General features: G+C 51.7%; 48 protein-coding genes (1 of these 48 running past the window's edge). 5 read left to right on the top strand and 43 right to left on the bottom strand.

Features of this window, described 5'->3' with window-relative positions; genetic code table 11:
• The 6 genes from ACTVJH_RS09445 to ACTVJH_RS09420 all read right to left on the bottom strand — a co-directional run.
• Nucleotides 1-193, bottom strand: partial view of a MarR family EPS-associated transcriptional regulator gene (locus tag ACTVJH_RS09445; protein WP_455989742.1) — the 5' portion only. It extends 134 nt beyond the left edge of the window; only the first 193 of its 327 coding nucleotides appear in the window; it begins with the start codon at nt 191-193; its stop codon lies beyond the left edge, outside the window.
• A gap of 182 nt (nt 194-375) precedes the next feature.
• Complete coding sequence (locus ACTVJH_RS09440) at nt 376-630, bottom strand: ORF6N domain-containing protein (RefSeq protein ID WP_455989740.1); 255 nt, start codon at nt 628-630, stop codon at nt 376-378.
• 58 nt (nt 631-688) lie between these two features.
• Complete coding sequence (locus tag ACTVJH_RS09435; protein ID WP_455989738.1) at nt 689-973, bottom strand: Txe/YoeB family addiction module toxin; 285 nt, start codon at nt 971-973, stop codon at nt 689-691.
• Nucleotides 960-1,220, bottom strand: coding sequence for a type II toxin-antitoxin system Phd/YefM family antitoxin (locus ACTVJH_RS09430; RefSeq protein WP_455989736.1), 261 nt, complete (start codon nt 1,218-1,220; stop codon nt 960-962). The genes ACTVJH_RS09435 and ACTVJH_RS09430 overlap by 14 nt, the downstream gene beginning before the upstream one ends.
• Before the next feature lie 196 nt (nt 1,221-1,416).
• Nucleotides 1,417-1,926 carry a GNAT family N-acetyltransferase gene (locus tag ACTVJH_RS09425; RefSeq protein WP_455989734.1) on the bottom strand — a complete coding sequence of 170 codons (510 nt, stop codon included), beginning with the start codon at nt 1,924-1,926 and terminating at the stop codon, nt 1,417-1,419.
• Nucleotides 1,917-2,201 carry a type II toxin-antitoxin system TacA family antitoxin gene (locus ACTVJH_RS09420; protein WP_455989732.1) on the bottom strand — a complete coding sequence of 95 codons (285 nt, stop codon included), beginning with the start codon at nt 2,199-2,201 and terminating at the stop codon, nt 1,917-1,919. Before ACTVJH_RS09420 ends, ACTVJH_RS09425 begins: the two co-directional genes overlap by 10 nt.
• 177 nt (nt 2,202-2,378) lie before the next feature.
• Here ACTVJH_RS09420 and ACTVJH_RS09415 point away from each other — a divergent pair, with 177 nt between their 5' ends.
• The gene (locus tag ACTVJH_RS09415) at nt 2,379-3,479 is read left to right on the top strand and encodes an Rpn family recombination-promoting nuclease/putative transposase (protein ID WP_455989730.1); all 1,101 of its coding nucleotides are present in this window, start codon (nt 2,379-2,381) and stop codon (nt 3,477-3,479) included.
• A 212-nt stretch (nt 3,480-3,691) separates the two neighbouring features.
• Here the strand turns inward: ACTVJH_RS09415 and ACTVJH_RS09410 are convergent, their stop codons facing one another.
• Genes ACTVJH_RS09410 through ACTVJH_RS09395 form a run of 4 tightly spaced genes read right to left on the bottom strand, consistent with a single transcriptional unit; the run spans nt 3,692 to nt 5,373 of the window.
• Entirely contained in the window at nt 3,692-4,018 is a 327-nt protein-coding gene (locus tag ACTVJH_RS09410; protein WP_455989728.1) for a hypothetical protein, read from the bottom strand.
• A gap of 33 nt (nt 4,019-4,051) precedes the next feature.
• A complete protein-coding gene (locus tag ACTVJH_RS09405) occupies nt 4,052-4,432 on the bottom strand; it encodes a hypothetical protein (protein ID WP_455989726.1) in 381 nt (126 codons plus the stop codon).
• 26 nt (nt 4,433-4,458) lie between these two features.
• Entirely contained in the window at nt 4,459-5,148 is a 690-nt protein-coding gene (locus tag ACTVJH_RS09400) for an ERF family protein (RefSeq protein WP_455989724.1), read from the bottom strand.
• Nucleotides 5,149-5,163: 15 nt separating this feature from the next.
• Nucleotides 5,164-5,373: a hypothetical protein gene (locus tag ACTVJH_RS09395; protein ID WP_455989722.1), complete on the bottom strand. Its 210-nt coding sequence runs from the start codon at nt 5,371-5,373 to the stop codon at nt 5,164-5,166.
• A gap of 122 nt (nt 5,374-5,495) precedes the next feature.
• On the opposite strand from ACTVJH_RS09395, the gene ACTVJH_RS09390 reads away from it, so the two are divergent.
• On the top strand, nt 5,496-5,801 hold the full coding sequence (locus ACTVJH_RS09390) for a helix-turn-helix domain-containing protein (RefSeq protein WP_455989720.1): 306 nt from the start codon (nt 5,496-5,498) through the stop codon (nt 5,799-5,801).
• 475 nt (nt 5,802-6,276) lie between these two features.
• On the opposite strand, the gene ACTVJH_RS09385 is transcribed toward ACTVJH_RS09390, so the two are convergent.
• The 21 genes from ACTVJH_RS09385 to ACTVJH_RS09285 form a co-directional block, all read right to left on the bottom strand.
• Nucleotides 6,277-6,594 carry a type II toxin-antitoxin system RelE family toxin gene (locus ACTVJH_RS09385; RefSeq protein WP_455989718.1) on the bottom strand — a complete coding sequence of 106 codons (318 nt, stop codon included), beginning with the start codon at nt 6,592-6,594 and terminating at the stop codon, nt 6,277-6,279.
• Nucleotides 6,591-6,845 carry a type II toxin-antitoxin system Phd/YefM family antitoxin gene (locus ACTVJH_RS09380; protein WP_455989716.1) on the bottom strand — a complete coding sequence of 85 codons (255 nt, stop codon included), beginning with the start codon at nt 6,843-6,845 and terminating at the stop codon, nt 6,591-6,593. The genes ACTVJH_RS09385 and ACTVJH_RS09380 overlap by 4 nt, the downstream gene beginning before the upstream one ends.
• 357 nt (nt 6,846-7,202) lie before the next feature.
• Nucleotides 7,203-8,207 (bottom strand): Fic family protein, encoded by a 1,005-nt coding sequence (locus tag ACTVJH_RS09375; protein WP_455989714.1) that lies wholly within the window; start codon nt 8,205-8,207, stop codon nt 7,203-7,205.
• Nucleotides 8,208-8,446: 239 nt separating this feature from the next.
• Nucleotides 8,447-8,827: a type VII toxin-antitoxin system MntA family adenylyltransferase antitoxin gene (gene mntA, locus ACTVJH_RS09370; RefSeq protein ID WP_455989712.1), complete on the bottom strand. Its 381-nt coding sequence runs from the start codon at nt 8,825-8,827 to the stop codon at nt 8,447-8,449.
• Between the two features lie 339 nt (nt 8,828-9,166).
• A complete protein-coding gene (locus ACTVJH_RS09365; protein ID WP_455989710.1) occupies nt 9,167-9,397 on the bottom strand; it encodes a type II toxin-antitoxin system MqsA family antitoxin in 231 nt (76 codons plus the stop codon).
• 1 nt (nt 9,398) lies between these two features.
• The gene (locus tag ACTVJH_RS09360; RefSeq protein ID WP_455989708.1) at nt 9,399-9,839 is read right to left on the bottom strand and encodes a DUF4258 domain-containing protein; all 441 of its coding nucleotides are present in this window, start codon (nt 9,837-9,839) and stop codon (nt 9,399-9,401) included.
• A gap of 61 nt (nt 9,840-9,900) precedes the next feature.
• A complete protein-coding gene (locus ACTVJH_RS09355) occupies nt 9,901-10,404 on the bottom strand; it encodes a GNAT family N-acetyltransferase (protein WP_455989706.1) in 504 nt (167 codons plus the stop codon).
• Entirely contained in the window at nt 10,401-10,691 is a 291-nt protein-coding gene (locus ACTVJH_RS09350; RefSeq protein WP_455989704.1) for a type II toxin-antitoxin system TacA family antitoxin, read from the bottom strand. Before ACTVJH_RS09350 ends, ACTVJH_RS09355 begins: the two co-directional genes overlap by 4 nt.
• Before the next feature lie 315 nt (nt 10,692-11,006).
• Nucleotides 11,007-13,472, bottom strand: coding sequence for a hypothetical protein (locus tag ACTVJH_RS09345; protein WP_455989702.1), 2,466 nt, complete (start codon nt 13,470-13,472; stop codon nt 11,007-11,009).
• 89 nt (nt 13,473-13,561) lie between these two features.
• Nucleotides 13,562-15,103, bottom strand: coding sequence for an AAA family ATPase (locus ACTVJH_RS09340; protein WP_455989700.1), 1,542 nt, complete (start codon nt 15,101-15,103; stop codon nt 13,562-13,564).
• Nucleotides 15,104-15,241: 138 nt separating this feature from the next.
• Nucleotides 15,242-17,554 (bottom strand): cysteine synthase, encoded by a 2,313-nt coding sequence (locus tag ACTVJH_RS09335; protein WP_455989698.1) that lies wholly within the window; start codon nt 17,552-17,554, stop codon nt 15,242-15,244.
• A 417-nt stretch (nt 17,555-17,971) separates the two neighbouring features.
• Nucleotides 17,972-19,714, bottom strand: a complete 1,743-nt coding sequence (locus ACTVJH_RS09330) for a hypothetical protein (RefSeq protein ID WP_455989696.1) — start codon at nt 19,712-19,714, stop codon at nt 17,972-17,974.
• Nucleotides 19,715-19,755: 41 nt separating this feature from the next.
• Nucleotides 19,756-21,201, bottom strand: a complete 1,446-nt coding sequence (locus ACTVJH_RS09325) for an O-antigen ligase family protein (RefSeq protein ID WP_455989694.1) — start codon at nt 21,199-21,201, stop codon at nt 19,756-19,758.
• A gap of 100 nt (nt 21,202-21,301) precedes the next feature.
• On the bottom strand, nt 21,302-23,230 hold the full coding sequence (locus ACTVJH_RS09320; RefSeq protein ID WP_455989692.1) for a polysaccharide biosynthesis protein: 1,929 nt from the start codon (nt 23,228-23,230) through the stop codon (nt 21,302-21,304).
• Nucleotides 23,231-23,956: 726 nt separating this feature from the next.
• Nucleotides 23,957-25,831, bottom strand: coding sequence for a FecR domain-containing protein (locus tag ACTVJH_RS09315; RefSeq protein ID WP_455989690.1), 1,875 nt, complete (start codon nt 25,829-25,831; stop codon nt 23,957-23,959).
• Nucleotides 25,832-25,845: 14 nt separating this feature from the next.
• A complete protein-coding gene (locus tag ACTVJH_RS09310; protein ID WP_455989688.1) occupies nt 25,846-28,140 on the bottom strand; it encodes a CHASE2 domain-containing protein in 2,295 nt (764 codons plus the stop codon).
• A 116-nt stretch (nt 28,141-28,256) separates the two neighbouring features.
• Nucleotides 28,257-29,570 carry a nucleotide sugar dehydrogenase gene (locus ACTVJH_RS09305; RefSeq protein WP_455989686.1) on the bottom strand — a complete coding sequence of 438 codons (1,314 nt, stop codon included), beginning with the start codon at nt 29,568-29,570 and terminating at the stop codon, nt 28,257-28,259.
• 105 nt (nt 29,571-29,675) lie between these two features.
• Nucleotides 29,676-30,464, bottom strand: coding sequence for a tyrosine-protein phosphatase (locus tag ACTVJH_RS09300; RefSeq protein ID WP_455989684.1), 789 nt, complete (start codon nt 30,462-30,464; stop codon nt 29,676-29,678).
• Nucleotides 30,464-32,731, bottom strand: a complete 2,268-nt coding sequence (locus ACTVJH_RS09295; protein ID WP_455989682.1) for a GumC family protein — start codon at nt 32,729-32,731, stop codon at nt 30,464-30,466. Before ACTVJH_RS09295 ends, ACTVJH_RS09300 begins: the two co-directional genes overlap by 1 nt.
• A gap of 189 nt (nt 32,732-32,920) precedes the next feature.
• Nucleotides 32,921-33,970 (bottom strand): polysaccharide biosynthesis/export family protein, encoded by a 1,050-nt coding sequence (locus tag ACTVJH_RS09290; protein ID WP_455989680.1) that lies wholly within the window; start codon nt 33,968-33,970, stop codon nt 32,921-32,923.
• 932 nt (nt 33,971-34,902) lie between these two features.
• Nucleotides 34,903-36,108, bottom strand: coding sequence for an outer membrane beta-barrel protein (locus ACTVJH_RS09285; protein ID WP_455989678.1), 1,206 nt, complete (start codon nt 36,106-36,108; stop codon nt 34,903-34,905).
• A gap of 224 nt (nt 36,109-36,332) precedes the next feature.
• Between ACTVJH_RS09285 and ACTVJH_RS09280 the strand changes: the two genes are divergently transcribed.
• Entirely contained in the window at nt 36,333-37,085 is a 753-nt protein-coding gene (locus ACTVJH_RS09280; protein WP_455989676.1) for a hypothetical protein, read from the top strand.
• A 51-nt stretch (nt 37,086-37,136) separates the two neighbouring features.
• Here the strand turns inward: ACTVJH_RS09280 and ACTVJH_RS09275 are convergent, their stop codons facing one another.
• From ACTVJH_RS09275 to ACTVJH_RS09225, 11 genes are all read right to left on the bottom strand, one after another.
• Nucleotides 37,137-38,150, bottom strand: a complete 1,014-nt coding sequence (locus tag ACTVJH_RS09275) for a hypothetical protein (RefSeq protein WP_455989674.1) — start codon at nt 38,148-38,150, stop codon at nt 37,137-37,139.
• Between the two features lie 436 nt (nt 38,151-38,586).
• The gene (gene recD / locus ACTVJH_RS09270; RefSeq protein ID WP_455989672.1) at nt 38,587-40,452 is read right to left on the bottom strand and encodes an exodeoxyribonuclease V subunit alpha; all 1,866 of its coding nucleotides are present in this window, start codon (nt 40,450-40,452) and stop codon (nt 38,587-38,589) included.
• A 322-nt stretch (nt 40,453-40,774) separates the two neighbouring features.
• On the bottom strand, nt 40,775-44,440 hold the full coding sequence (gene recB, locus ACTVJH_RS09265; RefSeq protein ID WP_455989670.1) for an exodeoxyribonuclease V subunit beta: 3,666 nt from the start codon (nt 44,438-44,440) through the stop codon (nt 40,775-40,777).
• Entirely contained in the window at nt 44,437-47,718 is a 3,282-nt protein-coding gene (recC, locus tag ACTVJH_RS09260; RefSeq protein ID WP_455989668.1) for an exodeoxyribonuclease V subunit gamma, read from the bottom strand. The genes recB and recC overlap by 4 nt, the downstream gene beginning before the upstream one ends.
• 4 nt (nt 47,719-47,722) lie before the next feature.
• Entirely contained in the window at nt 47,723-48,283 is a 561-nt protein-coding gene (locus ACTVJH_RS09255; RefSeq protein WP_455989776.1) for an HD domain-containing protein, read from the bottom strand.
• 226 nt (nt 48,284-48,509) lie between these two features.
• Complete coding sequence (locus ACTVJH_RS09250) at nt 48,510-50,531, bottom strand: methyl-accepting chemotaxis protein (RefSeq protein ID WP_455989666.1); 2,022 nt, start codon at nt 50,529-50,531, stop codon at nt 48,510-48,512.
• An 8-nt stretch (nt 50,532-50,539) separates the two neighbouring features.
• Nucleotides 50,540-50,998 carry a multiheme c-type cytochrome gene (locus ACTVJH_RS09245; RefSeq protein ID WP_455989664.1) on the bottom strand — a complete coding sequence of 153 codons (459 nt, stop codon included), beginning with the start codon at nt 50,996-50,998 and terminating at the stop codon, nt 50,540-50,542.
• 414 nt (nt 50,999-51,412) lie between these two features.
• A complete protein-coding gene (locus ACTVJH_RS09240) occupies nt 51,413-52,531 on the bottom strand; it encodes an HD domain-containing protein (RefSeq protein WP_455989662.1) in 1,119 nt (372 codons plus the stop codon).
• On the bottom strand, nt 52,532-54,613 hold the full coding sequence (locus ACTVJH_RS09235; RefSeq protein ID WP_455989660.1) for an EAL domain-containing protein: 2,082 nt from the start codon (nt 54,611-54,613) through the stop codon (nt 52,532-52,534).
• A gap of 28 nt (nt 54,614-54,641) precedes the next feature.
• Complete coding sequence (locus ACTVJH_RS09230) at nt 54,642-55,562, bottom strand: GGDEF domain-containing response regulator (protein WP_455989658.1); 921 nt, start codon at nt 55,560-55,562, stop codon at nt 54,642-54,644.
• On the bottom strand, nt 55,534-55,659 hold the full coding sequence (locus tag ACTVJH_RS09225; RefSeq protein ID WP_455989656.1) for a hypothetical protein: 126 nt from the start codon (nt 55,657-55,659) through the stop codon (nt 55,534-55,536). Before ACTVJH_RS09225 ends, ACTVJH_RS09230 begins: the two co-directional genes overlap by 29 nt.
• A gap of 244 nt (nt 55,660-55,903) precedes the next feature.
• Here ACTVJH_RS09225 and ACTVJH_RS09220 point away from each other — a divergent pair, with 244 nt between their 5' ends.
• Nucleotides 55,904-56,218, top strand: coding sequence for an IscA/HesB family protein (locus ACTVJH_RS09220; protein WP_455989654.1), 315 nt, complete (start codon nt 55,904-55,906; stop codon nt 56,216-56,218).
• Between the two features lie 182 nt (nt 56,219-56,400).
• Here ACTVJH_RS09220 and ACTVJH_RS09215 read toward each other — a convergent pair whose 3' ends face one another.
• Nucleotides 56,401-57,060: a CBS and ACT domain-containing protein gene (locus tag ACTVJH_RS09215; protein ID WP_455989652.1), complete on the bottom strand. Its 660-nt coding sequence runs from the start codon at nt 57,058-57,060 to the stop codon at nt 56,401-56,403.
• 278 nt (nt 57,061-57,338) lie between these two features.
• On the opposite strand from ACTVJH_RS09215, the gene ACTVJH_RS09210 reads away from it, so the two are divergent.
• On the top strand, nt 57,339-57,671 hold a 333-nt coding region (locus tag ACTVJH_RS09210), incomplete at its 3' end, for a LysM peptidoglycan-binding domain-containing protein (protein WP_455989650.1).

The raw sequence follows: 57,671 nt of genomic DNA, 5'->3' as shown, positions 1-57,671 counted from the left end.
AATATATGTAGGCCTGTTTGTTTTTGTTGGTACAAAACCGGCTCGCCTTGATCATCCCTTTGCCGATGAGTCCCTGGAGGCAATAGTTGGCCTTGCCCAGGGAAACGCCCAGCCTGCGGGCGAGTTCCCGCTGGGAGATCTCGGGGTTGTCGTTGATGAGTCTGTAGATTTTATAGGAGGTGGAATCGTCCATTTTGTGTCTGACTTTTCGTGGGTTCAGGAATTGAACGCGTACACGCGGGGGAAGAGGACGTCAACGGGTTTTTTGATTTTGAATCAATGCTGGACATGCATTGGCCAGCTAAAAGATTTTTTTTGCCAGCGAAACAGTGTCTGCCCCCCGGGTACGCGGAACATGCGAAAAAAAGGCAGTTTTTATTTAAAACCTTTCGTATACCCGGGGGGCAGACACTGTTTAGCGTACCCGGGGGGCAGACACTGTTTCGTTGGCCCCCATGTCTTTGTCGTTTCGTTGGTGCCTGTATTGACCCCATGCTCGGTAAAGGCCATGGGCATGTACCGTGTGCCTCCCCGGTTTGAGGTCGCAAATTGCGGCCTCAACCTGTCGAACTCTTCCCGGGTCAGTTCAAACATAAAATCATCAGGGAATCGTTCAATATTCCTGCGCACCTGCCCCCTGTGTCAGGAAAGTTGTCGCCTCTTCCGAGATTCACCTAAGGTAACAACCTTATCTTCTCGAATCATAATGATAACGGCAAGAAATGATGGCTAGTTCTTCATCATGCACACAGTACACCAGACGGTTGGTTTCATCGATACGACGAGACCAGAAGCCGCCCAGATTTTCTCTTAGCGGTTCTGACTTGCCGATTCCTTCAAAAGGATGGCGAAGACAGTCTTTGATCAGTCTGTTAACGCGCTTGAGCGTTTTTTTGTCCTGGGTTTGCCAATATTGATAGTCATCCCAGGCCTCCAGGGTCCAGATTAAACTCGACACATTATCCTTCGCCATCGACCAAATCCTTATGGACTGTTTTGCCCTGGCGGTACTGCTCTATGGATCTGGCCAGATGAGCTGCGTTAGCTGGAGATCGAAGCAGATGCACAGTCTCCATCAAGCTACTGAAGGTATCGAAAGACATAACCACCGCATCCGCTGCATTGCGTCTGGCAATAACCGTATAGTCAGCATCATCGATGACCTGATCGATAACGTTTTTAAGGCGATTGCGTGCCTCTGAAAAATTGACCACGCGCATGGTGTTTCTCCTGAAAGTGAGGTTGAGATGTCCTATTACTTGTACAATATAGGGTTTCTTCAGGCTCTTGGCAAGACCATGTCGATATCGTGTCCAGTCCACTGCCTCCAAGCATGAAAAAAAAGCGCCGGGCGCGGTTTGGTCGCACTATTTGAAACCCTGCAGCCATGTTTGCGAAATCTCAGCCCCCAAGCCCCTACCCGTTGCCCAGTAATCTTTTGAGATCTTTGATCAGCAAAAAAAGGTGATATGGATCTGTCGGGCTGGGGTCAAAATCCCAAGAAACATACCAGTTCCGTGCGGATTCATCCTTGGCATGTACCAGCAAAACTCGAATTCCCGCAATATCTGCAGCTTGAGCTGTTCGAAGCAAGGCATCTTTCAGCAAAGCTCGTCCAAGTCCCAGTCTCTGATGATCAGTATCCACGGCCAAACGCGCCAGAATCATTACCGGAACAGGATGACGAGCGAGTCCTTTCACAACTCGCTGGGGCGTGGCTTCATGAACAACACTTCCAACGGCCAGGCTATAATACCCAACCACAATATCTTTACAGCAGCATACATAGGTTTGAGCACTGTTTGCCCTCTGGTTTACCAGGGCATGCCGTTGCAAAAACAGATTAAGTGCTGTCTGTCCGCAATCAAAGACACTCACAGTATCGGTGGCCGAGAGTTTTCGTACAGGCTCGTATGCTATTTGCATTCGAGCAGACCTGGTGTTGAAAGCAGTTCTTTAAGACGAGGCTTATCTTGAACAGGCCGATCCAATGCTTTTTCGAACGCTGCCCACTGCGTGTCGTCCAGAGAAAAAAGCCTTTGATCAGCAAGGGCCTGATTAGCGGCGGCGATCCCGACATCCAGCAAAAATTCGCTGACATTTTTATGAGTTACGCGGGCAGCTTCTTGTAAAAGCATTTTAACGGAACTGCTGGTTCGAACATCAATCCGTTCATTTTTCGGTAGTCGTACGGCAGACATAGCTGGCTCCTGTTTGTTGTTTACTCTTACCATTAATGTCCTGACGTTGTCCTGACAAGTCTTTTTCTGCCAGTTTAAAAAAGCCCACCGAAGAAAATTCCACGGTGGGCGACCATTTCCCTGGCACAGGGGGGATTTCCCTTGCCGGCTTTGGGCATATGCCTTATGTTTTATTACATGAGCAAGAAAATCCCGTCAGCGCATGATCAAGGCACCATGAGCATCCAGAAAAGCAATACAAACACAAAAGCCTCGGAGTTAGGCAGGAACAACGAGCATGATGGCTCGTACAAGCAGATTTTTTCACACCCTGAGATGGTTGAAAGCCTGATCCGAGATTTTGTACCCGAAAAGTGGGTTCGGGGACTGGATTTTTCCACCTTGGAGAATACCAACAAGAGCTTCTCCACTGACGATATCCGATCACGTCATGATGACTGCATCTGGCGTGTGAAGTGGAATGACTCTTGGGTGTATGTCTATTTGCTCATCGAATTCCAGAGCACCGTGGATCCATGGATGGCTGTTCGGGTCATGGTTTATACTGGTTTGCTTTATCAGGATCTCATCAAGAGTAAGGTTATTGGCAACAAAGATAAGCTGCCGCCGGTGTTCCCCATTGTACTCTACAACGGCTGTAATCGTTGGACCGCCAAGCAGGAAATTTCAGATTTGATTGCTCCAATGCCGCCCAGCCTCGCTCGTTACAAACCGAGCCAACGGTATTTTTTCCTGGACGAAGGCAATGTCTCCAAGAAAAAACTCAGTAAGAACAAAGGGCTATCAAGTTTGCTCATACGCCTGGAGCAAGCGGAAGGCCCTGAAGAGTTGCAATGTGCGGTCAAAGGACTTATTGAAAGACTTAAAGGGCGTGAATATCTTTCCTTGCGCCGGGCATTCACGGTCTGGATCCGCCGGGTACTTCTCGCTCGGGTGGTGCCTGACGAACCCATACCCGAAGTAGATGATTTGCAGGAGGTCGATACCATGCTGGCAGAACGTGTGACCCAGTGGACTGAAAAATGGATGATGGCTGGAGAGGAAAAAGGCATCGAGAAAGGTAAAATCGAAGGCAAAATCGAAGGCAAAATCGAGAATGCCCAGCAGATGCTCTTGAAAACATTGATGATGAAGTTTGGCACTGTAAACCCCTTGATGGCTAACAGGATAACGTCCATTCACTCCCAAGCATCACTGGACAAGCTTTTCGAGCGTGCCTTTAATTGTGCAAGCATGGAAGAGTTTGAAGGATACCTTATTTCTGCCACGGACAACTAACCCGCCCCCTGTGTCACCCCCTGTGTCAGGGACTCCCTGTGTCAGGGAAGTTGTCGCCTTATCATCCATCAAGGCAGAGACGGTTCGAGGTGTTAGCACCTTACTCGTGACAACCTGCCATAAAAAAAGAAGAAAATTTCCCAAAAAAATCCGTGAGACATCCTATCGTGTCCCACGGATTTTCGCGTCATTTCCCTTTCATCCGATCCGGATCAACTCGTCGAAATTTTTATGCGAATAACCAACTCGTTCGCTTCCACTGCTGACATGGATTCGACCTGCTTCGCGGCGGTCCCTTCATGGCCCGCCTTTGCTTCTTGGCTTGCCATGGACTGGGCAGCCTGCTGTGGCGGCTTTGAATTGTCCATGCCGACCACTTTTTTTATTGCTGCGTCAACGTCTGCATAGTAATTCCAAAGACTTGACGTAGACATGTTGTTACGTCTCGCGACTTGTCTCAACGTGTCTTTATTGCGAATAAGGTCCATGACAGCGTCATACCGAACCTCGGGGGCAATTCTAGGTCTTCTTTTTTTCATATAACATCCTCTTTAGTTAAAGTTGGTTAAATATCAACAGGCTACAGTTTTCATAGTTTTGCTGGATCTTTCCAGAAAAGCTTTGGCAAACAAGGCGAGCTCGGGCCATTTTTTACCACCAATTTCCAGGAGCTGAAAAAATCTGCAGGCCGCATACTTTTCATCAACTGTTTCAAGCTGATGTATGACCTCCATGCATCCGTAAGCGTACGTCCTATCATAGTCCGGCATCATCACCACCCTGGTCATGACGCCGTTTTTGTCGAGATTTTTGTACAACGCATCAATCTCCATCTCATTGATCAAATTTTGAGATTCTGCAGAGATGTCTTTTGTTTCTTCGTGCATCTTCTGCTTAAACTTGTTCAAATCTTCCATCCCCTGACCTTTAAAAGCACGATTTTCATTGCTCATAATTTTCTCCTTTAAAGCTGAGTTCGTTAGACTGCCTTTTCCAAATTCTCACGCGCCTGATGCTGACTCATCCAGGTGATCACCCGGGATGCTTCGACCCTTGACAGACGCTCGATGGCGTCCACTTTTTTCTCGAAAAATTTGCCCACCGCCTCGAGCGCATCAAGCCCCCGCTCTCTGGCCATCTCCTCGATCGTCTCGATCTGTTTGTGTGTTGCCACAGCATCCCCGGCCTTGCCGGGTTTGGAATCTGTTTTACATCCGCTATTACCTCCTTTATCATTATAATGGATTGCATGCTCTCCGTCGTCGTCCTCAGACGCGATCCCGATGATCGCACACAAGGAATACCGCCTGGCATAGGTAAGGGCCGACCCGACCGCCTGAGGATTGTCGATTTGACAAAAAATAGGATAATCACTTTCGATCCACTCACCGCTTCGAGCGTGAATCAATCGCGTCAAAAGGTGCATCACTCCATCGTTGCCAGTTCTTATGATCTGGATTACAGCCAAATCATTGTCGGCCAATTGTATGCGACATGAATCTAGACAGGCAGCCAAACTAGAGTAGTGTGATGAATAACTGGCATTGACTGAATCTTTTTTTGCAAATTCCATCGCCCCCTGCACCCGTGACAGGGCCATTGCCAGATTGGAGATAACGGGACTTTGACATTCATGGCTTATAGCCGTATTCTGATTATATTCAGTCATGCTTCACCTCTTCCATTATTGACCAAATTCATTCGCAAAAATAACTCGCCTGGCATCAAGCAATGTAATTGCATCGGCAATAGCCATGACCGACCATTCAATCTTTGTCATAACGACTATATCGGGGTCTCCTTCCTGGAGGCTATCCAAGCGCTCGGCTATGGTGATCAACTTTTCTTTTACTTCTTCGAGGCCAGCATCAAATTGTGATAATGCCTTTCGCATTTTTTCCTCCTTAAAAAAATTATTTGTTCCTTTCCTCCGCAGCAACAAATACAACATACAAAACTAAGACTAATTTGTCAAGCTTTAATTAGACATTTTGCCAAAAAAGATTTGGGGTTCGTATGAAAAGCAACTTAGAAAGAATCATGAAGGATAAAAATATGACCATCAGGGCTTTGGAACAGCTCTCTGAAGTCAATAATGTTACTATTTTAAAAGCCAGAAAAGATGTAGAGATTTCACGTTGCACTCTTGCCACTCTTGAAAAACTAGCCATGGCTCTTGATGTGTCCGTTCACGACCTCTTTGATGATGGACATCATCACCGGCTCGCCCCCCAAATGGAAACCCAACCATCAACCAGGATAGACGAACTCGCGAAACGCATCGACAAAATTGAATCCAAGCTTCAGCACCTGCCTTCCTGACACAGGGGGGGGGTTATAGATGACAAAAAGAACCGGCAGCCCTACATCCCATGGTCTACCATTTCATCTGACAACGCCGACCGTCTGGTCGGCAAATTGGGCAAAGTGCTCGAGTCCGGGCTTCTTGCATAATAAATCAAAAAGGCCTGGCAGTTATATAACATAACTGCCAGGCCTTTTGAATTTCAGATCTTAGCCCTGGATCACACAAAAAAAAATAAAATTTACACTTGACAAATCAGGGTAGCAAAAACGGTGTTACTTCTAACCAAAAAAATCAGCAAAAAATTTTCCTCCCCACGTTACATCGAACAAAACGAGGAAGAAGTAACGCTTTTATGTAACACACGTTACATCGAGCTGGAAATTGAATTTTTTGGGACCATTTTGGGACTAATTTGGGTCCCATTTTAAAAGTGTCTGGGTCTCTGAGACCGGTAACGCACAGGCATCAAAGGCATCGTGAGACGAAAAATCACTCCACAAGCCCAAGTCGGACAAGTTTTTGGGCAAGCTTGTAGATATCTTTTTTATGCCCATCATTACGCAAGCCAATGGCAACGACAAGAACACATACGGTTTCGTCGTGTACCTGGAAAATAATTCTGTACCGTTGCCCGACAGCACGAAGGGAGCGGTATTCGGCCAGGTCGCCGGCCAGTGTCTTACCCTGTTTTTGGGGCGAGACCGCTAATTTTCTGATTCTTTCAAGAAGAAGTTTCTGGACACGCTTGTCTTTAACAGCCCGGACCTGGTCGGCCGCAGGTTCGGACACGATGACCTTCCAACTCATATCTTAAGTTCCCTGGCCAGATCCTCAACGCTGATCGTTCTCCCCTGACGGAGAGCGCGGATTCCTTCCCTGAGAGCATTTCTCGATGCTTCGTCCCCCAGGATTTCAAGCGTTTCCATAAGGGTTTCATAAAACTCCCAGGACAGGACCGCCAAGACCGGTTCCTGCTTTCGCGTGATCCTGATGGCGCTGGTGGCCCCCAATTCTTCAGGAAGTCTGGTCAGCCGGGTTCTTGCCTCTGAAATATTCATGCTTTGTTCCATATAATCCTCCATGTACATCACTTTGTACACCATCATGCACAGAAGTCAATTCCAGGAAAAAACATCCCCCAACAGGGAGGCTTTAGGTGGACCCCAGGAGCTGGACAGCCAACCGACACGCCCTCAAAAGGCCATTCTATCTCCACGCGAGTTCCTTGGAGAAACCTTAGCAGACCTTGTGCAAAGCCCCGTCGAGTGAGCTTGCGAACGGGCGTCTAATGCCTTTGATTGCGAATCAAATTTTCTTGTTTTTTATGGCAGACTTTCACGAGTAAGGTACTAAAACCGGTTTGCCCTGCCTTTCCCTTTTCCGTTGGTGTACCTGACGTGTGATGGTCTGTCGCCTCATCCACCGCCATGGCGGGCTATCATCTGGCGGCCCTTGTGGGTCAGCCGGTATTGCTGTTTGCTGCTGCGCGGCTTGTCAGGGATGGTCATTTCAATGAGTCCTGCGTTCAAAGCCGGAAGCAGATAGGCCTTGCGGAAATGCTCGTCGTCCTTGAGCCCGAGCGCCTCTTTGAGCTGTTGCCGGGTCATCTCAACGGTCAGGGCCGCGAGAAGTCGGACTTCCGGGGTAACTTCCGGGGCAACTTCCGGGGTCGACCCGGTCACGCTCTCCAGGATCATCCGGAGGATAAAGGAAATAAAGGGAGCAGAGTCGGTCTGCCCGGTACTCTGCTGCAAGGCGTGGTAATATTCGGATTGGTGTTCGAAGATCAGGCTTTCTACCGGAATGTCTGCAAACAAAGGATTCCAACGGGTCAGAATCAGACTTTGCCACAACCGCCCCATGCGGCCGTTGCCATCGGCAAAGGGGTGAATGAATTCGAATTCGTAATGAAAGACCGAACTCGCGATAAGCGGGTGCACATCGCCACGAGCCAACCAGCTCAACAGGTCCTTCATCAAAAACACCACTCGGTTGGCGGGTGGAGCCATGTGAATCACCTGCCGGCCGTCCATCACCCCCACACCGCCATGGCGATACATGCCCGCTTCATGGATCAGGCCCGCCATCAAAATCCCATGCGCCTCCAGCAGATCCTTTTCGACCTCAGGCTTCCAAGTATCGAACCGGTCGTAGGCGACCAGGGCGTTTTTTACCTCCTGCACCTCCCGAGGAGGAGCAATGACTCGCTTACCTTCCACAATCGCGGTGATTTGCTCCTGACTCATCGTATTGCCTTCGATGGCCAACGAACCGTGGATGGTACGGACACGATTGATGCGCCGCAACCGCAAGGCTCTCGCCTGATTGGCGAGCGCGGTCATCCGTCCGATAGCCTCGCTGATAGCTGCGACCCGGTTTAAAATCTCAGGGGTAATGGTGTAGGGTGGCTGGTATTTCATAGCTCTCGTCAGCATACAACAGCATAGGAACCGCCAGCTAAAGGATTTTGTTGCCAACGAAACATACGAAACATGCGAAATAAAGGCAGTTTTTATTTAAAACCTTTCGTGTACCCGGGGGGCAGACACTGTTTAGCGTACCCGGGGGGCAGACACTGTTTAGTTGGCCCACTGTCTTTATCTTTTCGCTGGTACATGTATTGACCAGCTAAACAGTGATTTCCTGCTCGTAAAGGAAGTCACGCATGGAGGTAATCCTTCTCGATCTTGGAGATGATGGACATTTCAACCCGCCGTACATGGGGAACAAGGCGGTCGTACAGCCGCTTGCCCTTGATGATGTTCATCTGCAAAGGGGGCGGGACCATTTCCAGGTCGACAACGGATATCTCGGTGTACATCCCCAGCTCGCGCTCAAGAAGTGCTTCGACCTGTTGCGGACGGGACACGCGCTCAAGAATATCGGGTTCAAAATCCGAAAAAAGCACGGCAAGATCCCAGTCGCTTTCGGCATGTTCCTGATTTTTGGCCCGTGAACCATACAGATAGATGGCATCAACCGCAAAATGGGTGCGAACGATGCCGATCATGTCGTCGAGCAGGGATCCTTTATGTGTCACCGTCTCATCCTTCATTGAAAAGTTCCTGTGCTTTTGTCGTCGTTGAAGAAATAGGTGATCGCGTTGATGTCTATTTGATCCGTTTTTGAAAAGGCATTAACCGCCCGTTCGCAAGCTCACTCGACACTACCGGACAAAAAATTGGACAACGGCCCCGGACAACTGAAATTCCGTCCGCCGGACTGTCGCCGGCCGGAAACTGTCACCACTTCGTGGATTTTCAGCGGAAGCCGTTTCAATCACCCCTTTGTTAGCTTCACGGTTGTCGAGTCCTAAAACTTTATTGGTGAAAGCTTACAGATCCAGCCATGGGGTCTGAACCCTCGAGATACACATTTTTCAAGCTGCGGACCCATACTCCATAAACCCCATGCTCAATCCATCACGCTCAGCACGGTCCAGAAGGAACTCGATATTTCTGGCAACTTCCATATCAATGTACTCCTCGCCACATTGTTCGCAGATTCGAGCAGGCACATTAAGAATCACAATCACCTTGCCGTTGTTCATTTGAAAAGGAAGAATAGTCGTTCCAATCTCCATCTTCCCTCTGCAGAGTGGACAGGCCATATCACAGTCTCCTGATTCTGAATTGTTCATCCCAGCGTTCGCTGGTAGGTTCATACAAAGTTATGATCCAGATAATATTGCTTTCCTGATCCCAGGCTACCACGGCATGCAACGGTTTTCCGGAAATTGTATAACCCAAAATAAGTGCGCTCGGCAACGGATAATCATCCTCATAATATTCAACGATTTCAGAACAAACAAGAGCTTCCTTGAGTTCATCCACAGTTATCCGTCTTTGACGCATCCGTAAAATACAGTGCTTCTTCAATGCAACCCTTTCAGCAGCTGCAAGAGAACGAACTCCACGTATCCAAAATTCCAAATATTTTTTGCGCATTTCTTTGGGTTTCTGAGACCAGCAACAAACGTACTGATACAGGAACAGGTTATAGTCCGGAGCGAGGCGCAGGCTAATGCCCCAAGCCTTACCCTTTCCAGACACAGGGGGCCACTGCGTGGATCACAGACGTTTCGCTAAACCCTGTCCTGGCCTTGGCTGTAGATCATTTCAGGGAGTGTAACGACAAAAACAATCGGTTGCTGTGATCCGACAACCTTTTAAACCCGTACTGTTCATAAAATGCTCTGGCATGGTCATCCATTGCATCGACGACCATGGCATAGATCGCAATCTGATCACGTACTGACAGGGTTCGCTTGATGGCATCTACAAGCAGCATCCTGCCGATACCACAACCCTGTGCCCGTTTGCTGACACCAAGCCTGCCGATCAGGGCGGCGGGAATCGGATGCCTGGGCAGCTTTCGGGCCATATTTTCGGGCAATTGGTTCAAGGCAATGGATAATGCACTCAAGCTGTAATATCCCACTATCTCCCTAGGCGTGTCGAGCCGAACCGCAACAAAGACACGGCTGATACCGCGTCGTATATCCTGCCCGGCCTGCTTCTGGATATAACGATCCAGTGCTTCTACATGACACGAAAAGCCTGTTCGGTCGTGATCAGCCTGCAGCGGCTCGATAATCAGATCCTGAGCATGTTTCATTTTGCAACAACACGCTGGTCATATTCTTCAAAGGCTTCTGATAATTTGGTTGTAAACCGTACAGGCCCGGAAAGCGCCTCAAAAAAAGCCTGCGATTCCTTGGCGTTCAGGGACATCGACTGATGCTCCTGAATTGTTTTTTCCGCATGCTTCAGAGCGCTGGTCAAAATAAAATTGCTGACGGTTTTCCCTTCAAAACCCGCGGCAAGGGTTATCAACTCCTTGGCCCTGCTTTTCACACGGAGGTTGATCCGTTCGGTTTTGGTGTCTTGTGATGCTGTATCCATGCCTTCTGTCTCCCTGTTTTTTATGAATTCCGAGCAAACGTACGTCAAAAAGGTGCCTCGGTCAATCATCCGCCCTGCCGAGACCAAGGCAAATTTGCTCGGACACAAGGACCTGGAATATGGTGGCCAGCTGGGAAGGTCCGCAGGAAAGAGGAAAGGGTTAAGGGATGCTTTTTTCGAATTGGTGAATATGATGAGATGAGTTCGATCTTTTTGCCAAGATTCTGAATATCATGCGAAAAAAGCGAAATAAGTAGTTAACAGCCCCTAAAATCGATTATTTCGCTTTTTTCGCTTAATTCGCAATCAACACATTCATGAATCTTTCGCCAAGAGGTATATTTTTTTTGGGGCTCCCTTGGTCTTACGCTTCTCAAGGCAGATGCGACCAGTTTCGACCAGGGAATCGAGTTCTTTGCGTAACACCCTGTTCTTTATGTGATTACCAAACAATTTATAAAGTTGCGTGCTCGTCAGCCCTTCGGGTTCATCCCTGAGAGCTGCAATAATTACACGGGAATAATTGCTCTCTTCAAGTTCGCCAAAAATAGTATATGCTGAATCCGTTGCATACTCCCAGACAGCCAGGGCGCGCTCAAGATGCCGTTTATGGATTTTTTTCGAACAATCGAGCACAGCATAGATCAGTGACAGTCTGATGGTATGTGTTGCCCCGCGACTAAGGATCTGGCTCATAACCCCTTCATCCAGATCAGTAATCTCCGAATACTTTTTCTCCCACAAGTTGGCAGCATCTTCAGAAAAATCAAATTCTCCGCGGTGTTTTTCAGACCACTTAAGGATCTCGAGTAATCTTTTCTGGAAAGCTCCGAGCACATCCGGGTTCATAATTTGTGGAAACGGACACAGTTCCCCACGGCGAACGCACACCCACAAAAAACGATTGACAAATCCGTTATAGCACTCTGTCAGCGTGAGTTTTTTCATCAGCTCGTCTCGGCTGATGTGCGCGACGATCGCAACATGGTGGCCTGTGGCCGAAATTTTATTGGTTTTTGTCATCGGTGCAAGCTTATGCCCATCATACATACAGCGAATGATGTTCGAGAGGGTATTGCCCTGTCGCCGCATCGAATCAAGAGGATTTGCAAATTCCCCTTCAATAACCATCAATCGCTTGTCCTTGACTCCGGGATCCTTGACCACCAACTCCTCTTCGCCGGTCTCCTGATTTTTCCGCCAAACCGTTTCGGCATCTTTCACAGCTTCAATAATCCCTTCCCCGCTTGAAAGCGGCCCATTTTTCGTTTCCGCTCCCTGCCAGGATGACGAAGCATCGAAATCAAACAAAGCCCGTACCGGAGAGGCTGAAGTTCCCTTCCTGGCCATCCCGCTGGCACCGACCAGCACGGCATTGATTTTACCGGGTTGATTTTCGGGATGCACCTTGTACACATCCGGACCGATTTCAACCCCAAAGCGGGACAAAAACGTAACCAGCACACCAACTGGATCGGCTTCACTTTTTTCAACCGCCGCACTGACAAATTCTCCGGCAAAACCGTCAAACATGACGGGATCAGGCTCTGGCCAGGCGGGCTGGGCTATGTTTGAAGCCTGGTCTGTATTTGCAGATATACTGGGAACATCGAATGCTTCCGAGGTTTCTTCAGATCTATCCGCAGCCAAACTGCCCTTATCACCAGCCGCTCCTTGTTCGGGTTCATCTCCCTGACGTTCGGGGTGATTTTTTCCGGATATCTCAACCGGACCGGATTGGGATGACGCTTCTCTTACCTGATTCCCCTCAGCCCCTCCGGAATTATCTGTGTGAGCTTCACTTGCGGCGTCAGCCCTGCCTGACCTGGCATCCGAGGGGTCGTTGCTTGAGCTTTTGGCAGATCCCTTGAGCTGCTGTTTGACTCCGTCCAGGCCATGGGTGATCAGCACATGGTTAAATGTCGTCCAGCCTTTCTTGCCGTCAGTGATTGCAACGGGCTCAACCACCTTCGCCTTTATTTTCCTGGCTGCCCTGCGGGCCTCGTCCAAAGAAGTGTTTGCCTCGTGATCGCCACGAGCCGGGACGGCCAGAACCAATCGGCTTTTGGGATACTGGTTCTGAGCACGTAAGAGGACAGGCTTCAGATTTTTGAGATACAGCGCACACAAAACAGGAAATTTTGTTGCCTTCCACAATGTTGCCGCTGTCTGAAAACCTGCGCAGACATAGACCGTTTCAGGCTGGTTCGCAGTTGTATCAATCTTCTCTTGAATACAAAGACAGCTCCCTTGGACTCCATCAGGATTGACAATGATTCTCTTGCCATTTTTATCGATGAGCTGGATCGCAGTGACTTCGTTCTTTGTATTTGCAAGCGGTATGACCAGTTTCCCCTTGTAAACCGATCCGTTGGGATAGCAAATATGCTTGGAATGCAAGTAAGGATGGCCGTCATCTGAAGACAACGGCTTTGCCTGATGCATGATTTCGTTTATTCGTGCCTTGATTCGTTTCTTTTTCACGTCTGATTTTATAACTAAAAATATTTTTTCGACTTCCTCGTCACGAGGTTCTCCATCATCCTGATGCCATTCATGCTGGTCTTTTTTGGCGTACGTCCCGTACATTCCGTGGAGTTTGTCGTTTTTGTCTTTGACAAGGATGTAAAATCCCTTGCACTTGGATGATGTTGTCGTCTCGCACCATTGGATTGTATTATCCATGACCACGTTTTTTACATCAAGCCCGAACCCCTGGATGGTTTCAAGAAATATCCTGTCGTTTTCCTTGAAAAATTTATTAAGAAAGTTGATGGACATACATTTATCATCCCTTGTCTTACAGGCATCTAGGCTTGAATATTGAAGCACTACGTGATCTGCTTACCCATACTCCCTGACACAGGGCGCTATTTCACCAGGGTCTCCCACACAAACTGGGTGATATTGCGCTCCTTACTGGAAAATTCCACGCCCACCAGATAGACGTCCTGTCCGGCAAATTGCTCTGCGTATCCTTTGGTCTTGATCTGCTCCAAGGCCTGACCCGGTCCGCACTGTTCCAGGACCTTGAATTCTATCAGATAGACACGGTCCTTGAAATACACCACCAGATCGAGACGACCTTTGTTGGTGTGTACCTGGGGGTGCACATCGATTCCTGTGGCGGCGAAATAGCAATATACAATGGAGGCGTAGTAGGCTTCATACCCTGCAGTCTGCTGCTTATGGTACCAATCATAGGGAATGGAGGCGAAAAAGGCATAAAACAGCTCATGCAGCCGATCGAAATCATTGCTTTCCAAGATTTCATACAGGGCAAAGGCGTTGTTCTGCTGCACGACCGGGGTGGTGGTGAAATAGCTCAAAATATAGTCGGCCAGGCTTTGACGAACTTCCTGATTGGGATAGCGCAGGGTGTAGCGCCTCATGCCGCCTAAGGTTTCCTGCCCGTCAAGGGTCAGATATCCGGTTTGAAAGAGCAGATTTTCCACCTCGATGTGGTCTACATCAAAGCTGCCCAAAAGACTCTCACCCACCCGCAGATTGTTTAATTCCGGAACCGGATATTTTCGGTCCTGGAGGAGTTTGAGCAAAAAGGTAGGGGTGGCACTCTCGAACCAGTAGTTGGAAAAACGACGAGAATCCAGAAAGAGCAGAATATCAAAGGGATTATAGACCTTTTCGCCCAGCCAGTTATAGCCGTTGTACCAGGTGCGAACCTCATCAAGATCAATACCTTCAAGATAGTCGACAAAAACCGTTTCCAGATCCTGCTGGGTGTAGCCGCACAAGGCGGAGTATTCCGGACTGAGGGTAATGTCCTTGAGATTGTTCAACCCGCTAAATAACGATACCTTGCTGAATTTGGAGACTCCGGTGATGAACACCAACCGCAGATAGGGGTCACTGTCCTTTAAAACGGAATAATAGTTCTTGAGCTCTTCCCTGATTTCCACGGCCAGTTCCGGCTTGTGAATACTGTCTAAAATCGGTTTGTCGTATTCATCCACAAGAACTACGGCTTTTTGTCCTGTTTGCTCTTCCAGCAGACGGATGAGTTGAAGAAACATCTCGCGCAGGTCCTGTTTTGTCGTCTTCAGGCCATAGGCTTCGAAATGGTCTTCTAGGATGGAACCAAAACGGATTTTCAAATCCTGTACCGATCGTATCACCCCGGATCCAAAGCTGATATGCACAACAGGATGTACACGCTCCCAGTCCCAGTTGTCGTAGAGGTACAACCCCTGAAACAGCTCGCGTTTACCTTCGAAAGCGGACTTGAGCGTACTCAATAAAAGGCTTTTGCCAAACCTTCGCGGGCGGGAAAGAAAATAATATTTATTCTGAGCGGCTATCTCAGCAATAAACCGGGTCTTGTCCACATAGGCATACCCTTCCTCGATCAGGTTCTCAAACGTCTGAATGCCGATGGGCAGCTTCTTCATCATCTCCTCCGGAAACTATAAAAACGCAGTATGCTTGCAGCCTAGCCCGGCCGGGGACTGACCTCAAGAAAAATGTCATATCAAAAATTGGCTTAACTTGGTCTCCACTTTTTTATTGCAGGATCATCCGTTCCCTACCACCTAAAATCGCCCTCCCCGATAGACCCTCACCCCTTCCCGGGCGTCCACGATACGAAATCCGGCCTGGGCTATTTGCTCGCGAATGGTGTCAGCGGCCTTGAAATCCTTTGCCTGCCGGGCATGTTCGCGTTTCTGGATCAGGGACTCGATCTCTTCACCATAGGCAGCTTTGTCGAGCGGAATCATGGACCAATCAATGATTCCAAGGACCCTGTCCATGGATTCCAATTGCTCCTTGCAGGCCATGGCCCCGGCGCGGTTCAAATCGCCGGCTGCATGCAGGGTGTTGATGGTCTTGCAGAACCTGAGCAGTTCGGGCCAAAAATGATGGAGTCCAAGATCTGCTTCAAAGGCATCGCCAAATCCCTGTTTGAGATCGAACAGAGCCTGCTTGATCGCTGCGTCCCCCCCGGCCTGGTCAGCAAACACCCCTGAAGAAAGGGTGACCACGAGATCCTGGACATGATTCCAATTGCGCTGCCACATGATCAGATTGTCCCGGGAGGCTACCAGCGGTTTGTGATAGGAGGTTGAAAGAAGCCACATCCGGATCGCAAAGGGGGTAATCCCCAGAGCGAGACATTCCTCGATATCACAGAGGGAAAACTCAAGGGATTTGCGCTGTACAGGGTGGGAAATCATCCATGCCTTGACCCCGGCCTTGCGCTCGACCGCCCAGATGGAGCGCAGATTTTCCAGATGGGGAAAGGCCTGATTGGTCCCGGCAAGACATACAGCTATTTCATCAAGAAGCGCGGTCCCAATACCTGCCATCTGCAGATACCACGACGGCCTGACATTGCCCCATCTGGTCTTCAGACAGGTCCCCTCCTTGAGATCCTGCAAGGTGGCCCGTTTGAGCAGGGTGAAATCCCGGGGATTTTCCTTGACGTAATCCGTAAGATCAACGGTCTTGCCAAGGCTTAACTTGTTTAAATCAATACAGCTCAACTCCCCGTAATCCTTGTCGCGCATGATATCAAAATACACGGACCGAAGCTTTTCATAGGCCAGCCCCTTTTCGAGCAGTTTATCGCACAAGCCGATCATACCGGGCAGATGACTGGACGCCGGTTCAAACACGGTCTCCTGGCCGATCCCAAGCAAGGCTGCCTGCTCAGCCAGTTTTTCCATGCGCATCCGGCTGAATTTTTCACGGGAGATATGCGCCTCCCGGGCCCCGAGAACCGTCCGGTCATCATAATCGGCAAGCCCGACCACGACCTTTGCACTGCCGCCTTTGCTCACCATATAGCGGCGAACAACATCCAGCAAAACCAACCGCCTCCAGGGTTCGAGCTCGCTTATCCGCTCAAGACTCGGGCCAAAGGTGAACAGCCCCAGGGTCTTGTTCGTAGCCGTGGGATAGACCAGATCCTGGGTGCGGGTATCGAACAACCCGATTCCCTTTTTGGCCGGGGGGGTGAAAAGCGAGGTGGACAGATAGCGGTCTCCGCCGTCAGGCAGGATGCACACGATCAATCCGGATGTCAGCTCCCGGGCGATCTGAGCCGCCCCGGCCATGGCAGCTCCACTGCTCATCCCAGCAAAAATCCCTTCCTTGCGGGCCAGGTCCCGGCACATGGCAAACCCGTCTTCATCGTCCACATGGATGATCCGGTCCAGGACATGCTTGTCATAGATCCCCGGCGGATAGGATTCCTGCATGTTCTTGAGTCCCTGAATGCGGTGACCGGCATAGGGCTCCACCGCGATGATAGAAATGGCCGGATCGAGCTCCTTGAGTCGCTTGCAGATGCCCATGGCCGTACCCGAGGTTCCCAGGCAGACAACCACATGCGTCACTCTGCCCTCGGTCTGATCCCAGATTTCCTGGCCGGTTCCCCGGTAATGGGCCTCGATGCAGGCCGGATTGTTGTACTGATCCATGAGCACATAGGTCTCGGGCTCCTGCCTGGCCAAACGGTAGGCCTCCTCGATGGCACCGTCCGTTGCCAGATGGCCGGGTGTCAGCCTGATATCCGCCCCATAGGCGCGCAGGATCTTCTTGCGCTCTTGTGAGGCTGATTCAGGCATAAGCAGCATGAGCCTGTACCCCTTGACGGCACAGACCATGGCCAACCCGATTCCCGTGTTCCCAGAGGTAGGTTCGATGATTGTCTTGTCGCTGGTCAGGATGCCCTGTTTTTCCGCATCCTCGATCATGGCCAGGGCCACTCTGTCCTTGATGGATCCACCGGGATTGGAGACCTCCATCTTGGCAGCGATGGTCACTGCAGGATTTGGATTCAAACGGTTGATGCGGACAAGCGGGGTCTGGCCCAGGGTATCGAGAATGGTATGGTGAATCATGAAAAGGTTCCGGTTGGCTGGATGGTTGAAGCGAAGAAAGCAACACGGTTTCTATCCCCAAACGCAGTGACACGCAAACCAGAACCAGGATGAAATCCCGGTCGCATGGATTCTCAAAAAACTTTCAGGCAAGGGCCGAAAGCAAAAATGAACCGAAGAAAACAGCAGATGAAGACAAGGGATGGAAAAATTCAGAACCAGGATGTGAGATGGCGGGATACAACGAGATCCCAAAAAGCTGACGACGCAGGTCCAGGTTGTGCGTTTCACCTGACACCTTCAGGTACCTGTAAGACTACTATTTCCGCACAGGTCTAACGCGGCCAAGCCGCAGTTTTAAGTTTTAGGTTTTAGGTTTTAAGTTCAATCGGTTATGGAATTTTTTTGTTTTTATAGCAGACTTTCGCGAGTAAGGTATTAAAACCATGGCCCCGATTCCTTGAGGGGAGCCTGGGCCAAAGCAGCCTGTTTCCAGGAGCGTCGTGCAGTCCTTTTCCCCTTGAAAATCATTTTTTTCACATTTCCGGCAACAAAGATGCGCACCTGCCAGGGGGCAAAATGAGTTTTCACGGTGCCTTCACGCACAACAAAGCGTTTTTCATCAAAAGGATCATCCACATAGACAAGTCCGGAAGGAAACCCGCTCATAATCGCATCAACAGGACGATCGATGGTGTTCACGGCCATGATCACGGTTTTATCCCCATGCTGCATCAATCCCGCCTGAACGGCGGGTCTTCCCACGGCATCGCATCTAAAGGGTGATGTCATGTGCACGCTTAAACGATGTACGCCCCCGGTATCGACCAACCAGGGTTCGAGGCTGCGAACCTGATTGGCAATATCCCAGAGACCGGCTTGCCGCGAGGCCTCTTTTTTAACGTGGGAGTAGGTATAATACAAAATGCCCTTGACCTCATGAATCAGGGATAAAAAAGTCAAACAGCGCATCTGCTCATAGGAGGGAAAAACAGGCCATCCGTGCCTGGCCATGGCATCTCCGCCAAAGGCCTGAATAATGGCCCAAATTTCTTTTTCAGGTCCTGCCAGATCCCGGGCCTCATCGATACTGTCTGCAAGCCAGGTCATGGGCATACTCGGCACGGGATATTGATCCATCATGAACACATCTGCGCTTTTCTGGTAATCTGCCACGCACTGGGGACGCACATTGGCCATGATCCCGAGGGTATTGGGCCACGCATTGTGTAATTGGCGCCGATGCTCGATAAGTGTGGAAGGAGCAATCGAGCGAAGTTCAGGCTCGTCATCGATATACAAATAATCGTCCGGACCGAATGCGACCCCGCTTTGGTTGAAATCCTCGATCACCTCTGCAAGCTTTTTCGCATCATGCGGCAAGCGAACAAAACACCCAAGCCCTGCTGCATGCGCCTTGCCCACAGCCTCGACGGTTCCGGGCACCCGAACCAGATTAAACGGCGAACCGGCAATGGTATCCAGGTCATCAACAGATGTTCCGTAAAGACCCAGAGGGAAAGGCCTGAGGCCGGAGGTCCGAGGTCCGAGGTCGGAGGTCTGAGGTCTGAGGTCCGACTTCCGACTTCCGTCTTCCGTCTTCCCGACTTCCGACCTCCGACTTTCGATCTCCGTCTTCCCGGCTTCCGACCTCGTTTTTTTCGCTTTCACCAGGCTTGGCCTGGTAAACCAGAATCCCGTGGGAAACTCGTTTATCAGGCGAATGGTCGATTGTCCGGATACGGATCCGGAATCGATCCGCAATCGTATCGTGTGCACCCGTTTGGAAAACCAGACCTGATCGAGAAAAAAGCGCTGCCCGAAAACCTCCACCTGGGGATACATCTTGTTGATCGCCTTGCTTCTGAAAATCCTGATCTCGAATTCATACTCCGTATGGGGAAGAATCTTATCCACCTGACATTGCCAGTATCCGGCCCGGTCCTCCCCACCCTTGATATACAGATACCGATCCTTGTTGTTGGGCGAATCAACCACCTTGAACACACTTTTGCTCACCTCAGGCACGGTACAATTCCCAGGCTCCCATCCTTGCGGAATGCCGTCGGCGATTTGAGTGAAATCCGGATTGGGAATGAGATTGACCGATGCACGTACACCGCCCACCCAACCCATCAGGACCAGACACATACAGAAAAAACAACTCAGGAACTTCTTCATGACCCTTTCACCCAGCTAAAAATGAACAAACCAGCTCCCCCTTACCCCTTAACCCTTAACCCTTTCCCCTTAACACGCTCTCTTTCCTTCGTATGCATACCCGCGATCGCCAACCCGACAATGGCGGCCAGGGTCAGTCCGTTGGCGGGCATGCGCAGGCCAAAGTCAACCAGGCTATGCACTCCGGCACATGTCAACGCGCCGATGGCCCCGAGTCCCACGGCCATGGCCAGGGTGGAGGATTGGCGCATCCATCTTTTGACAAGCCAGACGAGCAAGGCCAGATAGGCCCAGACCACACAGATCAGGCCGAGCACCCCGGTATCGGTCAGGGTTTCAGCCCAGTCGTTGTGCAGATGGGTCAACCCCCTGTTTTGTCCCAATGCGGAGAGTTTGTAGGCTGGATAGGCCTCTTCAAAGGTACCTAGACCGGTACCAAACAGGGGATAATCCCTGATCATCGGCCAGGCGGATTTGAGAAATCCGAGCCGCACGTCATTCATACGGATCTCTGTCTTCTGCCACCGCTCGATCACCGGATCCAACCCAATGCGGGCCCCATAGATTCCAGCGACAAGAATCGCCACGAGCAGGAGAACGCCAAATCCCTTGCGCCGGGTCTTTACAAAAACGAGTCCGGCCATGACCGCAAATCCCGCTGCGATTCCCAGCATGGCCCCGCGCGAACCGGTCATCACCAGCACCACGAGCATGAGGGCCGTAAAAAAAAGCTGCAATCCGGTTTTCTGGGCATGGGCCTCCTCGTCCTGGAGCAGATCCAGGATGCGCCGAAAGAGCTTTTGCCTGCGTTTTGAAGATTTGACCTGTGAACTCTTGTGAAATCGTGACCGGTACACATACGCCATGGACAAGGGTACAATCAGTTCGAGATAGAGACCAAAATGGTCGGGATTGATAAATGTTCCGAAGATCCGAAACGAACGACCGGCCCAGACATTTTTCCACCACAAAATATGATTGTGTCCGCTTAGCTTCTCAAAAAGTCCATACAAGGAGACAACCGCCCCAATGACAATCAGGGTCCGCACCATAGCGATGACATGCTTTCGAGAGACAAACACCCCCTGAACCAGATAGCATAAAAGGACATAGACAACCCCCTGAACCAGAGCCAGACGCGTCTCAAAGGGCACCAGGGACAAGGTGGCAAACTCCCGGTCTATACCTGTTGCCTGATTGACGGCCAGGTATATATCAAAGGGCTTTGGACTGAGAACGCCGATCCAGGCAAGGGGAAGGGGGACGAGCTGAAAAATGACCAGGGCGAAAAAAAGAGCCACCGGCAAGGTGGCTGGATAGGCCAGAGAAGGGAGGGGGCTTTTGCGAACAAAATCACGACCCAGGGAGGCCAACCACCAAAGCCCCACCCCCAGAACGGTCATGTTGATCGCGCTGTAGGCCCACACATGCACCGAACCAAAGGGAATCGGTGCAAAAACAAGGATAAAGAGAAGAAGAAAACGCATCAAGGGGCTCCTTGGGAGCCGTTGAGGGTTGAAAAAGGCTGCAAAGGAGCCGTTAAAGGTTGTAAGTATAATGATTCAGATGCGATTTGACAATCACCCGTCAACGGCCTTCCTCAAGAACCAGCACGCATCCCGTTTTTTTCTGCGAATATTCCGGGACGATATTTTGCAATTTGTCCTTGATACCTGCGGCATCATATTCTTTTGCCTTGGCAATGAGCTCCTCGATCTGCCACATGAGAATCTCGCGGTATCCAGGATCAAGAACCTGGCCGTCGTTTTCCGGGCGAAGGACCATGATCTCTTCATGCTCGGTATCCACGACCCCCTCGCCATGGGTGATCAATTCCTCGAAGAGCTTTTCACCGGGCCGAAGCCCTGTATAGGTAATGGGAATATCAAGTTCAGGTTCCCTGCCTGAAAGCCGGATCAGATCCCTGGCCATATCTGCTATCCTGACCGGAGTACCCATCTTGAGAATGAAGATCTCTCCCCCCCTACCCATGGTGCCGGCCTGGATAATGAGCTGACAGGCCTCGGGGATGGTCATGAAGTATCTAGTCATCTCCGGATGGGTCACGGTGACCGGCCCGCCCTGCCTGATCTGCTGTTTGAAAAGGGGAATGACCGACCCGCTCGATCCGACCACGTTGCCAAAGCGCACCGCCATGAACTTGGTATGCCCGCCTGGCCGTGACTGCATCAGCAATTCAGTGGCCCGTTTGCTCGCACCCATGACATTGGTCGGCCTGACAGCCTTGTCCGTGGAGACCAGGACAAAGCGGTCCACCCGGTTGTTTTCGGCAGTCTCCATGACCACATGCGAACCCCAAATATTGTTGTAGATGGCCTCCCAGGGGTTGCATTCAACCATGGGCACATGTTTGTAGGCTGCGGCATGAAAGACCACCTCGGGGTGATAGACCTTCATGATCTTGTCCATGAGAACCTGATCCTGGACCCGGCCGAGAACAGGAACATATCGTGTAAAGTGCATCTCATACTCCATCTGCATCTGGATGGAGTAGAGATTATGTTCGCCCCGTTCATATAAAATAACGAGTTTGGGTTCATATTTGATCACCTGACGAACCAGTTCCGAACCAATGGAGCCACCCGCCCCGGTTATCATGACAATCTTGTCCGTCAAATAGGCCGAGATAGCGGCGTTCTCCAGCCGAACCGGCTGCCTGCCGAGCAGATCCTCGTAGCTTACGTCCCTGAACTGATTGATGGATACAGATCCGTCAATGAGATTGCCGATGCTTGGCAGGGTCTTGTATCTGATATCCGCTGATTTGCACGCCCCCACCACCCGACGCATCTGCGTGCCCGTGGCCGTGGGAATGGCGATGAGTATTTCATGCACCCCTTGCTCCGACGCGATCCGGGTGACATCGTCAATGGTTCCCAAAACCGGCACCCCGTGCACGCTCCTGCCCTGCTTGTCGCCGCGATCATCCAAAAATCCCACAACCTGGTATCCCAGCTCGGGATTCTCGATAATCTCTCTAAGCACCTTTTCCCCGGCATTGCCCGCACCAACAATCAGGACCCGGTGCAGATCACGACACCGCCTGACATAGATTTTTCCGGGCAGCAGGGCACCAGCTGAAAAATTTCCCCTGTGCAGATAAAACGTCCGGACGGCCACCCGCACTCCACCGGCCAGAACAAAGGAAAGCACCCCGTCGATAAGAAAAATGGACCTGGGAAACCCGCTGAAATACCCAAGCATGTACAACAGGGCAATGGAGGTGATCTCGGAGATGACAACGGCCTTGAGCAAGGCCCAGGAATCACGAATATCCGTATACCGCCACATCCCCTGGTACAGGCCGAAGATGAACATGACTGCAATCTTCACCGGCACCATCACGGGAAAAAGAGCCCACATCTTGACCAGATACTGCGCCTCGGGCTCAAAATCGAACCTGATCCAGAAGGAAAGAATCAAGGCCAGGCTAAAAACCAGTAAATCCGTACCCAGAACAAGATACAGATTTCTATTCAATAACTGACGAAGCATGTCATTCCTCAATGCGATACAGATTCGACCAAAGATCTCAGGTCCAAAAACCGATACAACAAAAGAAGCCAAATCACGAGCAGCTATCAGCACACACCATTCCCATACCCACATACCCCCAAAAAAGAAACCCTACCTTCTGCCTTGTGGCACGGTAGGGTTTGGGCTTTTCAGATCAAATAAAAATACGTATCTTCAAAAAAAATTATCTTGAAATACAAAGTGTTATTTACTTCCCTACACGTAGCACCCCCCGGGGAGCATCTCTTTTGATATGGGGGTTTGCCCCTACCTTGCACCCGTTCACGTGATAAAAAATCGGTCAAATCAACGGGGTACCCGGTGATAGCTTTCAAGGAAAAATATGTAACCTCTTTGAGAATTACCGGAAAATATAAACGATTACCGCAGCGAGAAAACATTATTTACCATGCAATCAAAATGTTATCATCCAGTGGAAAACATGAAACCGGATGTCTCATCAAACACTTAAAATTTTCCTGTGCGAATGCGCATGTGTATAAAAAAACCTGTAACTTCAACGGGGTAGGAGGACAAACGATCCCTTATGACTCAATAGATACTCATAAAAAATACTTTGTAACGCAATAAGCGGACGCTTAATACCCCCTGTGAAGGTACATTAAACGTCCGCTTACATGCTATCCATTCGATTTTTACGAAACACTACAAGCCAAATACAACCAAGTCTCTTGTATTTTTCCCTCACGCAGAGGGACTTGTAGGCGTTTCATATTCATCGCCATCATCATCGTCATCAAAATCATCGTCAAAGTCAGGGGTTTCAGGATCTTGCGGCCCCTCTATCTGCTCGTTCGGGTCAGCCTCGTTTTGAACCCCTTCTTCTAGCTTTTCATCAGCATCGTCTGCGTCTTCTGCGGCTTCCTGCTGCTGCTTTTGCATTTCAAGATCAGTCTCGATCCGTTCTACTTCCGGGATCACTGTTTCTTCGATGGCATCGAGATTACTCTGGGCCTGCTGCTGGGCGGCCTGTGCGCTTTCGAGGTCATTTTCCGCCAGGGCGGTCTGAGAGGATGCTATGATCGCATCGACCAACCCTTCAGCTTGACCGGCTTCCTGAACAAGCTGCTCAACAGCTTCCCTGGAAGCATTAGGTATGGTCTCGGTCGTTGCAGCAACCGCATAGGTCTTTGAAACGGTCTCGCTGGTTTTGGAGGCAGCTGCAGCGCCCCGTAAAACATTGAGGGCCACGGCTTGTTCGGTGGCATCATCAGAGGACGCCTTCTGGCCGGCTTGCTGGGCAAGGGTCAAAACTTCATTCGCTTTTTCAGCCTGCCTTAACGCGCTCTGAGCATACAAACCAGCGCGTTGTATGGATGCATCATCCCCACCGGCAACAGTGGCACCAGAAGCCACAAGGGCTGTAGCGGCATTTTTAAAGGCTGAAGACGTCGAAGTCGCAATCTGCAACGACAAGCCAGCGGCTTCCTGTTCTGCCTGGGTAAGTTTGCCGCCAGCCAATTCTAAACTCGCCTTTTCTATCAGACTCAGGTGCCCTTTCATGGCCTCGCTGAGTTGGTCGAAGCGCTGCTCGGATTCTTGTATGCGATTGACGTTTTCCGGGGGATCAAGTCGAAAAGTCGCCTCTACCCCCTGGGCGGTCAATTCCGCCCCGCTTCCTTCGGTTTGCAATCGGTTTTGTCCAACGGTTCCGATCAGTACGGTGATGGTTTCCGGTTGCGCAACAGCCCCGGATGCAGCGATCTCTGCCTGAGCCCTTTGAATCGCATTCATGGTTTCGGCTATCTCTCCCTGCCTGTTTTGAAGTCCCTGTCTGGCATTCTGGGCAGAAGTTACATATCCCCTGGCGGGAAGTGCCACATCCGGATCAGGATGACTGCTAAGAAGGCTTCCCTCCGCCTCGATCTGATCAACAGAACGTTGCTGGCTCACGATGCCGAGTTGAAAACGGCGTGCGCTGGCCTGTAAAGCCTGGGGGGTGTCAGGACCTGCAGGTTGCAGATCACGCTCCTGGCTTCTTGCTTCCCTGGCCGCCCGTTCAGCATCAAGTGACAATTGTTGAACCCTGGAGCGTGTGGCCCAGGCAGGATCAGACTCGGGCAGGGGATCATCCTGGTTGAGATCACCTATCTTATCGCTTGTACCTTCAGTCTGGCGAAACCAGGTTTGGTCCCTTCCATCGGTAACAACGTCAGCCTTGGAACCCCGCAACGCAGCCACGGCCGTGGGGCTGACAAGGGTCGTCTTGCGGGTCGGATCATGCTGTTGTTCATATTTGGCCTTGCCCACCAGGAGCCTGAGTCGGCGATCGACGTGGCGATCCGTGTCCATGGTCCGCTGGACCACGGTCACGTTGGAATAGGTGCCAATATCCATTTTGCTCTCATCGTCAAAAACAAGGGTTGCCGACCCCTTCTGGGTAACCACCTTGTCACCGGAGTGGATACGCAGCCCCTTGACCGGAGCCACCCCCCATTTTCCCTTGTTTTTTATGATAACCTTCCCGGAAAATGAACTCAAAACGGCTATTGACTGGGTATCTGCCAAGGCAATCGAAGGAATAAGCAGCAACAGCATGAACACCAATCGAACGACCATTCCGGACTCCCCTGTTACTTGTTGGTGTGAACATGAACCCCTTTCCAGGCAGAATCAGGAGGATTCTTTTTGAAACTGACGCATCTATCCATAAAAACTTTTGAAGGACAATGACTGTCATACAATTGTTTTTCAATTTCAAAAGCTTGGCCAAAAGCTGCAAGGGCTGCGTCCCAGTTGCGGGCTGTATACTCCTTGAAACCACGATTGAACCATACAATCATGTGTTCTATTTGTAGATTTTTTTGAGAATAAAAGTCAATAACCTCATAAATGGCCACAGGTCGACTCATCCCGACAACGACCACGTGATCAAGCATGCGCACATAGAACATGTCCTTGACCTGTTTTTCGACGCCGTTCCCGTCCCTAAGAGGTGCATGCATGGTGTGCTCGCTTGCGAGAATGCACACCCCGTACTCCTTGCACAACGATTCCAGCCGGGCAGCCAGATTGACCGCGTCTCCCATCATGGTGTAGTTCATCCTTGTACTGCTGCCCACGTTGCCTACAACTATCTCCCCGGAATTGATACCGATCCGCATCGACATTTCGTGAACACAAAAGGGCCATTTGTAGTTTTCATGCCATCTGTTTTCACAAACCTGCTTCGTATTCCTGTCACAATAGGTCAGATCGTATTCCTGCTTCCATTTTTCTCGCAGCTTTTTCAATTTTTTCTGCATCTTGACCGCAGTACAGACCGCTTTATAGGCATGATCCGGCAGGTTATGCGGGGCACCAAAAAAGGCCACAATGGCATCACCTTCGTATTTATCCAGGCACCCTTTTTCACTGATGAGAATATCAGTCATTTCAGAATAATACTCATTCAAAAGCTCCACAAGCTGACGGGGACTAAGTATCTCCGAAAAAACGGTAAAATCTTCGATGTCTGTAAAAAAGGCTGTGATGTCTCGCTGCTCCCCGCCGAGTTCCGGTTTTTTGTTGTTTTTGTACAGATCGTTGATCACATCTTCCGAAATATAGCTCGAGAAAGTGGCGTGCAAAAACCTTCTGCTTTGTTCTTCGCTTAAAAATCGGTAGGTTGTGAGAAGCAGGTAGGTCCCGATGATCGCTAAAAACGTATAGGTATAATCAACGATCATGTTATGGGTGACAAAGAAATAATAGACAGACAGAAACGAGATCCCCACAAGGGATATGCAAACCAAAAAATGATACATGGGCCGCAACGCATAGATGGCCCAGAAAACAAGCATGGCGACAACGATCAGGGAACAATCTATAAAAAGAGCATTCCACTTGGCATGGACGAAAAAATCATCATGTAACATGTTTTCAACGACTGTGGCCTGCTTTTCAACCCCTCGAAAGGTGGGATCAAAGACAGTGGCCCACAAATCCTCCATCCCTGCAGCCGCTCCCCCTATGAGAACGATCTTTTCGCGTAACATCTCGGGGGCAATCTTTTTTTCAAGAATATCGATCACGGAATAGGAATCAATGGTTCCACTGGGCCCGTAAAAATTCAGATAGGCAAATCCTTTTCTGGTCAATCCGACCCGCTTGTCCCCACAGACGATTTCCCGGTTATCAAGAATCAGATCTTCTTGAGAAATCCCTAGATACTCCTGACATATCTTGAGCGCGAGGGGCGCATAAAAAAGACCGTCATGAGCTATGACCATGCGCTCCTTGCGGATGAATCCGTCGTCATCGATGAGGGTATTGACAAAACCAAGGTATTTTGAACTGTGGGCCAAACGAGGAATGGGAAGGATGGTGTACGGGTAGGATCGGGGCTGGAGCGGACTTTTCTGTTCATAGGTTGACGAACCATAGGCACTTGCCAAGAGGGTCTCGGGCGGGCCGCTACAATGACCATGGGTGGTAGCGGTATCCACAAAGGCCATTGCCAGCACAACCTTGCCAAATTGCTGCAACGATGACGCGAAGACCTGATCCGGATCAGACAAGGCCCTGGCCTGCATCAAGCGATCAAAGAACATCTGACTTTCAGGGTTGTCGGTCAAAAGAACCTGCTGCATGTACTCGTTTATCAGATCATCAACAACGGTTGTTGCTGGTTTGACTTCGGATTCAGCAAAAAGGACATCAAAACCAAGGACCTTTACCTGAGCCTCACGCAGCGTGTCCACTAAAACGGCCAAGATTTCCCGCGACCATGGCCAGCGTCCCAGGGCCTCGATACTCTTCTCATCGATCAGGGCAATGACCACGCTTCCCGGAGGCCTTTGCACCCCTCGCAATTCCATGCGCAGATCAAGGCTCTTGTTTTCCAGAAAGGCAATGATTCGTGGCTGGGGGACAAGCGATGCCATCATTGCAAGCAATCCGACAAGCAGTACGGTCATCAGGCCAGGCCAATAATATCTTTTCATCATCGTCCCCGCATGAAAATCCCAAGATCAGCCCTTCATGTGCAATGGATCTCTCACCCCTACAAGCGCCACACCTCGAGACCTTGATCTCTGGCCTTCTTACGATCGAGAATTCCCTTGATATCGGCCACAACGACTTTTTTTTCATTTTTGAACATGGCCGTTAGATCATCGAGCCCAAGTTTCTTATAGGCGTCATGGGCCACGGCAATGATCAATCCGTCAAGGTTTCTCAAATCCTCTCCAGTCTGCAGGTTGATCCCGTATGCCTGCATGGCCTCCGAAGCATCGGCATAGGGATCGTGAACCAGGACCTCGCACCCGAACTCTTTAAGTTCGGCAATGATATCCGTAACCCGGGTATTTCTGAGATCTGGACAGTTTTCCTTGAAAGTCAGTCCCATGACCCCGACACGGGCCCCCTTGATGGTGCAGGCGGAATGGATCATCTTCTTGACCATGGTCTGGGCCACATAGGCGCCCATGGAGTCATTGATCCGCCGGCCCGAAAGAATGACCTGGGGATGATACCCGAGTTCCTCGGCCTTGAAGGTCAGGTAATAGGGATCGACCCCGATGCAGTGCCCCCCCACGAGACCGGGCCTGAAGGGCAGAAAATTCCATTTGGTCCCTGCGGCCTCGAGCACCTCGAGGGTATCGATACCCATCATGGCAAAGATATGGGAGAGTTCGTTCATGAGCGCGATGTTCAGATCGCGCTGGGTGTTCTCGATGACCTTGGCTGCCTCGGCCACCTTGATGGAAGAGGCCAGGTGCGTTCCGGCCGTGACCACTGTTTCGTAAAATCTTCCGAGCAAATCGGCGATCTCAGGCGTCTGGCCGGCAACGATCTTGGTGATGGTCTGCAGGGTATGCACCTTGTCACCGGGATTGATCCGTTCAGGCGAGTAGCCGAGAAAAAAATCCCTGCCGCACACCAGCCCGGATTCCTTCTCAAGAATCGGCCCGCAGATGTCTTCGGTCACCCCGGGATACACCGTGGACTCATAGACAACAATGCTTCCCTTGCCCAGATGTTTTCCGACCACGGTTGAGGCACCGACAACCGGGGTGAGATCGGGACGCCGGTTCTTGTCAATGGGCGTGGGTACGGCCACCACGATCACCCCGGCCCGCTCGATGGCCGTGGGATCCGAGGTGAACTCCATATCTGCCTGCTGCAAACGCTCGTTATCGACCTCGAGGGTTCGGTCCTTTCCGGCCCTGAGCTCGCCAACCCGGCCTGCATTGATATCAAAACCGATGACATCAAAATGCTCGGCAAAGGCCACGGCAAGGGGCAGACCGACATAGCCCAGTCCGATAACGGCCACAGCTGTCTTTTTTTCGGTAAGATCAGAATAAGTGAACATAGAGGATACAGGGGTTAGAGGAAAAAGCGAGGTAGGTTGTTAGTACCTTACTCGTGAAAGTCTGCCATAAAAAAAATAAAAACAGGTAATTGCCCACTTCCAGGCCTACTTGCCCCACAACTTCCAGAACCTCTTCTTTTTCTGGAGGAGTTTGTGGGGAAGAGGAATTTCCGGCAGCGATTCGCCCATGGCCAAGGCCCTTGGGATATCACGAAAGAGTCGCTGAAATCCGGGATCATCACGAAGAAGGCTGTCAACCACCTGGAGGGCGGCAGACAGCCTGGGAGGACGACTTCTCGGTGAATGGGCATCGCTTGCAACTATATGGGCCGCCCGCGCCCGGATCAAGAGATGGGACGTCTTTTCCGGTTGTGGGCCAAAATCACCGAGCACGCTCATGGCCGTGACCTGAACAAGACAACCCATCTCCACAAGATCGAGGGCGAGCTGGGGATCGTTTTGCACCCCCTGGTTGCGTTCGGCATGGGCCAAAACAGGGGTTATGCCGGCGAGCTTCAAGGCAAAAATCTCATCCCGGATATGATCGGGAAGGATTTGCGCGGGAGCCTCGATCAAAAGGGCCTTGCCGTAATTTCCATAGGTACACAAAGTCCCTTGGGCGACACCGCTGCAGAGATCTCTGTGCAGATGAACCTCGGTCCCTGCAAAAAGCTCAAGCTCGATCTTATGACGCCTGATCTCGCCGGCGAGATCTAAAACGGCTGCCACCACCGCATCCTTGGGATTGGTGTACAGACCATTGGCATGGTGAGGCGTAGCCACGATGCCCCGGGTGCCGTCGTCGACCGCCTGGGCGCACATGGCCAGTGAGTCATCCAGGCTCCTTGGTCCATCGTCAATACCGGGAAGAATATGGCAATGGGTGTCGTACATCAGGAATATTCGCCATACACCTTGGTCGAACGTTTCTTGCGCTTGTTCTTTTTCTTCTTGGCCCCGTCATCTCCGTAATAATAGTAATAATACTGGTAGTAATAATAGCTGTCCTTGCCGATATTCACCCCGTTCAAAACAGCACCCAATATCTTGGCCTTGACAGAGCGCAGGCTGTCGAGACCGTTGACAACGACGTCCTTGGCGGTCTCTCCGGCACGGACAACGAGGACGACCCCGTCCACCACATTGGAAAGCATGGTAGAATCGGTTACAGCGGTCACCGGAGGGGAATCGATGATAATGCGATCATAATGCTTGCGAAGGGTTTCGATAAGCTTTTGCATTCTCAGCGAGCCAAGCAATTCCGAGGGATTGGGAGGTACTGGCCCCGAGGGAATGACATCGAGATTTTTGATCTCTGTATGCTGGATAAGACTTGCATGGTCCTGACTGCCTGCAAGGATGTTGGAAATGCCGTTTTCACGATCGATCTTCATGACCCGGTGCAGACGGGGACGCCGCAAGTCACAATCGATGAGAATGACCTTGGAACCGAATTGAGCCATGGTCGTGGCCAGATTGGCCGAGGTAAGCGTCTTACCCTCCCCTGGGCCTGCGCTTGTAATCATGAGCACCTGGGGGGGATTTCCGGCCGATGAAAAAAGCAGACTGGTTCGAAGCCCCCGGTAGGCTTCACTGGCCGTTGATTTGGGCATATTGTAGGCTATGATTTCAGGATACGCGCTCCCGGTCTGATCGAACTCGAATTCAGGTACAGGTGCAAGGTACGGAATCTTCAAAAGTTTCTTGACGTCATCAGGGGTCTTGATGGTGTTGTCGAGGTATTCGAGAAAAAAGGCCAGTCCCACTCCAAGGGTCAGACCCACAATGAGGCCAAGCAAGAGGTTGAGTTTCTTCTTGGGTTTGACAGCTGTATCAGGAATCTCGGCCCTGTCGATGATGCGGATATTACCGGCCTTGATATCCTCGGTGAGCGAAGCTTCCTTGAAACGCTTGATCAAAAGTTCGTACATTTCCCGCGAATTCTCGGCTTCACGCTGCAAGACGCCGAATTCGATCGATTTCTTATTCAGTTCAAGGGCTTCTTTCTTGAGCTTGCCCAGGGATACCTTCAGAGACTGCTCACGAGCGAGTGCGACTTCATATTCACTTTTAAGGGAGTTGATCACCTTGCGGATTTCAATGGTCCGGCGTTTTTCAAGAGTCTGCAGTTCAGCTTTCACCGCTATGATCTGAGGATGTCTCGAACCGTATTTCTTGGATAATTCCGAGAGTCTTTTGGAAAGCTCGACCTCGCTTTGCTTGATGGACCTGATGAGTTCGCTATTCAAGATTTCAGGTATGGAATCGACCATTCCCCCCTGTTTGAGCAATCGATTGGTCTGCTCATAGCGTGTCTGCGCCTCGACCCTTTTTGCCTCCGCCTCGATCACCTGGGAATTGAGTTCAGCAAGTTTCTGAGCGGTTATGTTTTCATTGTCTGAAGAAAATCCAGTGATAATGGAGTTTTCTTCCTTGTAGCGCTGCAATTTCAACTCGGCCTGCTCAACCTTGGCCCGTTCTTCCTGAATGCGCTCATCAAGCCATGAGACCGCATTCTGTACCGCGTCCAGCTTGTTCTCGAGATTCTGTTCAATATAGGCCTGTGCAATGGCATTGGCGATCTTGGCTGCCATACGCGGATCCTTGGCGTCAAAGCTCACCTTGACAAGCCGGCTGTTGCGTATCGGCTCAACCGTTACCCGGGCGGTAAAGGCATCGACCAGGGCGAGGTCTGAATCGATTTCTTCAGTCGCGAGCTTGTCATCTGTAACCAATAAATCATTAACAAACTTTTTCCACGAAGTGATCGTATCCCTGATGCTTTGTTTGGTTGTGGAGATGAAGTCATCTTTGGGCTTGGGATTGAATTCCTCGCTTTCAGCCAGATTGAGTTTGGAAATGACCTTTCTGGCAAGGGACCGGCTTTCAATGATCTTATATTGTGTCTGATAATAATCGGTCCCGGACGAATCAACGGCCATGATCTCCTGAATGGAAAGAACATTGGGATTGTCCTTTTCAATGATCACCGTTGCCGTGCCTCTGTAAATGGGCGTGGACGTGAAAGTGTAAATACCCACGGAGACGACGATCAAAAAGAAACAGGCAATGATCGTCCAGCGGCGCTTGTACATGACACGCAAATAATCACGCAGATGGATTTCTTCGATCAGGGAAGATTGGCTTTCTTGTTGATTCATGGAAGTCGGCATACAAGGTTACCAGGAAGGTTGAAGTTTGATTTTTTGTACCACAGCCCACTCGGACGAAGCGGGTTCAAAAAAAGCAGGGAGCATGCGAAGTATTTTGCCACCTGAAAGGAGCTGGTATCAAAGCAGACAGCGCCTGGAGTTGTAACCCCAAACGCTGCCTGTAACGTTGGTCCGTGCTTAAAAATAGCTCTCAGGTACCACAATGACATCATTGGGCTTTAGGACAATATCCTCGCCCTTTTTGCCCTCCTCAGTGATCATGTCCACATTGACCGTGTACTTTTTGTCGACACCATCCTCGGTGCGGATAATATGCACCCGATTGGCAGCGGCAATGCGCGTGAACCCGCCTGCCATACCGATGGCCTCGACAATGCCGATATCACGATCCTTGAGGATGTAATCCCCGGGTTCGTTGACCTGGCCGATAACGAAAATCTTGTCTGCCTTGGGAATATTGATGATGTCCTTGTTCTTGAGCAAAAGATTGGACACCGGATCGCTTCCCTGCAGAAGAAGTCGCAAATTGATGTCGATGATGAACTTCTTATCCTGCCCATCGACCTCCTGGACCCTCAAGATATTGATGCGATTGGCTCCCTCGGCAAAATCGACTCCTCCGGCACGGGAGATAAGATCAAGAACTGTCTCTTCTTCATGCAGAAAATAGGTTCCGGGTTCCTCGATGGAGCCCATGACCAAGACTTTTTTGCTCAAAAACTCCTGCACCTTGACCCCGACATGGGGGTTGATGAGATATTGCTGTTCTGTCAGCTTGTCGGAGATGAGCTGTTCGATCTGTGCGGTAGTCTTGCCGGCAACCGAAAGGGTACCGATCAAGGGAAAATTGATGCACCCGTCAGAAGTAACCCGGATGGATTCCCGGGACAGGTCCTTTTCCTCATAGACCAAAACGCTTAGTACATCATTACCGCCAACACGATATTCCCTTGAAACGCCCCTTTTGCCTTCAGGAGAAGCTGCGTACTCGCGGGCGGTTAGACGGGTTGCCCCCTGGGCGACCATGGAAAGCTGAGGATCGACTTCTTCCTGACGGCTTTTCTTGAAATCCTGAATCCTTTGCAGCTCAGTTTCGTCCAGCGTCGTGGAAAGCTCGTCTTCGACATTTGCCGGCTGCGACTCGACCCGAACAACCTGTCCGCTACCTGCAACGCACCCTGAAACCAAAAGGACAAAACCCAAAAATACCAATACCTGCTTCATCATCGTTCCTTGATAGTTAGCAAGCGGTCGTATCACGCAGACCGCGATCAACCGCTACCTGAACTGTATCGAATAGATTCAACCAACACCCAATTTTCCCTCGACTATCCGAACAGAGTGAAACCTGTGCTGATTTCTCATGCAACCAAGGTCAAACATCCTCTATTTTTCTTCAAACATCAAGTCTGAAACATCTAGGTACAGGGCTGATTTGTTCTCATGGCCGGCTTGCCCCATTCCGGGCGCTTTGAAACTCCCTCGCGGGCCTCGTACCATCAAGCCGTTGCTCCATAAGAGCATGGTTTTTCGGCAAAAAGTCCGGCAACGGCTTGATGAACGATGCCTGGCTCGGTCAGACAGTCAAACCGCCCGGAATGGGGCAAGCCGGCCACTCTATTCCAGGTACTTGGACAAGAACAAATTTGCCTTGCACCTAGGTAGGCGACTTCCGCCACTCTTGAGTACCTTACTCGTGAAAGTCTGCCATAAAAAACAAGAAAATTTTATAACCGCTTGAACTTAAAACTTAAAACCTAAAACCTAAAACTGCGGCTTGGCCGCATTAGTACCTTACTCGCGAAAGTCTGCTATAAAAAAACAAGAAAATTCCATAACTGCTTGAACTTAAAACTTAAAACCTAAAACGTAAAACTGCGGCCTGGCCGCATGAGCCGGTTCCACGCGCAAGACGGCAGTCAAAACCATGGCTACGAACCAGGTACCCATCACGACAAAGCCTATCCTCTCGAGGATAGGCTTTGTCGTGGATGACGGACAGGTCGATACCCCTCCTATCTCGCCAGTAGTATAAAAGAATCATGCAGGATTCGATGCATTCTTTAGTATCTTACTCAGAAGATTCTGTTAAAGAAAAATCTATAACCCTCTGAACTTAAAACCTAAAACCTAAAACTTAAAACTGCGGCTTGGCCGCATTAGAAACGTGCGCCTACGTTGAAGCTGCAGATATGGTCGGTGTAGTCGTCATTCTTCTTCCAGCCGGCGCTGTTTGACTTGTCCCTGTAATTGTAGGCGATACCCGCCCCGAGCCATTCATTGAAATCGTAGTTCAGCCCGATTTTGGCGTTATAAATATCGACATCGTTATCGTCTTTAGCATCATAATCAAAGGTATCAAGGGTGTAGTCGAAATCACCAACAACCTTCAACTGATCGGTTATGCCCTGGTCGAAACCGATGCCGACCTTGGTGTGCTCGTATCCGCTCGACTCACCATTGGTGTCATCCTTGTCTTCACGAATCAGCCTGAACCGAAGGCTTGTTTTCTGAAAAAGCTGGTAGGCAAGCCTGGTTTCCGCGATCCAGGAACTGTCGTCGTCGTAATCGTTGCCGTTATTGTCCTTGTCGTTGTCATAGTCCTTGTAGCCCCAACCAAGCTTCAGATCACCGGTGATCTTGGCTGTGGCGTCCCAGTGCAGACCGACAAAAACACGATGATACGTGGAGTCCTGCGAGGTGTTGTCATCGTAATTCTCGTTATTGTCTGAAATACTTTCCTGTTCGGTATATTTTGTAAACGTGGCCCGGTATTCAAACAATGCAGAGGTCTTGGGCATGAACTTGTAATACCCGATGATGCCCGGGGAATGTTCCATCCGGTCCTTGTGTTTGTCACTAAAAGAATGAAATTCCTTTATATAATTCTTGTAATAGACCTCGGTCCGAATGCGGTCACTGAATTCAAATCCCAGACCAAGTTTGGCATCGTTGGTCCAGCGCTTGGTGATGTCACCATCGTTGGAGTAGGCATCATCATCGTCATAAGGATCGGATGACTGGTTGAATCTTTCAGAGAACAGGGCATAGAACCCGATGGGTGATTTGTATCCGGCCGTGGCCAGAACATTGTGCTTCCAGTAGTTGTTCTTGTCGTATTCGCTATACCGGACATTCACGGCATCATAGCCGATACGCAGATAGTTGTCCTTGTCACGCGTGTAATCAAGCCCCAATCCCGCACCGATGTGATGCAGGTAATCACTTTTTTCATCATCTTTTGTCTGATAGATATTTGATTCCCACTCGCCTTTGTAATTCACACGAGGCAAAACCTTGATCTGTCCGATCTGAATATTTCCAGCCGCCAAAACATTTTGGGCCAGAAAAACCGCACCGATCATGCAGATCATCGTAAAAAGCAATTCTGAACGCCGACGAACCATAACAATCCCCCTTGATAAATGCTGAACGTATAATTGCGAACAAAGCGTTATATGAGATAAACGCATGCTTGGTCAAATGTAACTATCTTTGACAAACATCTTCCAGGTTACTATGCGTATCGATATGAAGAGATGTACGAAAAGAAATTCTTCACACGAACCCCTAACAAGCAACCATTGTCATGAAAAAACTTACAACAAGAATACTTTATTTGTTTGCATTCGTTTGTATAGCCTGGAGCATGTCCATCTCGTTTAAGCACGCTGCGAGTCAGGCTCACTGCTCGACCAAACGAAATTCTACATTGAAACGAATCAAACAACCTGAAAAACAATCCATTAAACGAGCCATTGAACTCAGCCCGCACAACGGGGTATTTCACTACAAGCTTGCCCGAGCCATCGGTTCTCAAGAGGCGCTCTTAGACAAGCACCGTGCAGCCCTGGAAAAAGCCCTTGCCCTCAATCCCCTTGAAGGCAGATGGTGGAGGCGACTGGGCAGCACCTACGCGACTCTTGGATACCAAAAGCCCTCAGTACGCAACCGCTTCTATGGACAGGCGGGCATGGCCTTTACAATGGCCGCCCATTTGCGACCCAGAGACGGTGAGACCCTGTTTCAAAGTGCAAAATACTGGATGTGGCGCAGCAAAACACCTATTGCAGAATCACCACAACCCCTTACCCACCCCTTGGCAAACATTTTCAACTCGTTACCCAAGAAGCGATCAGATTCTCTTAATCTTTCAAAGACCCTTTTTCATCACAGCCTGGCCCTTAGTGGGAGAAACTGGAAAAAGGCACTTTCCTACACAGCCAGGCTTTATCCTGATAGTTCGACAATGCTCTCTGTCATACCGCCCGAGAATGCAAAACTTCGAACCCGTGCAGCAAACTGGATCACGACATGGCTGAAACAACAAACAACAAACTGATCAAGAAGCGGCTGAAAGCCGGTTGCCGGCTTTCAGCCACAGAGCAAATCATTATGCAGCCGGCGAAGCGGGATCGTCGTAATCCTCATCCTCTTCCTCATCATCAGCGTCATCGGTAGGTGGCAGACCTGGATCTTCCGCGGCTTCTTCAGCCTCTGGCGCCTCTTCGACAGCCTCGGGCTCGACAGCAGCCCCTTCCTCTGCGCCCTGGGATGCGGCTTCAGCCACAGCCTCAGCGTCGATTCCAGCATCTTCGGCAGCCTGTGCTGCCCCTTCGGTAGCCCCGGCGCTGGCGGTGGCGGCGACACTCTCTACAGTTTCCGCACTGGCTCCGGCATTTGCAGCACCCTGGCTGGCCCCCTGGGTAGCCCCGGAAGCAGCAGCCTGACTGACAGCCGCAGCATCCTGGCCTGTAGTTGCTGCGGCGGCAACCGCACCCTGAGTAGCGCCTGCTGCAGCAGCCTGACTGACAGCTGCGGCTGCAGCCTCGCCCTGGGTGGCCACAGCGGCTTCAACAGCCCCCTGACTGGCCCCGGAGGCAGCAGCCTGGGAAACAGCTGCAACATCCTGTCCTGCAGCTGCCGCGGCTTCAACCGCGCCCTGGCTGGCACCTTGAGAAGCGGCCCGGGCAGCTGCAGCAGTGTCCTGTCCTGTAGCTGCGGCAGCTTCAACAGCACCCTTACTGGCTCCCAGAGAAGCGGCCTTGGCGGCTGCAGCAGTATCCTGCCCGGCTGCAGAGGCGGCCTGAACAGCACCTCTGGTTGCACCTGAGGAAGCTGCGGCTGCAACATCTGACTGCTGGCCTGCCGGGGCATTCTGCATGGCCTCGGCCACCAATGCCGCCACCACTTCGGTCTGCTCGGCAGCAGTAAGTCCTGCCTGGGCCATCACTCCCTGTTCAACCAATTGTTGAAGGGCAACCGTGTTACCGGCCCGTGCCGCAGCTGCAACAGCAACTTTTGATTGGTTCAGTGCGGCATCGTCTATAGCCGCCAAACCTGTTCCTGAGCATAAAAACACGAGCGCAAGTACGAACGCTATGCCTGACAACACCTTTGTTTTCATGGAGCCCTCCGTCTGAAAAACGTGAAATGAGATGAAATGACTTTTAATTGTTATTCGCATGAGCAGTCAATCAAATAAAAAAAAGTTTGTTAAAAAAATTATTAGACTAAAAACAAGTCATTTTCAAGACAAAATAATCAATTGGACCATTCTCTTTTAGGCAAGCCAACATATTAAAACAATATAATAAATTCTAAAAAAACATACGGATTTCTGCCCATTGGTGGCCCCTCGCGAAGGGTCAGACTTCTTCAAGCAGGAAAAGCTGCTGACAGCCGTCAAGATGAAAACGAGATGCGGCCTGCTTACTCTCGATAATGCCTGCAGACGGGAAAAACCTTTTTCAAGATAGAGGCACGTGTGGCATACTCGCTGCCAATACATTGGTATGACCATTTTGCACCGTAACCATCCACCTGCATGTGACACTTTTCACTCACATCAAACCGTGAAGTCTCTCCCCCAACCCCGATCCCCGTTCAATCCCGCGGCCTACAGCCCGGGCAAAGATTTCGGGGTCACCGATCAGGGTGACCTTTTGTCTGGCCCGGGTGATGGCGGTGTAGAGAAGTTCCCTTGTCAGCACGGGGAGGTCTGTTTCAGGGAGCACCAAGAGGACGTGGTCGAACTCGGAACCCTGGCTCTTGTGCACGGTCATGGCAAAGGCGGGTTCATATGGCGGGAGGCGTACCGGGGCGATGGAGCGCATGCCGCCCTTGTCCGGGTCCGGGAAGTGGATGCGGGGCCGTTTTTCGTCATCAAGGGCAACGAGTCCGATATCGCCATTGTAGAGGCGGACCGCATAGTCATTGGCAGCAACCATGACCAAAAGTCCGTCGGGCCAGGGAATGCGGGCTTCCATGACCGCATGGGTTTCAAGGAACTTCCTGACCATGCGGTTCAAATTGACGGTACCGCGCATACCCTCACGGACCGGAGAGAGGATTCTGAATCGCTGCAGATGATCATACCTTGTCATGACGTCGTGCGAGGCAAAGGCAGGCAGAAACCCCTCCTCGACCATGGATTTGACAGCCTCTGACAGGTCGTTTGCGTTTCGGGTGTTGATCCAGGAGATGTCGGACAGTTGCGATGTGAGGACAGTGAGAGCCCCGGCAGCGTCACCATCTCGCACAGCAAGACTTAGACGCTTGATCCCGCTTTTTTCGCCGAAACGGTAGCTTTTTGTGAGCGGTACGACCGCATCCACAAGCCCTGTTCCTTGACCCTGCCGGGGAAGCGGTTCTTTTGGATTGTTTCCCGGGCCGACGGTTCGGGCATAATCACGGACAAAGGAGGATGAAAACACCTCCAGCCGATCCCGCCCACAGATGTCTCCCAGCACGGCCCCGGCCTCAACCGACGCGAGCTGATCCCTGTCGCCCAAAAGAATGAGTCGTGCATGAGTCGGCAGGGCCTGAACCGTCTTGGCCATGAGCGGAAGATCGACCATGGAAACCTCGTCAAGGACAAGGAGATCGATGTTGAGTGGGTTGTCCCGGTCGTGCCGGAATCGGGGACTTCCGGCAATCCACCCCAAGAGGCGATGCAGGGTCACGGCCGAGGTGGGCATGCGCTCGACCACATCTTCGGGCAGATCGAGACGCTTTCCTATCCCCTGCAACGACTCTCCAAGACGCGCTGCCGCCTTGCCCGTGGGTGCGGCCAGGGCGATACGCACAGGCTCCCTGGTCTGCTCGAGAATCAGGGCGAGAATCTTGGCCACCGTGGTCGTCTTGCCGGTGCCCGGCCCCCCGGAGATGACGCACAGTCTTTTGGTCACTGCGGCAAATCCGGCCACCTTCTGCCAGAACCCGCCGTTTTCCGTGTCCGGAAAATACCTGTTCAACCCCCGCCCCAACAACGCGCCATCGATGCCCACGACCCGGTCCCGAGCCAATCGAACGAGATCGGATGCCAAATCGTTTTCATAATCAAAATAGCGCTTCATGTACAAACGGGACCCGTCGAGAATAAGCGGCAGATCCTCGCCCGGCAGACCGACCACGGGCGAATACCGCAGTTTCTCTGCCCACGCTTTTGTATCCGGCAAAACGATCCCGTGATCTTCAAGCGCACGCGTCAGAGCGGGATCGACCGCCGAGATATCGAGACAGATATTCCCCTGTCCGGTATGACGACTGAGCAGGGCCGTACTGAGCGCGAGCAGGGAATCATCCACGTTCTCCAGCCGACAGACAAAAGAAGCCAGATGGATATCAAGAGCCGAAAACAAACCGGTTTGTTTCAGACGAACCACGAAATTGGAAAAAACAACGAGTTGAGACCGATCAGTTGTCATACCTTCATTCCCAGACCCAAGAACGAAAACATCCCTGGAAGTAAAAATTGATACACGAAAAATGACGCTGCTGATCACTGATCAGCAAAAGCTGTCGAATCCCAAAAAACAGGTCTCCCTTTTCTGAAACTATCCTGTCGAACCCTGAAAAATTTGTCCCTTTTCCGGATCTTTTCCCTGCGCACTGCGCACTGCGTACTGTGTACTACGGGGCACTGCGTACTGCGCACTGTGGGGGCACTGCGGACTACTGCGCCCCTATTCCTTCTTTTTTGAAAGTGTCTCAACATCTTTCCTGACACAGGGAGAAAGCCCCCTGCCTTTACCCGATCAGATAATCCGACAATTCCCGAATAAATCCGGGTTCGGGTTTCTCCCGGTAGATTCCGTATTCTGGACCCAGTTTCGCGTTCACCCCGCGCAGGAAGACATAGATGATGCCGCCGAAATCGCGTTCGTACGCATAGGTTTGTGGAAGACGCATTTGCAAATAGCCATCCAGGGCCACGGCATAGATGTGTGACTGGAAGAAGTACATGTGTTCGGCCATGGCCTTTGTCAGATGGTCCTGGCTGTAGTGGTTGAAATCATTGCCCAGATGGTTGGACTTCCAGTCAAGGAGATACCATTTGCCCTGGTATCTGAAGACCAGGTCGATGAATCCGAGCATGAATCCCTGTCTTTGGGAAAAACGCAGCCCGTCCATGCGGGCGGGAAAGGATTCAGGCAGGGTGTGTCCCCACTTTCTGTACAGATCATTCAATCCATGAGAACTCACCTCTTTCAAAGGGTAGTGAAATTCCATTTCCGGCAGGGCGTTACCTATCTCACTTAAAGAAAATCCATACCCGAGATCCGCGCTGATCACTTCCTGCATGGCCGCAGTCACAACCGGGGTCCATTTTTCCTCCATGCCGTAACGCTGGAGTTTTTCCCGAATCAATGGTGCCGATGCTTCCGGATCCCTAGACGTGAAATCGAGATGCTCAAGGACGTCATGGAGCATGGTTCCAGGTCCCGCGCCTTTGGGAAAAGAAAAAAACGAATCCTCTTGCCTCTCGCCGATCTCCCACGAGGGTTCCACAGGTTCGTCAAAACCGGGCCGGGCCGTATGCTCCTTTCCCCTGACCAGGGAGGAAAAGCTGGAGATCCCAAACCGCTGTTCAATGGTCCTCGAAAATGCAGGCAGTTCGAGGCGCGCGCGCAGTCTCACGTCCGAACAAACCGCGGATTTCCCGGCTGCTTCAGGCATGGGGTACACGCTGCATTCTTTGATCTCGTGTTCGAGTTTTCCAAGCTCCTCGAACATTTGCCCGTTGTCGATCCCTTTCCAGGTATCGACAAGTTCCCTAAGCTCGAAGTTTTCACCTGGCCGATATCCCGAAAAAAGATAGGCCATGGCGGAAGACTCCCCCGAGCCGATCCTGCCGCACGCCAGATAGCACCTCGACTCGGCCCGTGTCAGGGCCACATAGGCAAGACGCATGTTTTCGGCCAGGGCCTCCCGGGATGCAATCTCTTTGCGCTTGGGTGATGCGGGATCGCTCATATCCAGCAGACTGGTTGTGCTGGTCTGATCATGAATCAGGACCTTGGAGTCTTTTCGCTCCCCTTCGAAGAGAAACGGGCAAAAAACAACCGGATACTGCAGCCCCTTGCTCTTGTGGATAGTCACGATCTGCACGGCCAGCTCGTCGCTTTCAAGCCGAAGCTGATGTTCTTCGTTCGTGTCGTCGTCACGACTGCAATGGTCGGCAAACCAGGTCAGCAGACCGGACATATTCAGCCCATGCTCCTGCTCGGCCGTGTGCAGAATCTCCATGAGGTGGAGGACATTGGTCAGCATGCGCTCTCCCGCCTGCATGCCGAGAAGACGGGGACGGACTTCAAAGGTGGTCATCAGGACCGAAAAAAAACCCATGAACCCCCGAGTGACCCAAAGGGCTCGCATGGCGATACAATCCGTCAGAATCCGGTCCCACTCTTCTTCATCATCCTGCAACGCGTCGATCATGAGCGCATCGAACCCAAGCATCCGGGTGGACAGGGCGGATTTGACCCGGGAAGGTGTCCCGCATTCGACAATCCCGTCCATGACACGGAGCATTTCCCGGGCCTCGTCGGTATGAAAGACATTGCCGCTTCCCGCGATGACACCGGGAAGATCGCACTTCTCAAGGGCATGCTTGACAGTGACGGCCTGTTTGTTGGTTCGTACCAGAACGGCCAGATGTCTGGGTTCGACAGGCTCCTGGTCCGTTCCCACGGTGACAAGTCCCAGCCGTCCCATGCGCACGAGACGGGAGGCCTCGGCAGCGATCCCCTCTGCCAGACGCTGTACCGCGGTTTCCTTGGGGATTTCCGCTTTGCTGTTCGGGGCCAGGGTTTCCTTGTCCAGAAACCAGAGATGCAAGGGGCTTTCTGCGGCCCGGATGAAGGCCTGTGCGAGATCCTGTCGATCCGGGAACTCGCTTGAAAAAAAGTCTTCCATCCCGGCGTGTACATTGAGACGGCCCCGGGGTTTGGGAGCCGGACGCACAGATTCAAATCCGATTTCCTGAAACACGAAAGGAAGGGTCATCCGGCAGAATACATGGTTGACCGCATGCAGAAGTCCTGGCTCGGAGCGCCAGTTGGTATCCATGGTATAGACGCGGTCGACCCGATTTGCAGCCTGCATGTACGTGAAGATGTCGGCCCCGCGGAACCCGTAGATGGCCTGCTTGGGATCGCCGATAAGAAAGAGGATGTGCGAGGGGGTCGAAAAGAGGGTCGAAAAAATGTCGTACTGGACTGGATCGGTATCCTGAAATTCGTCGATGAGTGCGGCCGCATATGTGGACCTGACAACATCCTGCAACACAGTGTTCCCGTCCCTGAGCACGTTTCTGACCCGAAGAAGCATGTCATCGTACCCGTAGACATTGTTCTTTTGTTTGCGTGCGGCCAATTCGCGGGCCAGGTAGGCGGCAAATCCGACCTTGAGGGAGACGATCCGATCCGTGAACCCTTTTTCGAGTTCAACGTGTGCCGCTCCAAGATGGTCACAGGCCTCGAAAAAAGGATGTTCAGGAGGCTCCATTCGTACCTTGCATCCTTTTCCGGGAACCAGAAAGGACCGGGTCACCAGCTCGAACTTTTCCGGCAGGGCCAGGGTCGGCTCTTCAGAAAAAAGGATCTCAAGACCCCGAACCAGCTTGGGGACAGCAGATTTCACGTTGTACGATTGCCGTTTCAGGGATGAGTGCTTGTAAAGGATTTCCCGAACCTCTTCCCTGCTTTGCTCCCATATTGCACGCGCATCCTTGAATCTGCTGCTGTATATATCCTCGAGTTTGCGGGTATCCGGCGCGTCCCCCTGGGGTTCGATCACGGTTTTTTGATAATTGACAAGGGTCTGGGCCAGCGAACAAAGTATCCTCAAGGAGAATTTTTTTTCATTGCCCAGAAGATATTTTGCAAACAGGGGCGATACTCCCAGGCAATGCATTCGCCAGTAATCCTCGGCAATACCATGTATCAATCCCGACTGATCGGTGATGATCTCGGCGTCAAAGGTCTCCTGGCTTTCAAAGGCATTTTCAGTGAGCACCCGCTGGCAGAATCCGTGGATGGTGAAGACCGCGGCCTCGTCAAAACTCTGCAGGGCGAGTGTCAGTCTGTTCAGGGCGAGATCCTGTTCACCAGTGGTTCGAACCCGTGCGACAAGCTCCCGCAAAAACGGTTCTTCGCTTTGTTCATCCGCCTGCAGGGACAACGATGCGTCCCGTAAGCGTCCCCTGATCCGATCCCTGAGTTCGGCAGTTGCCGCCTTGGTGTAGGTGACCACTAAAATCTGCTGCACGGTCAGTCCCTGTTCAAGGATCAATCGCAGATACAATGCGGCAATGGCATAGGTCTTTCCGGTCCCGGCGCTGGCCTCGATGAGATTGGTCTTTTCCAGGACCACGGTGGAGATGTCGAGTGTCTCGGCCTTCATTCTGGTCATCCTTCCTTGCTCACAGTATCCACCACGGGTCCGAATACCGAGGTCGCCAACTCCTCAAAACGCTCGTCAAGGGCGTCCACATCGCGAAAACAGAGGGAAAAATACGCATCATCTTTTTCACTGGGCGAATAATCCGATCCCAGCCATTTTTCCCTGGCCTTTGCGCGGGCCCGAAAAATACCCTTTGCGCTTTCCACCGCAAAAACATGGGATGCGGTCGGAAAAAACCGAAGACACTCATGCTGCCCCTGATCAAACAGGGTCAGCAAACCTTCGAGAATGGGCCGGGCATCGTCCAGGGGATCAAAACGCCATATCCCGTCCCTGGCAACCATCCAGGTCGTGCGCATTGTTATGGACGGCGCGAGAAGCTGCACCACGAGGTGCTTGATCCAGACGCTTAAAAAATCCTTGGCCTTGGCCTTGGCAAACCGTCCGAGCACCTGTCCGTTTGAAAAGACATCACCAAGTACGGCCTGAATATCATGATTTTTACAGACAATGGTCCCGGATAAGGGTTCAAGCCTGTTTTCCCCGCCGGTAATCGTTTCCATGCCCGCCTGCATGGCCGCCACATCACGGTACAATCCTTCGAACTCCTGCCGTCCCATATTTCCCGGAGGGAGCACATTGGTTCCCCGGGCCCGGACATAGGCATGCTCCAGCACAGCCTGATCCGCATGTATCAGGTCCTGCCCCATCAAATAACTGACAAGAGAATCGAGACGCTCCAACGGCTCCACATCCCGCACGCCTTCCTGCGTTGTGCCAAGGGTAATGCCCAGACGATTTGTAACCAGGAATCTGGCCGGATTTTTCCAGAATCCGATAAACGCATCCAGGCTGAGGTCGCGATCAGGCGCATCCGACTGACCGAGATCGCCCTGAATAAAGGGAGAGGATATCCTGGGCTCAAGCAGTTGTATCGCGCCCTGCAAATTGTCGGCAACATAACTGGTAAGCGGCGAAGCAGCATCGAAATAGGAGGGATGAAACCCCTGCAACCGGTGTTTGACGGTCAATTGGTGTGAAAGTTTTCCCTGTTTTACGGGATAGTAGCTGTCCAGATACTCCATGACCTCGCTTAAAAGCACACTTGGGGGAAGACTCGCATTATCCCGCACGTCCTGGCCCAGATACGAAAAATATATTTCCTCCCGGGCAGAGATAAGGGCCTCCAAAAAAAGATACCTGTCGTCCATGCGCAGCGAACGATCGCCCTTGCGCATGGACGCGCGAATGAGATCGAACCCGGGAGAGCGGTCCTGACGGGGAAACGCCCCATCGGAAAGACCGACCAGGCAGACAATTTTAAAGGGAATACTGCGCATGGGCTGCAAGGTGCAAAAACTCACCCCGCCGGAAAGAAAACGGCCCCCCGAAGCAGTATCACCAAAGGCCCCCTTGAGCAGATACCGGACCGTTGAAAAATCCAGATCCCCTGTAAACCCGCTCGCTTCAGCCCTGGCAAACACATCTTCGATCCCGGTAACCAGTTCCAAAAGCCCCTCTTCGAGGCCCTCCCCGGCCTGCATCAGATCATTCATCAGCCTCGTGAGATCCTCCCGCCAGGCTTCTGCTAAACGGGGATGCTCCAGATTGCCGACATGAGCGAACAGAACACGCACAAACTCCACAAACCGCCCAAGAACCTCGGCCTGCCCCCCCTCGATCAGATCAAAGGGAACAATCACGCCCCCCCCCGTCTCCCTTCTCCCGTCTCCCTTCTCCCGTCTCCCTTCTTCCGTCTCCCACATCCCCCCCGGCATCATCACCCCGAGAAGCATGCGCTCAATCCCGGAAACCCAGGTGTTCTCACGATAACCGGGCAGACCGAGCTTCTGCTTGAATTCTCCATCCACGGCCCAATTGATCCCGGCCGCAGCCACCCATTCACGGATTGCGTTTACATCGTCCTCATCAAGTCCTGCTTTTTCCCTGAAAAGAAAGACGTCAAGCAGGGAGAGGACCGCAGAGGCTTCAAACCGGGAAGCTGTCAGATCGAGAACCTGAAACAATCCTCTGACCGCAGGATGCTCCTCTTCCCTGGTCTGATCGGCGATATGAAAGGGGATAAACGTTTTTTCATCCCTGCGTGCCCCGAACACGGCCTGGATATAGGGGGCATAGGCACCGATATCCGGACACATGACCACGATATCCTCAGGACCCAGATCCTCGCGGTGCTGCAGCCGATCGAGCAGATGATCGTGCAAGGCCTCCATTTCCCGCATGGGGCTGTGGCAGGAGGCGATACGCACGGAATCATCGATCACAAACTCCCCGCGGCCCCTTTCCGGTGGATTTTCCATGCGCAGCATATCGCCCTGGACCTCGCGTAACAGCGTATCATTGCCGGGATCTGTAAAAACCTGCTCATCCTGCTCAAGTAACGAATGAACAATGAGCAGATCCTGAAAATCCCTTCCCAGTCGTCCGAGAGAAGCGAGCAGGTCGTTACCTGTTTCAAGCGGTTCTGCCCCACCCGCATGTTCCGGGCTTAAAGCACGACGCGCCTTTTCCTTGCGGGGGACGATATCCGCCCAGTACTCCCTGCAGGGGCTCAAAAGATAGAGATCAACGGGAATGTGCCTGCCCAACTCGCGGAGGATGTCCAGATACATGGGGGGAAGGCTGGAGATGCCGAAAATGGCAATCCGGTGGGGAAATCCCATAGGCAGGGTATCCACCGAGGCAAGACGATCCAGGAAGCGCCGGGTCAAGGCGGCCCGGTGGCTGGTCGAACCGAGGCGGCGAGTCAATTCCCGCCACAGGGATGCCTGCCAGACCTCGTGCGCGGCATCCTTGAACACGGTTTCACCCCGCTCCCAGGCATGGATCATCTCCGGTCGAAAGATAAGATACTGGTCGAAATGATAGGCGATCTTTTCGGCCAGCTGGTACATTTTAAGACCCCGGCCGTCGCTCAGATACCCGGCAACCGGCCCCCCGTGGGAGTGTTCGGCAAACCCGGGCAGGATATCCATGAGTTCCCAGTTCATCTTCTCCTTGGCAAAGGGATACTCCAGGGGAGTGTCCTCGAGCAGCATCCGGAAAAGGTCATAAAAAAAGACCACTGGAAACCGAAAGCTCATGTTGGCGCAGATATTCCAGCGCGTGGCCAGCTCCAGGGAAAGATACCTGGCCATTCCCTGGCTCTGGACAATGACGCACTCCGGCTCGAGGGGATCGTCCAGAGGACGACCCATGTTCGCGGCCAGACGATCCACTAGATCCTCGAGCCGATTGCCAAGAATGGTTCTGCATCCGGGTTGCATGGGTTCAGCCCTCGTCAGTGAGACCGACCTGATCGGCGATTTCAGAGACCGCACCGATGGCCAGGGTCAAAAAGGCCCCGAGTTCCAGGCCGATCTTGTCGCACTCACGGATAGTATCCCTGTTGACCGAGGCGGCAAAGGCCTTGTCCTTCATCTTCTTTTTCAGACTCTTGGCCTTCATTCCCTCCATACGCGTGGGTCTGACCAGGGCAGCGGTGTGAACGAGTCCGGTCACGGTCTCCCCGCACCTGAGGGCAAAATCCAGCTCTGTTCTCGGTTCGACCCCGGTCATGTCGTTGTGGGCCCGGATGGCGTAGAGCGCCTCTTGCGGAAGCTCTCCCTCGAGCATTTTGGCCCCGACCAGGCCGTGTTTTTCAGGCGTATCGGCAACCTTTGAATAGTCCAGATCGTGCAGCAGTCCGACCAACCCCCAGAGATCCTCATCCTGTCCCTTTTCCCGGGCCAAAGCACGCAATACGGCCTCGGACTCCAGACTGTGGTTGATGAGATTTTTTTCAGGAATATTGGCCTGTAAAAGCTCCAGGGCCTTTTCACGGGTTATCATGGTCATCTTCTCCTTGGTGGTTGAAATACTATGATCATCGTACGCACATAGTGATGACATTTTCGCTTACCCCAGCAGCCGTTCACCTTCAAGGACAACCAACGCATCAAAAAACATTCCCCGGAATCATCCTTGTGATTCCGGGGAATGAACTGATCATGGTGATCCCAATGAACTGGTCGAGAACCGGCTACCTGTGAGGCACGCTGGTCCACAGCCAGACGGCCTATCTGCGCATTCTCTCGATAATCTTGTTTAAATCGGCGGCCAATTGGGACAAACTGTTCACGGCGTTGGTGGATTCGTTCATGGCCTGGGCGGTTTCCGAGGCGATGATGTTCACCTCTTCGGCCGAACGGGCTATCTGTTCCGAGGAGACCGACTGTTCTTCCGATGCCGTGGCTATGGCCCGGACCTGGTCGGCCGAGGCATCGACAAACCCCACGATCTTCTCCAGGGACGATCCGGCCTGCTTGCCGAGTTTGGCCGTCCTTTCCACTTCCTCGTTGGCCAGATCCATTTCTTTGAGGCTGGTCTTGGTCCCGCTCTGAATACCGTGGACCACCGAGGCTACTTCCTTGGTTGCGGACATGGTCTTTTCCGCCAGTTTACGAACCTCGTCGGCAACGACCGCGAACCCTCTTCCAGCGTCACCTGCCCGGGCCGCCTCGATGGCTGCGTTCAGGGCGAGCAGATTGGTCTGATCGGCGATATCATTGATCACGTTGATGATCTTGCCGATCTCGTCAGACTGCAGTCCCAATCCGTCCATATGGATCTTCATCTGATGGACACGATTCTGAACCGTACTGATGGCGGCAATAGACTGATTGACATCAGTCATGCCGGTTTGGGCCTGTTCCTTGGTATGATCGGCATTGGAAGCCGCCTCGGAAGCGTTCTGGGCAACCTCCATGACCGTGGCGTTCATCTGTTCCACGGCCGTGGCCATTTCCGTGATCCGGGCACGCTGTTCATCAGCGCCCCGACTGGCCTGGGCGACCTGGTCAGCCAGTTCTTCAGCCGCCTGGGCAACACTTCCGGAAATATTGTGAGCATCCTTGGCCGCGTCGGCAATAATCGCGTTCTGCTCTTCAATGGTTTTTTGCTGAGCCTGGATTTCCGAAAGATCCGTAATCAGGGCAAAGGCACCAATAAGCTTGTTGTCCAGATCATGCAGGGGAGCTGCATCGATCAGCCCATAGACCTCGCGTCCCTTGCGGTTGTTGACATCCATATGCTCTTTTTCAATGACCACCCTTTCCCGCATGACCCTGCCGACTACTGTGGGATGTTTGGGATCCTGATACAAAAACTCGGCAATGGAGGTTCCCACATAATCCCCGGGATTTCCTTCCACCCCGATAAGCTCCAGGGTAGCCCTATTCACAAAGGTGATCTTTTCATCCGTGTCAACCACATAGCAGGGAACCGTCATCCCGAGGAGAATACCCTTGGAAAAACCAAGCTGCTCTTTGAGGGTATCGACCATCTTTCCCAGATTATCTGAAAGAACACCCAGTTCGTCCGGAGACCCGTCGTCAAAACTGGCCGAGAAATCTCCCTCGGACACTTTGTGGGAGGCACCGACGATAGTGGCTATACGCTTGATCACCCCGACCTGTATGAATCTGGTTACCAACCCGATCAGCACGACAAGGCCGACAATGCAGACCAGAATGATCTTGAAAATATGATTGTTGATGGTCCCCAGTTGGCTGGTGACATCCTGGACAAAAACCATGGTTCCAAGAATCTCCTTGGACGCGCCATGGCAATGATAGCATGAGGGGGCGTTCATGATGGAGATGGAACGGACAAAGAGATCCTTGCCGTCCACACCTATCAGGGCATTGTCAGCCATCTGGCTTTCAATGGCCTCGAGGGCGAAATCTGCCACGTGCGGATCACTGTAGTACCCGTTGAAATCCTTGCGCAGGGCCTGGGGATCGGTACTATAGGTCACATTACCCCTGAAATCGGTGAGAAAAAGATTGGTGTCGGGAAATTTTTCAGCAACATCCATGACTTCACTGCGCGTAGCATCATCATCACCGATGATCATGGGACGTTCGATGGCGTGCATGAGCAGTTCAGCAGACCGGTTCACACCGTCCCCGAGCTGGCCGACCATGCCGGTATATTGCCAGTAAATGGCCAGTCCAACGACAACCGCAAAACCAAGAAATGAAAGGGAGGAAACCAGCAGACCGATCTTGGCGTTGAGGGATTTCTTGAATATATTCATGGTCCCTCCTAGTGCGCGCCGCTATAGAGCAGGGGTTTGTAGTTGAAATCCTGGACGCGCTGGGAATTGTGACAGCTGCTGCAGCTGCTTATACTCGGCTTGTGCGTAATCAACTCGGGGTCTCCGCCACTTTCAACATGCTCCCTGCCGGGCCCGTGACAGGTCTCGCACCCTACGTCAGCGAGTTCAGGAGTCTTGGCGTACGAAACAAAACCGCCCTTCTCGTATCCGGTGGTATGGCAGTTGAAACAGGTTTTTTGTTCCTCGACCTCGAGTTTGGGCAGCATTTTCTCGACGCCCTTCCAGGAATGTGCCTTCTTGGAATATTTCACGAAAGTGGAATGCTCCTCTTCATGACAATCGGCACAGGATTTCGAACCCACATAGTCTCCGGCCCAGGATGGCCCGGTCACGAGCATACATCCCAAAACCCAGAACATGGTTAGTATCAATCTTCCAAACACCATAACATCTCCCATAGACTTTTTTGAATCAGCCAGTGACCCGTTACATCCTTCTGACAACGAAAATCAGAGTCGCACATGACCACAATTTGACCGGTCAGAGGGAAAATCCCTGTGTGCGACACAACCTTCATACATTCCGAGTCCATGTGGTTTGACATCATCACCGACATGGATGCGGAGGTCTTCATGGTAGCCAAGCAAGCAGTCTGTTGGACCTTTTCCCTGCAGTATAACGCAAGAATATTTGAAGCCGTAGTATCAACCACGACTTGCGTCAATGGGATTTCTCAATACACTGAAACCCATATAAAACATATTATGTCAAAACAGACCCGAATACTCATTGGAACCCGGCGGGGGACAAAGATACAGGAAGTCGTGTCATAAAACGCATATGACCGGATAGACGCCAATCTATGGGCAAACACGCGAACGGTCGGCAAGCGCCTGCGCCTTGAGTACCCGCAGTCTTTCTCCGGAGCGAACGCCGCGCCCCTGCCATGATAGAGGAAGGTGGACATTGCCAATGATCCTGAAATCCTCAAGAACCTGCTTTTTCATGTCTTCCCCCCCGTCCGCAACCACCAGGGCACACAATGCAGCAAGCAGATCCTCTGATCCCACAGCGGAAAGCAGGTCCACGCGCGTGCCGGGACGCAACGAGTGATATCGGGCCAAAACCATATGCCACCTGGCCGCTGCCATCCCGGCCCGAATCATCTGTGCGGGGAGACGTAACCGTCTTCCCATATCCCGGGCTATCGTGACGCCTGCCCTGTCATGGCCATGATGTGCGGGCCACAAGGACGACGGGGTCACTATCTTGCCCAAATCGTGACACAGTCCCATCCAGACGAGAAACCGGTCCCCGGCAAGTCGGTCCATGACCTGACACAGATGCTCCAAAATCGTTTCATCGTGATAGGGGAATGGTCCTGCGGGAATTTTTGCGGCCGGCTCAAGCTCCCTGAACCAGTCCCCTAATGCCCCTGCCTGCTCGCAGTAACGTACAAAGCGACTGGGTACCGGGCAGGACAAAGCCTTGAGCAATTCGTTGCCCACCCGTTCTGCGGCAAGGGTGCGGCAGCCCCCTTGAGTAACCACCTCGCGCATGAGTGCAATCAGCTCGGGATGCATACAAAAATCCGGCAGACAGGCCGCAAAACGGGCCGCCCTGAAAACACGGGCCGGATCGGCAAAAAAATTGGCCCGCGAGACCGGATAGAGAATCTTCTCTTCCAGGTGCTCGAGGGCCTTGGGATGGGCTATGAGCGTACCGTTTTGGTCTCTGGCCAGGGCGTTGATGGTCAGATCCCGCGCCAGGAGATCCTGCTCAATGCTTTCTGCCGGAGAAATCGTGTATTCGTCGCCATGCAGATAGTAAACGGCTGCCTTTCTCCCCACCTTCCGGGCCCTGGGGAACCTGCGCAGAAAACGCTTGTGATCCCCACCGATGACAACATAATCCTTGTCGCTGACAGGTCTTCCAAGCAGGTCGTCACGAATAGCCCCACCAACGAGATAGATGCGCAATCAATCCTTCCCCTGAAGCAAAAGATCCATGTTTTCGGCTGAAACCGGCCGGGAAAAGAAATACCCCTGCCCGAAATCACACTCCATGGACGAGAGCAAATCCTTGTGCACGGACTGCTCAACCCCCTCGGCAACCACATTGAGACGCAGGCTGTGGGCCAGGCGGATGATCGCCCGGACAATTTCCAGATTGTCATTGTTTATGTGCATGTCGCGCACGAAACTCAGATCGATCTTGAGCTGATCCACCGGAAACTTCTGCAGGTAGGCCATGGAGGAATAGCCTGTGCCAAAATCGTCGATACTGAATCTGATCCCCATTTTCTTGAAGGTCTCGAGTTTGTGGATCACCTCCTTGGCATTGTCCAGAATGACAGATTCGGTGATCTCGATTTTCAGGTACGTTGGGGACAACCCGGTCTTGGCCAGAATATAATTCACCGAATCCACCAGGTCGGGCTGAAAGAATTGCTTGGGGGACATATTCACGGACAAGAGCAGGGGGGCCTTGTCCGGTGCGAGTTTGTGCCAGGAAACCATGTCCTGACAGGCCCTGGTCAGGATGGTCTTGCCCAGTGGGACGATCAATCCGCTTTCCTCGGCAATGGGAATAAATCGCGTCGGCGAGATGGCACCCCTGGTGGGGTGGTTCCATCTGGCCAGGGCCTCCACACCGGTTATCATCCCCGATTCAAGAGAAATGATCGGCTGGTAGGCGACAGAAAACTCCTGTCGTGCCAGACCCTGGCGAATGTCGTTTTCAAGGGACATGGTTTCCACGGCATTCTCATGCATATTCCTGCTGAAAACCTTGAAACGGCCCCGGCCCAGGCTCTTGGCCCGGTACATGGCAATATCGGCATCACGGAGTATGTCTTCTGGCCGCTGATACTCGCTGGTCACAAAGACAATGCCCATACTCGCGCCGGAATACACTTCATGAGCGCCAATGAAAAGCGGCCTGGAGATCTCTTCGAGAATGCGTTTGGCAATCTGCACCACATCGTGTTTATTCTCATAGTCATCCAGAATCACGCCGAATTCGTCCCCTCCAAGGCGGGCGACCGTATCCAGGGGACGCAGGCAACCCTCCAGTCTTCTGGCGATTTTAACAAGCAGGGCATCTCCCATGAGATGTCCGAGACTGTCGTTGATCAATTTGAACCTGTCCAGATCGATCATGAAAACGACTGATTTGGCACAGGATTTCCGATGACAGCGATTTAGAAAATAGCTCAACCGTTCCATGAAAAGGGCGCGGTTGGGGAGCTGGGTCAGGGTATCATGGAGTGCCTGTCTGGTCAGCTCATCTTCATAGACCTTGCGTTCGGAAATATCCCGATACGAAAATACCGCTCCAAGATGTTCTCCACCGATGACAAGGGGGTAGCCTGTCAGCGAAACAGGGATGAGGGTATCGTCCTTGCGTCTGCGCGACACCTCGACCTGGACGGTTTTACCCGCGAGCACGGCCTGAAGAAAGCGGGCTTCACTTTTCTTGTGATTTTCAGGATAAAGCATTTCCAACCCCTGGTCCTTGATTTCCAGGAGTGTATAACCAAAAAGCCTGCCAAACTCCTCGTTGGCAAAAACAACCCTGCCCATCGAATCGACCATACAGGTGGCCAGGGGCGAATTGGCCAGAAACTGCTGAAAAATCGTCATCTGCACCTTGAGGGTATCATGGAGTTCCCCTCTTTCTGCAGTCGGCCAGACCGCAAGGATGACATGGGGGGAATCCGGAATGCGCGATTCAGTGACCACCATTTCCCTGACCATGCCCTGAGCGGTTTTAAGACACAGTTTGTAGTCCACGGAAGAGGTTGCATTTGAAAAAAGACGGGCATGCTGGCTTTGAAAAATACCCACCATGCCTGAAGGCAGGATATCCTGGAACATGCCGGTGGACAATTCTCTGGGAGAATGGCCGGTGAGGGAAGCGGCCTCACCGTTGACCATGACCACCTCCCCCTGATCGTCGAGGATAAAAAAAGCCCCACCCGATTTTTCAAAAAGGGCGTGGCTGAAGGCATCGTATTGCTTAAGAGTCCCACGGTCGCTTTGCGGTGTATCATCTGTCATGATATCATCTCACCCGTTGTGCCGGATACTATGAACTGACAATTCTGTTCTTGCCGCTGGACTTGGCTGCATACATAAATTTATCAGCTCGTTCTATCAATTGTGAGGAACTTTCACCTGACTGGTACTGGGCCACTCCAATGCTGATTGTTTTATAGACATGGGTCGATGTATCATGCCTGACCTGGTTGGTTTGAGAAAAACAGGTCCGGATACGGTCTGCTACATTGATCGCCTCAGAGGCCTCGGTTTCAGGAAGCAGAACAATGAATTCCTCCCCCCCGTATCTAAACGCAATGTCATTTTTTCTGATCATTTTCAAGATAACACTCGCCAAACATTCGAGAACTCGGTCCCCGTTCAGGTGCCCATAGGTATCATTGTAGAGCTTGAAATCATCGATATCCAGGAGAATGAGGGAAAGGGTGTGACCGTAACGGGTGCACCGCTCCAGCTCCGCTTCTATCTGCCGGAAAAAATACCTCGCGTTGTAGAGCCCGGTCAATCCATCCTTGATACTTAATTCCCTGAACTTCTGTTCACTTTCCCGCAATTTTTTTTCAATCTGCTTGCGTTCATAAATCTCACGCTCGAGATCGGCTGTGCGATGGCGAATCTCCTCTTCGAGATGTTCCTGGTAGAGGCGATTCTCCTGAATCAGCCGCCGCCTTTCCAGGGCCTTGTTCACCGCATGGTCCAACACCGCGAAATTGCTCAAGGGTTTGGTGATAAAATCCCAGGCCCCGATACGCAGCGCATCGATGGCGTCCTGGATCACCCCGGTTCCCGAAACAACGATCACCGGAGTGTCCGGGGATTTTCTGGTGATGGTCTCCATGACCTCGATACCATCCACCTCGGGCATTCTCAGATCCACGAGGACGAGTCCCGGTGCTTCTCGGAAAAATGTCTCAAGCCCCTCACGCCCCCCCCTTGGCCAGGAAAACATTGAAACCTCGTTCTGCCATGTAATCGCCAAGCGTTTCAAGGATGAGCTCTTCGTCATCTATAAGCAGCACGGACAGCTGTTCGCGTGGCATCTGCATCCTGTTTCTCCTGAAAAGTATCCGTATCCCTGACAGGCAAGTCAGTGGATCACCATGGGTCCGAAAAAACGATTGACAAGCTCGTTGCCGTGCTTATTTGTTGTTTTGGCCAAATAAAGCCGACGACCAAAGGCTGCAAACGGTCAGGAAGCTCAAACGATTGCAAAACACATCGCAACCTATTTGACAAACCTCGAACCGAAATTTACCAAGCAGCCAACTATTTCCAAACAGGAGGGAAACCATGTTTGAATTAAGCAAGGCCGCTCAGGAACAGCTCGAGCGACAATTCGAAAACCAGGATATCACCCCCATTCGGGTTTACATGGCGGCCGGCTGAGGCGGGCCGCGCCTGGCACTTGCTCTGGATGAGCAAAAAGACAACGATTCTAGCTATTCTTTTGGCGATTTTACCTTTGTGGTCGACAAGGCCCTGATGACCACAGCCGCACCCATCAAGGTGGAATTCGATCAGCACTACGGCTTTTCCGTCTCCTCGAGCATGAAGATGGACGCTTCGGGTTGTTCGGGGTGCAGCAGCGGGTCTTGTTCTTGCTGATACGCTGAAAAAAAGCTTCTTGCAAACAAAAAGGACCGGTTTTCCGGTCCTTTTTGTTTGCAAGAGTCCTGTACGAGGTAGCGGTCGCAGCCCGAACAGGCCGCACCCCCGCTGCCCTCACGGATCACTGCTTGTTTTTTATGGCAGACTTTTCTGGATAAGATACTGAAAATAAGTCATTTTCAGCTGACTCCCCACTCTTTGGCCATATCTTCCGGCCGGACGACATTGTAGCCATTGTCGGTCAGGGTCTGAACAACCTGCCCTGGATCTTCGACCCCAATTCTGAAAACGAGCATACGCGCACCGGCATGATAAAAGGTGGCCGTGGCGATGATATTCACCCCGAGCTCTGTAAGAATCCTGGTCACATTGGCCATGACCCCGCTCTTGTCCTCCACCTCGATGCAGATGCGTGAGCCCGGCTGGGTAAGTCCCATTTCCTCCACGAGAACCTCGAGCATGACACTGCGGCTGATATATCCGAGAAATTGCTGATTGGTTCCGACCACCGCCAATCCGGCGAGGTTGTGTTCATCCATGATCTGGGCGGCACGTTCGATGTCGGTTTCCGGAGTCACACTCGGCGGGTTCTTTTTGACCACCTCTTTCACCGTCATCTCCCCGAGCAGATAGTTGAGTTCATGTCGACTCAGGGTCGTGGCCGGAGAGGGCAGGGCCGCGCGGATGTCTTCCTTGGTCACATAGCCTGTCAGCTTACCGTCTGTCAGGACCATCAGCATCCACAACCGGTTTTGCTCCATGATTTTATCGGCATCCACCACCAGGGTATCCGGACCTATGGTCGGAATTTTCTTGAGCATCTTGAGGCCTACAAACATAGTCTCTCCTTATGGTTCTCGTAACGAGTCACCAGACATACGGACACGACACCAAGCTGTGTATCCATGAAATTGCCCGGGTTGCTTCCCGGATCATGCGACGGCCATAAATACGTTTTCGTTTTTCCCGGGTCAACCGCCTGACCATTTATCGTTGCATTTTGATCTGTTTTGACAGATCCTCAAGGATATTGTGGCAGAGGTAACCAGTACCAAACCATTCTGTTTCCCCAAAGAGGCCAGCGATCGTATCAATCCTCAAGGAGATCATCACCTCCATGCGTCACCTTGTCACCTTCCCCTGGGCCACCCATTCAGACGGTCGGGTCGGTAAAAACGCCGTGACCATTGTCATGGCTGTCATTTACCTCCTGGGGTTCTGCGCTGGTCCCGTCGTGGCCGCTCCTCCAAGGCTTGTGTTCACCAAAGAGTCTCCAGGCAAACAATTCACCTCATATACAGTCGAAAAAGGGGATCATCTCTACGCGATTATCCGCAACCAGGGCTTTGCTGAAAAAAATATCCCTGAAATCATGGAAGGTATCCACAAGCTCAACCCGGAACTTGATCCCTCAGCACCCATTTATCCCGGTCAGACAATCCGCCTGCCT

This window comes from Desulfoplanes sp. PS50 (genome assembly GCF_053851535.1).
Note: the sequence above shows the minus strand (reverse complement) of the source record. Positions and strands in the feature narration are given on the sequence as shown.

Excerpts from the sequence above, each read along its gene's own strand:
- ACTVJH_RS09435 (WP_455989738.1), bottom strand. The coding sequence starts at position 973 with ATGGCGAAGGATAATGTGTCGAGTTTAATCTGGACCCTGGAGGCCTGG.
- ACTVJH_RS09430 (WP_455989736.1), bottom strand. The coding sequence starts at position 1,220 with ATGCGCGTGGTCAATTTTTCAGAGGCACGCAATCGCCTTAAAAACGTT.
- ACTVJH_RS09425 (WP_455989734.1), bottom strand. The coding sequence starts at position 1,926 with ATGCAAATAGCATACGAGCCTGTACGAAAACTCTCGGCCACCGATACT.
- ACTVJH_RS09420 (WP_455989732.1), bottom strand. The coding sequence starts at position 2,201 with ATGTCTGCCGTACGACTACCGAAAAATGAACGGATTGATGTTCGAACC.
- ACTVJH_RS09415 (WP_455989730.1), top strand. The coding sequence starts at position 2,379 with ATGAGCAAGAAAATCCCGTCAGCGCATGATCAAGGCACCATGAGCATC.
- ACTVJH_RS09410 (WP_455989728.1), bottom strand. The coding sequence starts at position 4,018 with ATGAAAAAAAGAAGACCTAGAATTGCCCCCGAGGTTCGGTATGACGCT.
- ACTVJH_RS09405 (WP_455989726.1), bottom strand. The coding sequence starts at position 4,432 with ATGAGCAATGAAAATCGTGCTTTTAAAGGTCAGGGGATGGAAGATTTG.
- ACTVJH_RS09400 (WP_455989724.1), bottom strand. The coding sequence starts at position 5,148 with ATGACTGAATATAATCAGAATACGGCTATAAGCCATGAATGTCAAAGT.
- ACTVJH_RS09395 (WP_455989722.1), bottom strand. The coding sequence starts at position 5,373 with ATGCGAAAGGCATTATCACAATTTGATGCTGGCCTCGAAGAAGTAAAA.
- ACTVJH_RS09390 (WP_455989720.1), top strand. The coding sequence starts at position 5,496 with ATGAAAAGCAACTTAGAAAGAATCATGAAGGATAAAAATATGACCATC.
- ACTVJH_RS09385 (WP_455989718.1), bottom strand. The coding sequence starts at position 6,594 with ATGAGTTGGAAGGTCATCGTGTCCGAACCTGCGGCCGACCAGGTCCGG.
- ACTVJH_RS09380 (WP_455989716.1), bottom strand. The coding sequence starts at position 6,845 with ATGAATATTTCAGAGGCAAGAACCCGGCTGACCAGACTTCCTGAAGAA.
- ACTVJH_RS09375 (WP_455989714.1), bottom strand. The coding sequence starts at position 8,207 with ATGAAATACCAGCCACCCTACACCATTACCCCTGAGATTTTAAACCGG.
- ACTVJH_RS09365 (WP_455989710.1), bottom strand. The coding sequence starts at position 9,397 with ATGGCCTGTCCACTCTGCAGAGGGAAGATGGAGATTGGAACGACTATT.
- ACTVJH_RS09355 (WP_455989706.1), bottom strand. The coding sequence starts at position 10,404 with ATGAAACATGCTCAGGATCTGATTATCGAGCCGCTGCAGGCTGATCAC.
- ACTVJH_RS09350 (WP_455989704.1), bottom strand. The coding sequence starts at position 10,691 with ATGGATACAGCATCACAAGACACCAAAACCGAACGGATCAACCTCCGT.
- ACTVJH_RS09345 (WP_455989702.1), bottom strand. The coding sequence starts at position 13,472 with ATGTCCATCAACTTTCTTAATAAATTTTTCAAGGAAAACGACAGGATA.
- ACTVJH_RS09340 (WP_455989700.1), bottom strand. The coding sequence starts at position 15,103 with ATGATGAAGAAGCTGCCCATCGGCATTCAGACGTTTGAGAACCTGATC.
- ACTVJH_RS09335 (WP_455989698.1), bottom strand. The coding sequence starts at position 17,554 with ATGATTCACCATACCATTCTCGATACCCTGGGCCAGACCCCGCTTGTC.
- ACTVJH_RS09330 (WP_455989696.1), bottom strand. The coding sequence starts at position 19,714 with ATGAAGAAGTTCCTGAGTTGTTTTTTCTGTATGTGTCTGGTCCTGATG.
- ACTVJH_RS09325 (WP_455989694.1), bottom strand. The coding sequence starts at position 21,201 with ATGCGTTTTCTTCTTCTCTTTATCCTTGTTTTTGCACCGATTCCCTTT.
- ACTVJH_RS09320 (WP_455989692.1), bottom strand. The coding sequence starts at position 23,230 with ATGCTTCGTCAGTTATTGAATAGAAATCTGTATCTTGTTCTGGGTACG.
- ACTVJH_RS09315 (WP_455989690.1), bottom strand. The coding sequence starts at position 25,831 with ATGGTCGTTCGATTGGTGTTCATGCTGTTGCTGCTTATTCCTTCGATT.
- ACTVJH_RS09310 (WP_455989688.1), bottom strand. The coding sequence starts at position 28,140 with ATGATGGCATCGCTTGTCCCCCAGCCACGAATCATTGCCTTTCTGGAA.
- ACTVJH_RS09305 (WP_455989686.1), bottom strand. The coding sequence starts at position 29,570 with ATGTTCACTTATTCTGATCTTACCGAAAAAAAGACAGCTGTGGCCGTT.
- ACTVJH_RS09300 (WP_455989684.1), bottom strand. The coding sequence starts at position 30,464 with ATGTACGACACCCATTGCCATATTCTTCCCGGTATTGACGATGGACCA.
- ACTVJH_RS09295 (WP_455989682.1), bottom strand. The coding sequence starts at position 32,731 with ATGAATCAACAAGAAAGCCAATCTTCCCTGATCGAAGAAATCCATCTG.
- ACTVJH_RS09290 (WP_455989680.1), bottom strand. The coding sequence starts at position 33,970 with ATGATGAAGCAGGTATTGGTATTTTTGGGTTTTGTCCTTTTGGTTTCA.
- ACTVJH_RS09285 (WP_455989678.1), bottom strand. The coding sequence starts at position 36,108 with ATGATCGGTGCGGTTTTTCTGGCCCAAAATGTTTTGGCGGCTGGAAAT.
- ACTVJH_RS09280 (WP_455989676.1), top strand. The coding sequence starts at position 36,333 with ATGAAAAAACTTACAACAAGAATACTTTATTTGTTTGCATTCGTTTGT.
- ACTVJH_RS09275 (WP_455989674.1), bottom strand. The coding sequence starts at position 38,150 with ATGAAAACAAAGGTGTTGTCAGGCATAGCGTTCGTACTTGCGCTCGTG.
- recD (WP_455989672.1), bottom strand. The coding sequence starts at position 40,452 with ATGACAACTGATCGGTCTCAACTCGTTGTTTTTTCCAATTTCGTGGTT.
- recB (WP_455989670.1), bottom strand. The coding sequence starts at position 44,440 with ATGACCAGAATGAAGGCCGAGACACTCGACATCTCCACCGTGGTCCTG.
- recC (WP_455989668.1), bottom strand. The coding sequence starts at position 47,718 with ATGCAACCCGGATGCAGAACCATTCTTGGCAATCGGCTCGAGGATCTA.
- ACTVJH_RS09255 (WP_455989776.1), bottom strand. The coding sequence starts at position 48,283 with ATGATAACCCGTGAAAAGGCCCTGGAGCTTTTACAGGCCAATATTCCT.
- ACTVJH_RS09250 (WP_455989666.1), bottom strand. The coding sequence starts at position 50,531 with ATGAATATATTCAAGAAATCCCTCAACGCCAAGATCGGTCTGCTGGTT.
- ACTVJH_RS09245 (WP_455989664.1), bottom strand. The coding sequence starts at position 50,998 with ATGGTGTTTGGAAGATTGATACTAACCATGTTCTGGGTTTTGGGATGT.
- ACTVJH_RS09235 (WP_455989660.1), bottom strand. The coding sequence starts at position 54,613 with ATGACAGATGATACACCGCAAAGCGACCGTGGGACTCTTAAGCAATAC.
- ACTVJH_RS09230 (WP_455989658.1), bottom strand. The coding sequence starts at position 55,562 with ATGTTTTCCTGGCCAAGGGGGGGGCGTGAGGGGCTTGAGACATTTTTC.
- ACTVJH_RS09225 (WP_455989656.1), bottom strand. The coding sequence starts at position 55,659 with ATGCAGATGCCACGCGAACAGCTGTCCGTGCTGCTTATAGATGACGAA.
- ACTVJH_RS09215 (WP_455989652.1), bottom strand. The coding sequence starts at position 57,060 with ATGTTTGTAGGCCTCAAGATGCTCAAGAAAATTCCGACCATAGGTCCG.